Source organism: Rhodococcus sp. IEGM 1351, assembly GCF_030056875.1.
Lineage (GTDB): Bacteria > Actinomycetota > Actinomycetes > Mycobacteriales > Mycobacteriaceae > Rhodococcus_F > Rhodococcus_F opacus.
The window spans coordinates 1-56,039 of record NZ_JASHKU010000001.1 but is presented as its reverse complement, the minus strand read 5'-3'; the positions used below and the strand labels follow the sequence as shown (position 1 = coordinate 56,039).

Sequence of the window (56,039 nt, the reverse complement as noted above, 5' to 3'; positions counted from 1 at the left end):
GAGCCGTACCCGTTGATGCTCAACGCCATGCCGTTCGTCGATCAGGCCGCCGCGGTGCTGGTGTGCTCCCTGGCCGTCGCGCGCGAACACGGCGTTCCGGAGGACCGCACGGTGTACCTGTGGGGCGGCGCGGGAGCCGCCGATCCCGTGGACGTACTGAGCCGCAACGGTTTCGGCACGTCCACGGCGATGACGGACGCGGTGCACCGGGCGCTGTCGCGGGCCTCGATCGACGCCTCCGCACTCGACATCGTCGACGCGTACAGCTGCTTCCCGGTGGTGCCGAAGCTACTGATCCGCACGCTCGGCCTGCCCGCACGCATCGTGCCGAGCGTGACGGGCGGCCACTCCTTCTTCGGCGGGCCCCTCAACAGTTACACGCTGCACTCGATTGCCGAGGTCACCCGCCGATTGCGGGAAGGCGCGGGACCGGCCCTGGTCCACGGCAACGGCGGCTACCTGACGTACCAGCACGTCGTGATGCTGGCGGGCGCCCCGCACCCGGACGGGTACGTCGGCGATCCGGAACCGGCGCAACTCGCGTCGGAGGCGCCGGAACTCGTCACCGGCTACGAAGGACGAGCCGACATCGTCACGTCCACGGTGGAGTACGGGCGGGACGGCGCCCCGGCGACCGGCTTCGTCGTCGCGCACACCCCCGACGGCCGGCGTCTGGCCGGACGTACCGGCCCCACGGAGGCGGTCGCGCTGTCCGCGTTCACCGAGACCCCGGCACGGTCGGTGATCGGGCGGACCGTTCACGTCACGGACCGTGACGGCATCCTGTCTCTGCGGTTCTGACGGGCCGCAGCGCAGGTCCCGCCTAATCCAATTCGGCGGCCAGCTCCATCCACTGTTCCTCGGTGGCTTCCTTCTCCGCGACGACCTGCTTGAGCTCGGTGTCGAGCTTCTGCAGCTTGTCCGGATCGGTCGCCGCCTCCGCCAGCTTCTCGTGCAGCTTCCGTTCCCGGTCGTCCAGCTTCGCCACAGCCCGCTCGAGACGCGACAGTTCCTTGCGCGCGGCGCGTTCGGCTGCCCCGTCCCGCACCTGCTTGGGGGCCGACGCACCGGTTGCCGTCGACGCCACCGACGGTGCGCCGGTGTCGACCATCTTCGCCCGGCGACGCAGGTAGTCCTCGATCCCCCCGGGCAGGTTGGTCAGCTTGCCGTCACCGAACAACGCCCACGTGGAGTCACAGATGCGTTCGATCAGGTACCGGTCGTGGCTGATGACGACCATCGTGCCCGCCCAGCCGTCGAGAATGTCCTCGAGTTGCTGCAGCGTGTCGATGTCGAGGTCGTTGGTCGGTTCGTCGAGCAACAGTACGTTGGGCTCCGACATCAGCACACGGGTCAGCTGCAGCCGGCGACGCTCGCCACCGGACAGGTCACCGACCGGTGTCCGCTGCCGGGCCGGAGTGAAGCCCAGCCGTTCGGCGAGCTGCCCGGCCGATACCTCCTTGTCACCCAACGTGATCCGCTCGGCGACGTCCTTGACGGCCTCGAGCACCCGCATGTTCGTCGGCAGATCGTCGAGTTCCTGACGGAGCCAGCCGATGTGCACCGTCTGCCCCTGGATGCGCTTGCCCGACGCCGGCGAGATCTCGCCGGCGAGCGTGCGCAGGAGCGTCGTCTTGCCGGAGCCGTTCACACCGACCAGGCCGACACGCTCCCCCGGCGCCAACCGCCACGTGAGGTCGTCGACGAGCACCCGGCCGTCCGGCGTCTCCAGGCGCGCATCCTCGAGTTCGATGACGACCTTGCCGAGCCGCCGCTGCGCGAACGACGCCAGCGCCACGTTGTCGCGGGGCGGTGGGACGTCCGCGATCAACGCCTCGGCGGCCTCGATCCGGTACTTGGGCTTGGACGTGCGGGCAGGTGCACCGCGCCGCAGCCAGGCCAATTCCTTGCGGGCGAGGTTGCGGCGACGTTCCTCGGACGCGTCGGCCTGCCGGGAGCGCTCCGCCCGGGCGAAGATCCAGTCGTTGTAACCGCCCTCGTAGCTTTCGACCTTGCCGCCCACCACTTCCCACGTGCGGTTGGCCACGGTGTCGAGGAACCACCGGTCGTGGGTCACGACCACCAGCGCGCTGCGCCGGCTGACGAGATGTTCCGCCAGCCACTGCACGCCCTCGACGTCGAGGTGGTTGGTCGGCTCGTCGAGCACCAGCAGGTCGAGGTCCTGGACGAGCGCGGCGGCCAGTGCGACGCGTCGCCGCTCACCACCGGACAGCCCGTCGACCGACACCTCGAGCCCCAGGTTGTCGATGCCGATGCCGGCCAGGATCGACCGGATGCGGGCGTCGCCCGCCCACTCGTGGTCGGCGACCCCGAGCGGCCCGAGCACCACGTCGCCGACGCTGGAGCCGGGTGGCAGGACGCCCCGCTGGGTCACGACCGCCATGCGCAGGCCGCCGACCCGGCTGACACGTCCGGAATCGGGCGCCTCCACTCCGGCGAGCACCTCGAGCATGGTGGTCTTGCCACCGCCGTTGAGGCCGACGACGCCGATGCGTTCGCCTTCCTGCACTCCGAGGGATACCGAATCGAGCAGCGGCTTGATGCCGAAGGACTTCGATACCTGCTCGAGATTGATCAGATTCGCCATCAGTGCGATCCCTCCGCCGCGTCGTTGATTATTCGGGCGCCCGGTACGGGTCCGCTGGCGACCCGCACCGTGCGACACACCCCCGCACCTGCGAGTTCTGCGCTGACCCGGACCGCGGCGTCCGCTTCAGCACATAGAAAGGCACAGGTCGGGCCCGACCCGGAGACGATGCCGGCCAGTGCGCCCGCCGCGACCCCGGCACGCAGCGTCCGCCGCAGGCCCGGATTCAGCGACAGCGCGGCCGACTGCAGGTCGTTGCCCAGCAACGGGGCCAGCGTCGCGGAGTCGCCCGTGGTGAGCGCGTGCATCAGGTCCTCGGGTCCGCCGAGTCGCGGCGGATTCCCGTCGGCACGCAGCCGGTCCAGCTCCCGGAACACGGTCGGTGTGCTCAAGCCGCCCTTCGCGAGCGCGAGCACCCAGTGGAACGTGCTGCGGGAGAGCACCGGCAGAAGTCGCTCGCCGCGTCCCGTCCCGACCGCGGTGCCACCGTGGAGGGAGAACGGAACGTCGCTGCCGAGCTTCGCGGCGAACCCGTCGAGTTCCTCCCGCGACAGGTCGAGTTGCCACAGCGCGTTCAGCCCGACCAGCGCCGCCGCGGCGTCCGCGCTGCCGCCGGCCATGCCCCCGGCCACCGGGATGCCCTTGTCGATGGCGATCTCGACGTCAGGGCGCCGCCCCGACTCGGCCGCGAGCATCTCGGCGGCCTGCCACACGAGGTTGCTGCTGTCGGTGGGCACGACGCGGGCGTCCTCACCGCGAACCGTCACCGACAGCGTCTCCGCGGGGACCACCGACACCGTGTCGCTGAGGGAGAGCGCCTGGAACACCGTGTTCAGCTCGTGATAGCCGTCGTCGCGCAGGTCCCCGACGGCCAGATGCAGATTGACCTTGGACGGGGCCCTGACGACGACGGGGCGAGGAACGACGGAAAGCACAAGGGTAGAGCTTAGGCGCTCCCGGTACGGGTGCGGAAATGCGCACCATCACGCACTTTGCCCCTCACCCGCGTCACAGGCGCGGGCCGAGCCGGGTGGTGAGGCTGCCGCCCCGGGCGAGGGGCAGACGGGTCCGCGCCGACCGGATGTCGCCGGTGACGTCCGCGGGCCAGTCGTCCGGGTACCGCAGTTCACTCGTGACGGCCGCCGGGCCGTCCAGGACGTCGTGCGAGACGGTGCCGACGCCGAGTTCCAGCTGGTGCCGGAGCAGCGGCAGGGCGCCGAGATCGGCGTTGGTGACCCCGACCCAGCGTCCCGTCGTCTCTCCCGCCCGGCCGATCTGCACCCGCTCACGCAGCAGCAACGTGGACGACTCGGCGAGGGACACCGTGGTCTCGACGCGATGCTCCGCGCCGCCCGCGATCACCGTGGGTTCGAGCGCGCAGTCGAGCGCGGCGTCGTCCTCGACCTCCACCGACCACTGCGCCGTGGACAGCACACGACCCCGGCCGGGCAGGGCCAGGGACGCCGCGACGCTGCGCAGCGTCAGCCGGGCGCCCGACAGCACCCGGACCGTGACGTCCCAGTGGTCGCCGCCGAGCGGGGTCGCGGCGGTGCCGATCACGTGGACCGTGTCGCGGCCGGTGATCCGTGCCGCCAGTCCCCCGGCCGCGGAGATCCGCGGACTGCGGTCGGGGGACGCGACGATCGTCAGTTCGGTGCGCACTACTAGTGCACGTCGGCGAGGGTGCGCACCTGCTCGCGCACCCACTCCAGAGCCGGTCCGGACGACGGATCCTCCGTCAACGAGATCAGCGCCGTCGGCCTGCCCTCGCGGACCTTCTCGGCGTCGCGGCGCATCACCCCGAGATCGGCTCCGACCATGGGGGCGAGGTCCGTCTTGTTGATCACGAGGAGATCCGAGAACGTCACGCCGGGACCACCCTTGCGGGGAACCTTGTCACCGCCCGCGACGTCGACGACGAAGATCTGCACGTCGATCAGGCCCGAGGAGAACGTCGCGGTGAGGTTGTCGCCGCCCGACTCCACCAGGATCAGATCGAGCGGCGGGTTGGCCGCGATCAGGTCGTCGATGGCGTCGAGGTTGGCGGTGATGTCGTCGCGGATGGCCGTGTGGGGGCAGCCACCGGTCTGCACGGCGGCGATGCGCTCGTCCGGCAACACGGCGTGGCGGCGCAGGAAGTCCGCGTCCTCGGTGGTGTAGATGTCGTTGGTGAGCACGGCCAGCGACAACTCCTCGCGCAGTTGCCTGCACAGCGCGGCGACGAGCGCCGTCTTGCCCGATCCGACGGGCCCACCGATCCCGATCCGGACCGGCTCCCCCGCCACCCGGACCCGCCGGGGACGGTCGTGCTGATGGTCGTGGGGTTCACCATCGATGAAATGCGGTGGCATGGTTGATCTCTCCTTACTGGGGTACAGCTGAGTGTCACGACACGAACAGGGGGCGGTCCCGCAGAACGTGCCGCTCGGCGACGACATCCATGAAGGGGTCGGACACGCTGGACAGTCCGGTCACGCACTGGCCGGCGATGTCGTCGCACAGGTCGGACAGCGCGAACGTGCACGCGGCGACCTGCGCGGGGTCGAGAGCGAGCAGACGCTGCGCGGCGATCGCGGACCCGGTCATGGTGGTGTAGACGACGACGAGTGCCGCCTCCCGCGGTTCGACGGCGGTGACGGATCCGACCACCCCCGAGACCACGGGCAGGTGCGGACGTGTGCCCAGCGGCGACCAGTCGTGCTCGGGCCACGTGGTGCGGGCCAGCCGCAGCAGACCTCTCCCCTGCGCCCGCGACGACGACCGCGCCGCGGGGGACGGGGTTCGCGCATCCATCTCGGCGTCGGCGTGTTCGGCGGTGAGCCGCCCGGCGCACACCGCCGCAGTGATCGATCCCCCGACGAGCCCGGCGGTCCGGACCCGTCGCCGCAGGAACGCCTCCATCGTGCCGACGTCGCGGACGACACCGCTCGCGACGGCCTCCTCGATGCCGCCCGAATGCACGTGACCGCCCGTGGGCAGCCTCGAATCGGCGAGGGACATCAGGTGAGCGAGGCGCATCAGAACAGGAAGTATCGCTGGGCCATCGGCAGTTCCGCCGCCGGCTGCTCTTCCCACACGTCGCCGTCGATGCGGACCGTGAACGTGTCCGGGTCCACCTCGATCCGCGGCTGCGCGTCGTTGCGGGGCATGTCAGCCTTGCCCCGCGACCGCACGTTCGCGACCGGGACGAGTCGACGGCTCAGGTCGAGTCGATCCGCCAGACCGTCCTCGAGGGCGTGCGGAGCGACGAAGTGCACGGACGTGGCGGCCGCAGCCTTGGGCGCCGCCCCGAACATCGGACGCGGGAGCACCGGTTGCGGAGTCGGTATGGACGCGTTGGCATCTCCCATCGCAGCCCACGCGATCATCCCGCCCTTGATCACCGCGTGTGGCCGGACACCGAAGAACGCCGGGTCCCAGAGCACCAGGTCGGCGAGCTTGCCGACCTCGACCGATCCGATCTCGGCCTCCAACCCGTGCGCGACGGCGGGGCAGATCGTGTATTTCGCCACGTACCGCTGGACGCGCTGGTTGTCGGCGCCGTTGTCGCCGGCCAGGAAACCCCGGCGCTGTTTCATCACGTGCGCCGTCTGCCACGTGCGCAACACGACCTCGCCGATGCGTCCCATCGCCTGCGAGTCGCTGCCGATCATGGAGATGGCGCCGAGGTCGTGGAGCAGATCCTCCGCCGCGATGGTGGACGGCCGGATGCGGCTCTCCGCGAACGCCAGGTCCTCCGGGATCTTCGGGCTCAGGTGGTGACACACCATGAGCATGTCGAGATGCTCGTCGAGGGTGTTGACCGTGTGCGGCCGGGTCGGGTTGGTCGAACTCGGCAGGACGTTCCCGTGCGCGGCCACCGTGATGATGTCCGGCGCGTGGCCGCCGCCCGCCCCCTCCGTGTGATAGGCGTGGATCGCGCGTCCGGCGATGGCCGCGAGAGTGTCCTCGACGAAACCGGCCTCGTTCAACGTGTCCGAGTGGAGGGCCACCTGCACTCCAGCAGCGTCCGCGACGGTGAGGCACGCATCGATGGCCGCCGGAGTCGAACCCCAGTCCTCGTGCAGCTTGAACCCGGAGACGCCGCCACGCAACTGCTCCCACATCGACTCGGAGCTGACCGTGTTGCCCTTGCCGAGCAGCGCGATGTTCATCGGCCAGCCGTCGAGTGCCTCCAGCATCCGGGCGGTGTGCCACGAACCGGGGGTGACGGTGGTGGCCTTGCTGCCCTCGGCGGGGCCGGTGCCGCCGCCGATCATCGTCGTGATGCCGCCGCCCAGTGCCTCGTCCATGATCTGCGGGCAGATGAAGTGCACGTGACAGTCGATACCGCCGGCCGTGAGGATCTTGCCGTTCCCGGCGATGATCTCGGTGGACGGACCCACCACCAGATCGGGGTGGACCCCCGACATCGTGTCGGGATTGCCTGCCTTGCCGAGTGCGACGATGCGTCCGTCCCGAATACCGACGTCCGCCTTGATGATTCCCCAGTGGTCGACGACGACCACGCCGGTGATCACCGTGTCGGGCGCGCCCTCGGCGCGGGTCGCGCGACCCTGGCCCATGGACTCGCGCAACACTTTTCCGCCACCGAACACCGCTTCGTCGCCGGCCAGTCCCGGCCCGCCGCTGCGGTCCTCGGTGATCTCGATCAGAAGGTCGGTGTCGGCGAGCCGGATGCGGTCGCCGGTCGTGGGACCGAACAGCTCGGCGTAGCGTGCGCGGCTGAGTTCGGTCATGACGCGTCCAGCTTTCCGGGAGGAGTGAGGCTCAGCCCGTGCACTTCACGGGTGCCGCGCAGGGGTACGAGTGAAACCGTCTGCGCGATACCCGGTTCGAAGCGCACCGCGGTGCCCGCGGGGATGTCCAGCCGCAGCCCGTGGGCGGCGGAACGGTCGAACTGCAGGGCGTGGTTGGCCTGCGGAAAATGAACGTGGCTTCCGACCTGGACCGGACGGTCCCCGGTGTTGACCACCTCGAGTTCGGTGCGGGGAGAACCCTCGTTGAGCTCGATCACGCCCTCGGCGCACACGACTTCACCTGGAATCACGGTCACCCCTACGCAATCGGATCGTGGACGGTGACGAGCTTGGTGCCGTCCGGGAACGTGGCCTCCACCTGCACGTCGTGCAGCATCTCCGGGACGCCTTCCATCACGTCCGCCCGGGTGAGCACCTCACGACCGGACACCATCAGCTCCGCCACCGACCGGCCGTCGCGGGCCCCCTCGAGGATGTGATCCGTGATGAGGGCCACCGCCTCCGGGTGGTTCAACACGAGGCCGCGTTGCCGGCGCCTGCGCGCGAGTTCCGCGGCGTAGCTCAGGAGCAGACGCTCCTGCTCGTGGGGCGACAAGCGCATGTGTCCTCCTGCGGTCGGTGCGTCGCAATACTGCCACGAACTGCAGTGTGGCACCGCCCACGCCCGGAACGGCCGCCGTTCTCACCGCGGAAACATTCGTGACACGAACCCGTCACAGCGCCTTCCTAGCGTTCCCCCATGGCCATCTCCACTGCCGCCCATCCCCCACCCGGCGGCGACGCGTCGACAACCCGGACGCGATCGCCCTGGTACACCAACCTGTTCGTCCAGCTCCTCGTCGGAATCGTCGGCGGCATCACCCTCGGCTGGCTGTGGCCGACCGTGGGGTCGGAGCTCAAACCGATCGGCGACACGTTCATCAAGCTCATCAAGATGCTCATCGCGCCGTTGATCTTCACGGTGGTCGTGACGGGAATCGCCAAGGTCGGCGACGTCAAGGCCGTCGGACGGATCGGCGTGAAGGCACTGATCTACTTCACCGCCGTCACCGGGTTCGCGCTGCTCTTCGGGCTGGTGATGGGCAACATCGTCAAGCCCGGCGCCGGATTCGACATCGACCCGGCCACCCTCGCCGACGGCACCGAGCAGATCGCGGAGAAAACCGGCGGTGGTGAACTCCCCGGCGCCGTCGAGTTCCTCATGGACATCGTCCCGACCAGCGTGGTGGGCGCATTCGCCGACAACATGTTGCTGCAGGTCCTCTTGTTCGCGGTGCTCTTCGGTATCGCGCTGGCCAAGTACGGCGAGCACGGGCCCCCGCTGGTCCTCGAATTCGTCGACCACCTCAGCCACATCATCTTCATGATCATCGGCTGGATCATGCGGCTCGCCCCGATCGGCGCATTCGGCGCGATGGCGTTCATCATCGGCCAGTACGGAATCTCCACCCTCGGGAGCTTCGCCGCGCTCATCGCGTGCTGCTACCTCGCCGGAGCCCTGTTCGTCCTCGTCCTCGCACTCATTGCGAAGTTCGCCGTGGGACTGAACATCTTCACGTTCATCCGCTACACCAAGGAGGAGTTCGGTCTCGCGCTGGGAACCGCCTCGTCCGAGGCAGTGCTTCCCCGCATCATGACCAAGCTCGTCGGTGCCGGGAACTCGCAGGCCGCGACCGGGCTCGTGGTGCCGACCGGATACTCGTTCAACCTCGACGGCGCCGCGATCTATCTGTCCATCTCGACCCTGTTCCTCGCCCAGGCCACCGGCCACGACCTGTCCGTCGCCGACCAGCTCGGCGCGCTGTTCATCCTGCTCCTCACGTCGAAAGGCATGGCGGGCGTACCCGGGTCGTCGTTCCTCGCGCTGTCGGCGACCGCGACCGCGCTCGGAATCTTCCCCGTCGCGGCGGTCGCGGTGCTGCTCGGCGCCGACCGGATCATGGACTCGATGCGTGTGTTCGTGAACCTCCTCGGCAACTGTGTCGCCACGTTCGTCGTCTCGAACTGGGAAGGCCAGCTGGACAAGCAGAAGATGCAGGACGCCATCCACGGAAAGCTCGGCCCCGGCGGCGCGGATCCCGTCGAGCAGCCGCCGGTCGTGGCCGAGTACGAGTCGCGTCAGTAGCCGGCCGGGATGCCGAACACCCTGATCGCGTCGCGGTACATGCCGAGTTGCTGATCCTTGGTCAGGGGCATGACTTCGGCGATCAGCTGACCGGCGCTGGTGATCGCGCTCATCGCCCCGACCACCGGCAGTCCGGCGACGTTGAAATCGACCGTTGCCCTGCGGATGTGGTTGGCCGACGTCACGATGATCGCGCCGCCCGCACCGAGCGAGCGGGCCAGCGGAACCGAGTTGAGCGCGTTGCCCACCGTCGAGCCGGCACGATGCTCGGGGTGGATGCGTTGCGCCGGGACACCGTGCGACTGCAACCACCCCTGCATCGCGGCCGCCTCGGTGATGCCGTTCTGCGGGTTGCCGCCGGTGACGATGATCGGCGACATCGGCGAGGCCCACGACTGGACGAGCGCGGCCTGCAGACGGTTGATCAATTCCGGTCGCATCGCACCGTCGGGGAGCAGTCCGAAGCCGAGGACGATGATCGCGGTGGACGGACCCTGGATGGCCGGAAGTGGGTTCGGGGGCGTGAACGACGCAATTCTGATCGCGTTCAACATCCCGTCGACGCCGGCGCGCATCCCACCGTCCATCGCGCCGAGCCGGGCGAGCGCCGTCTCCCGGGTGATCAGGTCGCCCGCGGCGTCGGCGTAGATGGCCTGCAACGCCAGCGCATTGGTGTCGCCTGGTTCTCCGGCGACGGCGCCACCGATGTCCGCGAGGGCGCCACGGGTGTCACCTGCGGCGAATCTGCCCTGCGCGCTGTTGAAGAGGTCGGCGGCCGAGGCGGACGCCGTCGCGGTGGTGGAGACCGCCAGCGCCAGGCAGAAGGCGGCGGTCATGACGGTGGCGAGCAGCGCCCTGACTGCTGAAGAAATGGGCCGAACACGAAACTGCGTCACGCTGAGACCTTTCCGTCGGATTTTCACGAAGTACACATGCGATGGTCCGTGGAGCGTCGGCGCCAGTGTAGTGACACTCGTGGGGCTGGTGGGAAAATCGTTACTTACCGTTACCCGCCATCAATAGAGGACAGAAGATGTCCTCTATCGATGGCATCCTGAGGTGCATGCGGGAAACTTCGGCACGACTCCTCCGGCTGCTGTCCCTGCTCCAGACCCGAAAAGACTGGTCCGGGGCAGAACTCGCCGACCGGCTCGGCATCACCCCACGCACGGTTCGGCGAGACGTGGAGAAACTCCGCGACCTCGGGTACCCCGTCGACGCGACGGTCGGGGTGGGCGGTGGCTACCAGCTCGGCGCGGGCGCGGAGATGCCGCCCCTGCTGCTCGACGACGAGGAAGTCCTGGCCGTCGCACTCGGCCTGCAGTCCGGCGCGACCGGCTCCGTGGTCGGCATCGGGGAGGCGTCGATGCGAGCGCTCACCAAACTCCGGCAGGTGATGCCGTCCCGGCTGCGACACCGCCTCGAGGCGCTGCAGGTCGACGTGGTCCACCGCGAGCCCGCGAAGAGCGCCGTCGACGCGCAGGTCCTGTCGGCCGTCGCCTCGGTGTGCCACAACCACGAACGACTCCGATTCGACTACAGCACCCACGACGGCACCGAGAGCCGGCGTGAAGTGGAGCCGTACCGGCTCGTCCGGTCAGGGCTGCGTTGGTACCTCGTCGCCTGGGACCTCACCCGCGCGGACTGGCGGTCGTTCCGGGTGGACCGCCTGACACCGAAGATCCCGACGGGACCGAGGTTCGTACCCCGTGAACTGCCGCCCGGCGGCGCTGCCGAATTCGTCGCACACGGAATCAACCGGGCCGTCACCCGGATCCGCGCACGGGTACTGCTGCACGCGTCGATCGACGAGATGGCGACCCTGGTCCACGAAGACTGGGGAACTCTCGAAGAAATGCCCGACGGACGATGCGCGGTGGCGCTCGGCGGCGACTCCGTGCCGTCGATAGCCAACTGGCTCAGCGCATTCGGCGTCGACTTCACCGTCCTCGACCCTCCTGAGCTGCGCGAAGAGTGCCGACGGGTGGGTGAGCGTCACCGCCTCTTCGCCGACCGCTACGGTAACGCCTGACCGAGACGCCGTTCAGCCGTCACCGCGGACCGAAAATCCGTGGGAACCGAACGGTCCTGCGCGGCGTCCAACCAGGTGACGACAAGGAAGGGTCGGGGTAGTCGGGGATGCAGCACACGATTGTCGAGGAGGGGCGCGCGCGGGCGCCTGCGGGGGCGGGAACAGTCGGGAAGGTGCTCGTCGGGGGCCATCTGGCGCTCGGGGGCGCAACGGTGGTGATCATGGCGTTCTCGTTGGCGTTCGTGTGCACCCTCGACAACGGAACCCAGCCGTGGACGTGGCCGAGCAGGTATTCGACGGCCTGGTTCGTCGCCACGACCATCCTCGCCACCACTCTGTGGGCGCTCTTCGTCACGGGTGTGGTGATCTTCTCGTCGAGGCCCCGGCGGGCACTCGGCACGGCCACGTTCTTCGTCGCCGCCGCACTCGGAGCCGCTGCGGTGATCGGGCTGTTCGGTCCGTCGGAGAATTCCGCGCTGCAACTCTGGCTCGTCTGCGCGATGAATCTCGGGTATCAGGCCGCTCACCTGCGGTCCGCGTAGTCGGTCGGAAACGAGTCAAGGCCCCACTCTGACGAGTGGGGCCTTGCTCGAACGTCATGTCCCGGCGAACCGGGAAGTCATGGCCGTTCTCAGATCAGGGTGACGCCGGTGGCCTGCGGGCCCTTGTTGCCCTGGCCGATCTCGAACGAAACGCGCTGATTCTCCTCGAGCGTGCGGAAGCCGCCGCTCTGGATCTCCGAGTAATGGACGAACACGTCAGCGCTGCCATCCTCGGGGGCGATGAAGCCGAACCCCTTCTCGGAGTTGAACCACTTCACGATGCCCTCTGCCATGTAAATCTCCTCTAACACAGTAACTTCTTCAAGCAACCGGCTCGGTTACCTGGGTCATTGAACACGACCGTCTATGACAATTCCTGTGGAGGACGTCCAAACGCTCGCAACCATCGATTTGCGAGCGTGGGAAACACAAACACAAAACTTACGACCTCCAATAGTGAACCACACATCCGGTCGGTTGTCTCCCCCGGGCTGAACTTGCGCAGGTCAGGTAATGAAATTGGCGTACACACCGGGAGCAACGGGTGCCACGATCCCGTCCGGCGCCCACGGCGCACCCTGACCGGGGAGACGGTTACGCTCCCCGTCACCGACACCACGACGGTCCCGCTGCCGGTGGGCACGACGCGCTCGTCGTAGAAGCCGGCGAACTGCGGAAAGTTCTTGCTCACCCGGTACGAACCCGAGGCCCGGTATTCATATCGACCCAGCCGACCAGGAGTTCACCGTGCACATCGGTCAGCCCCGCGTAGGCATTCGAGCGGACGAGCGCCGACCCCGGTCGTCCCGGAACCGGCCACGTCTGACCCTGCACCGTCGAGAACGGCGGAATGCCGATGACCGTGGGGTGCCCCCCCTGTGAGTACTTATCAACGTCCCGCGGTTAACAAGTACTCACGGCTGGGTGGCGGCGAGACGCACGAAGGCCGCGGCGTCGAGGGTCTCGCCGCGGGTGGACGGTGCGATGCCGGCCTCGAGCAGTCGCCGCTCCGCCTCCGCGGGCGAACCCGCCCAACCACCGAGCGCGGCTCGTAAAGTCTTGCGGCGCTGAGCGAAAGCCGCATCGATGACGGCGAACACGCGGCGGCGGTGTTCGTCGTCGACGGGCCACGGCGGTTCGGCGTACCGGTCGATGCGCACCAGACCCGACTCGACCTTCGGGACGGGCCAGAACACCGCGCGCCCGACGGCGCCCGCGCGTCGCACGGCGCCGAAGAAATTGGCCTTCACGCTCGGCACACCGTAGATCTTGCTGCCCGGGGACGCCGCCAGCCGGTCGGCGACCTCGGCCTGCACCATCACCAGAGCGGTTCGGAGACTGGGAAGTTCGGAGAACAGATGCAGCAGCACGGGCACCGCCACGTTGTACGGCAGGTTCGCAACGAGAGCCGTGGGCTCACCGGGGATCTCGGACGGCTTGACCCGCATCGCGTCCGCGCCGACCACGGTCAGCCGGTCCGCGAGTTCCGGTGCACGGTCGGCGACCGTGACCGGCAGCCGTGCCGCGAGGTTGGGGTCGATCTCGACGGCGATCACCTTGTCGACGACATCGAGTAGGGCCAACGTCAGCGAACCGAGCCCGGGACCGACCTCGAGCACCGTGTCCTCGCGTCCCACGCCCGCGGTCGCGACGATGCGGCGCACCGTGTTGGCGTCGTGCACGAAGTTCTGCCCCAGCTGCTTGGTGGGGCGCACGCCGAACTCCTCGGCTAACGCGCGCACCTCGGCGGGGCCGAGGAGTGCGGCCTGACCGCGAGCGACGGGGGGTACTTCGGCTTCGGACACCAGGCGAACTTTAACGCACGCCGAGCCTGCCCGAGCACGACGGCCACGCTCCCCAGCCCTGCGTCTTCTGCGTCTTCGACGCGACGGCGATCTGCTCCTCACGGGTGGCGAGGTCGGCGCGCGGCGCGTACTTGAGTCCGCCCTGACGTTCCCACGTGTTCTGGTCGAACTGGACGCCGCCGAAGAATCCGTTGCCGGTGTTGATGGCCCAGTTGCCGGTGGCCTCGCACTGCGCGAGCGCATCCCACACCGAACCGTTCTCGACGGGCGGCACCTCGGTGCCCGGCTTCGCGCCGACGCGGATCACCTTCGGCTGTGCCGGCGTCGTGACCGTCGCGGACACCTGGCTGCGTCCGACTTCCTTGCCGTTGACGGTGTTGACCGCGAACGTGACATCCTGGACACCGGGCAGTCCCGGATTCTCGACCACGGTGCGGCTCTTGTTCATCGTCGGGTCCTCGATGCGCTGCTCCTCCGGAGCCAGCGGCAACGTCTCGACCTTCGTCTCGGTGCGGTCGCGCGTGACGGTCACGTCCATGCCGTCGGTCAGCGGCGTGTCCGCGGCCGGGACGACGGTGTCGGCCTGCTCCAGCGGCGCGCCGTGCGCGGCGAGGAAGTCCCCGACCGTCGGCGCGGCCATGCGCACGTCGGTGACCGGCAGCGCGCCGTCGGCGAGCTTGACGACGAGCGGATTGAGCACGTCGAGGGCCGCACCGTCGAGCGGGAGTCGCTGCGAACGGGACGCGGACACGTGCACGTCCTCGCCGAGTTCGAACTGCTTCAGTGCGTCCTCGACGGTGAGCGCGGTGGTCCACACCGTCTTGGGCTGACCGTCCACCGTCAACGACACCTCACGCGCGCGGCGCAGCACCACGGTGTCCCCGTCGGACAGGGTCGCGTCGCGCTCCGGCGCCACGACGTCGCGGTCGCTGATCGAGTACCCGGCGTCGGACAGTGCGGCGTCGACGCTCGTGGTCATGGTGCTCAGCGAGATCTTCTCGCCGTCCACGTCGAGTGTGACGTTCTTGTGCCGGACCACGGCCATCACTCCGCCTGCGATCAGTGTGGCGAGAAGCAGGGCCACCACGGCGTAGAGCAGCGGCGAGCGAGCCGAATTGATCTTCGCGAAGGGCGACATCGTGTTCCTTTACTTCAGACCGTCAGCGGAGTCCGAGCTTGCTGGTGCACGCGGGCCATGCGCCCCAGCCCTGCGCCGCCTGGACCTTCTCGGCGACGGAGATCTGCTGTTCGCGGGATGCGAGGTCGGCGCGGGCGGCGTACTGGCTTCCGCCGAACGCTTCCCAGGTGCTCTGGGTGAACTGCAGTCCGCCGAAGAATCCGTTGCCGGTGTTGATGGCCCAGTTGCCGGTGGCCTCGCAGTGCGCGATCGAATCCCAGGTGGAGGCGTTGGAGATGGCGAGTTCCTTCACGCCGACCTTGACCAGTGCCGGCGCGGGCTCGCGGAGCACCTGCGAGCTGAGTTCCTGACGTCCGGCCTCGACACCGTTGACCGTCTTCACGGATGCGGTGACGGTGCGCTCGCCGGGGACTCCGGGGTTCTCGACGACGGTCTTGCCCTTGTCGAGCGCGGGATCCTCGACGCGATTCTCGGGCGGTGCGATGGGCAGCGTCTCGGTGCGCGTCTCGGTGCGGTCGCGGGTCACGTGGATCTCGGCGCCTTCGACGACGGGGGCGTCGGCGGGTGGAACGACCGTGTCGGCCTGCTCGAGCGGCGCGCCGTTGGCCGCGAGGAGCGCACCGACGGTGGGGGCTGCCAGTCGGACGTCCGTGAGCGGTGCGCCGCCGTCGGCGACCTTGACGAGCTTGGCGTTGACGACCTCGAGCGCGGTGCCCTCCAGCGGCAGGCGCTCGGAGCGGGACGCCGAGACGTGGACGTCGTCGGCGAGTTCGAACTGCTTCAGCGCGTCGTCGACGGTGAGGGCGGTGGTCCACACGGTCTTCGGCTGCCCGTCGACCGTGAGGTCGATCTCGCGGGCACGCCGCAACACCACGGTGTCGCCGTCGGAGAGCGACGCGTCGGCAGCGGGGGCGACCGCGTCACGCTCGCTGACGGTGTATCCGGCGTCGTCGAGCGCGCCGCCGACGTCGGAGGCCATCGTGCCGAGCGAGATGGTCTCGCCGTCGACGTCGAGCGTGACGGTCTTGTGCCGCGCCACTGCCAGCGCACCGCCCACGACGAGCGTCGCGAGCAGTGCCGCGACGACTACGTAGAGAAGGGGCGATTTGGCGTTGTTGATTCTGGCTAAAGGCGACACATGAAATCCCAAGGCTGGCGAAGGTTTGATCACGGTACGGTAACGAATCGGCGATGGTCTGGCAACTTTGCCGCTACGACCTGCGTGCGAGATCACGAAAAGGTTGAGATCGGGGACAGTTTTCACTTCACCGCGGCGAAACGCTTCTGGTCCGGACCACGTGCGAAACGCAGTATCTTGCGACATGCACCAAGAGGCCCGGAAGCGACCGGGCACTACCGACTGAGAAAGCTGGGGTTCCGTGCGCAGCAGATCCGATCGACTTCTGAGACTCGTCAGACGTCCGAGAGTGCCCGCGGTGATCGCCGCGCTGACGCTGCTCGTCACACTCGTCGCGCCCGGCCTCGCCGGCGCACAAGAGCCCGCTCCGGGCAACAACTACACGATCGCCACCGACATCACGTTCGCCCCGTTCGAGTTCCAGGACGAGAGCGGCAAGCTCGTCGGAATCGACATGGACCTCCTCGCCGCCATCGCCGAGGACCAGGGGTTCACCTACCAGGTCAACCCCGTCGGATTCGACGCCGCGCTCCAGGCGGTCACGGGCGGTCAGGCCAACGGCATGATCGCCGGCATGTCGATCACCGACGCCCGCAAGGCGACGTTCGACTTCTCCGATCCGTACTTCGAGTCGGGCGTGCAGATGGGCGTGCTCGAGAGCAACGACTCGATCACCTCGTACGAGGACCTGCGCGGCAAGTCCGTCGCGGTCAAGAACGGCACCGAGGGCGCCACGTACGCGGAGTCCATCAAGGACCAGTACGGCTTCACCACCAAGTACTTCGCCGACTCGTCGAGCATGTTCGACGAGGTCCGCACGGGTAACTCGGCGGCCGTGTTCGAGGACTACCCCGTCCTCGCCTACGGCATCAAGCAGGGCAACGGCTTCAAGACGGTCACCGACAAGGTCCCCGGCGCCAGCTACGGGTTCGCCGTCGCGAAGGGCCAGAACCCGCAGCTCCTGCAAGAGTTCAACACCGGGCTCGCCAACCTGAAGGCCAGCGGCCAGTACGACGAGATCCTCGACACCTACCTCAACTCCGACGCATCCGACGACGACAACTCGATCCTGGGCCTGATCAAGAGCACCTACCCGCTGCTACTCGAGGGCCTGTGGCTCACGATCGTCCTGACCGTGGTCTCGATCGCCATCGCGCTCGTCCTCGGCGCGATCTTCGGCCTGTTCCGGGTGTCGACCAACATCGTCCTGCGCGGCATCGGCACCACCTACGTCGACGTGTTCCGCGGCACCCCGCTGCTGGTGCAGGCGTTCTTCATCTACTTCGGCATCCCGGCGGCACTGGACTTCCAGATGTCGGCGTTCACGGCGGGCATCATCACGCTGAGCCTCAACGCAGGCGCGTACATGGCCGAGATCGTGCGCGGCGGCATCCTGTCCGTCGACAAGGGCCAGATGGAAGCGTCGCGGAGCCTCGGCATCAGCTACCTGAAGTCGATGCAGAAGGTCGTGATGCCGCAGGCCGTGCGGACGATGATCCCGTCGTACATCAACCAGTTCGTGATCACGCTGAAGGACACGTCGATCCTGTCCGTGATCGGGCTCGCCGAGCTCACTCAGACCGGGCGGATCATCATCGCCCGCAACTTCCAGTCCTTCAACATGTGGCTGATCATCGGTGTGATGTATTTCATCATCATCATGGCGTTGACGAAGCTGTCGAACCGGCTCGAGAAGAGGATCAACAAGTGACCGAGACACCGGTGACAGAGAACAAGGCCGAGACCGCCGACCCGAAGATTCGGGTGAAGGGCCTGAAGAAGTCGTTCGGCGACAACGAGGTCCTCAAGGGCATCGACGTCGACATCGCGAGCGGTGAAGTGGTCTGCGTGATCGGCCCCTCGGGCTCCGGCAAGAGCACGTTCCTGCGCTGCCTCAACCGGCTCGAGGACATCACGGACGGCAAGGTCGTGGTCGACGGGTTCGACGTGAGCGACAAGAAGATCGACATCGACCGGGTGCGTCAGCACATCGGCATGGTCTTCCAGCACTTCAACCTGTTCCCGCACATGACGGCGATCGAGAACGTGATGCTCGCGCCCGTGCAGACCAAGCGCGCCTCCAAGGACGAGGCGCGGGCAACGGCGGTTCGGCTGCTCGAGCAGGTCGGGTTGGCGGAGAAGGCGGACGCGAAGCCGGCGAACCTGTCCGGTGGGCAGAAACAGCGCGTCGCGATCGCGCGGGCCCTGGCGATGAACCCGGACATCATGCTGTTCGACGAGGCCACCAGCGCGCTGGACCCCGAGATGGTGGGCGAGGTGCTGCAGGTTCTGCGCGACCTCGCGAAGGGCGGCATGACGATGGTCGTGGTCACGCACGAGATGGGCTTCGCCCGCGAGGTGTCCGACCGGGTGATCTTCATGGCGGACGGCTACGTGGTGGAGGAGGGAACTCCGGAGCAGATCTTCGGCGACCCGCAGCAGTCCCGTACCCAGGACTTCCTGAACAAGGTCCTCTGACACGTGAGTGGCGAAGCGTGCCGGGGGACGCTTCGCCACTCACATGGGGGTCAGACGGTGGCGCGTTCCTTCGCCGCCCACGGCACCTTGTCGCCGAGCAGTCCGTCGACACCGAATCGGCCCGATCCTACGACGGCGAGCAGCAGTGCGCCGACGCCCAGCGCCAGCACCAGCTCGTAGCCGCCCTCGCTCGCGAAGATTCCCTTGTCGGCGTGCACGAGGAAGAAGGCGCCGACCATGTCGAGGAAGAGCAGGATGCCGAAGATCGGGACGGCCGCTCCGATGATGAGTGCGATTCCGCCGATCAGCTCGATCCACGTCGCGAGGAATGCCGAGATGCCGGGAACCGGAACTCCCATGGCCTCGAAGCCGGCGGTCGTGGCGTCGAGTCCGTTGGTGAAGGCCTTCTGCCAGCCGTGGGCGAGGAAGATGATGCCGATGCCCACGCGGGCGACGAGGATTCCCAGGCTTCGGACTGCGGGGTTGTTCATGGATGTGCCTTTCATCGTGGTGTCCCCGCGCGACCGGGACGACCGTTAGTTGAACAGGCAACGATCCTAAGTTCTCTAAGTTGAAACTTCAACATAGGGCCCTTCGGCCCTGTGCGCGCTCGACGAGTCCAGGGACTCACTAACCACTCACGGGCCGGAGGCCGTACACGCGCTCGGCGGTCGCGGTGGACGCCTTCGCCAGGTCGTCCGGATCCTCGCCACGGATCTCGGCGAGCGCCCGGACCGTGTACGGCAGGCAGTACGGCTCGTTCGGGGCGCCCCGGAACGGGTGCGGAGTGAGGAACGGCGCATCCGTCTCGACGATCAACTGATCCGACGGCACCAGTGGGGCCGCTTCCCGCAAGGCCTTCGCGTTCTTGAAACTGACCGTGCCGGAGAAGCTGAGGACGTAACCGGCGTCGACGCACTCGCGCGCCATCTCGGCGTCCGAGGAGAAGCAGTGGAAGATCACCGTCTCCGGCGCACCCTCCTCGCGCAGCACTTGCAGCAGCGCCCGGTCGGCCTCCCGGTTGTGGATCATCAGCGTCTTGCCGAGCCGCTTCGCGAGGTCGATGTGCCAGCGGAAGCCCTCGGTCTGCTCGGGGACCGTGGCGCAGCCGTCGAGTTTCCCGGGCCAGTAGAAGTCGAGTCCCGTCTCCCCCACCGCGACCACCCGGGGATCGCCGGCGAGTCGCTCGATCTCCGCCCTCGTCGCGTCGTCGAGCACGTTCGCCCTCGTCGGGTGGATGGCCACGGCCGCGTAGACGCGGGGATCCCAGTGCGCCGCGTCGACAGCGAACTGCGCGGCCGCCAGGTCGTCGGCCACCGTGACCACCCGCTCCACCCCGACCGCGGCGGCCCGGTCGACGATCGCCGTGACGCTCGCGGCGTCCGAGGCACCACACGCATCGAGGTGGGTGTGCGAATCGACGAGCGGGAACAGCGGCGCAGGGGCTTCCGGGGCGGGACGGTCTTTGCTCATGCGGACATTGTCGACGCCGCCGCCGCACGTGTCACATGCGGTACTTTCTCCCGGACGGGGAGGGAGCCGTGTCCATGACTTCGAGCTCGATGAACGGCCGCGTGATCGCCGTGACCGGCGGTGCCAGAGGAATCGGGCGGGAGATCGCCCGACAGCTGGCGCTGGCCGGCGCCCGGGTCGCGATCGGCGACGTCGACGGCGCCGCCGCCCGCAGGACGGCGGACGAACTCGGCCGGACGGGCGGGACGGTGGAGGGTCTCGAACTGGACGTCACCGACACCGCGTCGTTCACGGCATTCCTCACAGCCGTCGAGGATCACTGGGGCCCGATCGACGTGCTCGTCAACAACGCGGGCGTGATGTGGGTCGGGAAGTTCGACGAGGAACCCGACTCCGCGACGGATCGGCAGCTCGCCGTCAACCTGCACGGTGTGATTCGCGGGGTGAGACTGGCGGCGCCGGCGATGCGTGAGCGCGGCCGCGGCCGCGGCCAGATCGTCACGGTGGCGTCGCTGGCGTCGAAGGTCGCACCACCCGGCGAGTCGACGTACGCCGCGACGAAACACGGCGTCCTCGGCTACCTGACCGGTGTGCGCGAGGAGCTGCGCGGGTCTGGTGTGCGGATCTCGGTGATCATGCCCGGTGTCGTCGACACCGAACTCGCGGCCGGAACCGCGACGGGCGCGGCAAGACTGCTTACGCCGGCCGACGTCGCGAAGACGGTCGTCGCGGTGATCCACCGGCCCCGGTTCGAGGTCACCATCCCCCGGTACGTCGGTCCGCTGGCCCGGCTGGTCACCGTCTTTCCGCAGTTCGCCCGCGACTTCGCGATCCGCCGGATGGTTCCAGACCAGGTCAGGTCCACGAACAAGTCGGCCCGCGCGGCGTACGAGTCACGCGCCGTCACCGACGAGGACGACACCGGACCGGCCTAGAACCCGAATCTGCGCGTCACGAAACGGCAGCGCGCAGATAGAGTGGTCGCACCATGAATGCTGCTGATTCCACCGCCTCGCGGCCACCTTTCTATCTGACGACGGCGATCGCGTACCCCAACGGCGTCCCGCACATCGGCCACGCCTACGAGTACATCTCCTCCGACGCCCTCGCACGCTTCAAGCGCCTGGACGGGTTCGACGTCTACTTCATGACGGGAACCGACGAGCACGGCCTGAAGATGCAGCAGACGGCGGCCAAGGAAGGCATCGACGTCCGTGAGCTCGCCGCACGGAACTCGGACGTGTTCGAGGCCATGGACAAGACGTTGAACATCTCCTTCGACCGGTTCATCCGCACCACGGACGCCGATCACGAAGAAGCCAGCAAAGCGATCTGGCAGAAGATGCTCGCGAACGGCGACATCTACCTCGACACGTACTCGGGCTGGTACTCGGTCCGCGACGAGGCGTTCTACACCGAGGCCGAGACCACGCTGCAGGACGACGGTTCACGCCTGTCCACCGAGACGGGCACCCCGGTCGAGTGGACGGAGGAGTCCACGTACTTCTTCAAGCTGTCCGAGTATCAGGACAAGCTGCTCCGGCTGTACGAGGAGAACCCCGACTTCATCGCACCTGCGACGCGGCGCAACGAGATCGTCAGCTTCGTCAAGGGCGGGCTGAAGGACCTGTCGATCTCTCGCACGACGTTCGACTGGGGCGTTCCGGTCCCCGACCATCCCGAGCACGTCATGTACGTGTGGGTGGACGCGCTCACCAACTACCTGACCGGCGCGGGTTACCCGGACACCGACTCCGAGCAGTTCGGCAAGTTCTGGCCGGCGAACCTGCACATCATCGGCAAGGACATCACCCGGTTTCACACGGTGTACTGGCCGGCCTTCCTGATGTCGGCGGGAATCGAGTTGCCGAAGCGCGTCTTCGTGCACGGATTCCTCTACAACAAGGGCGAGAAGATGTCGAAGTCGGTCGGCAACGTCGTCGACCCCGTCGCCATGGTGGAGCAGTACGGCCTCGACGCCGTGCGCTTCTTCCTGCTCCGCGAGATCTCCTACGGTCAGGACGGCAGCTACAGCCACGAGGCCATCGTCACCCGGATCAACGCCGACCTGGCGAACGAGCTCGGCAACCTCGCGCAGCGGTCGCTGTCGATGGTCGCGAAGAACTGCGACGCCCAGGTCCCGGCCCCCGGCGAGCTGACCGAGGACGACACGGCGATGCTCGCGCAGGCGGATGCGCTGCTCGAGCGGGTTCGCGCCGAATACGACGTGCAGGCACTGCATCTCGCGCTGGAGACGATCTGGTCGGTTCTGGGCGAGACCAACCGGTACTTCTCCAAGCAGGAGCCCTGGGTTCTGCGGAAGACGGATCCGGAGCGGATGGCGACGGTGCTGTACGTGACGCTCGAGGTGGTGCGGATCGTCGGCATCCTCGTGCAGCCGGTGATGCCGGACGCCGCGGAGAAGATCCTCGACCTGCTCGGCCAGAAGGCCGATGCGCGGCAGTTCAGCGACCTTCCGACGCGCATCGTGGCGGGCACCCCGTTGCCCGCGCCGTCGGGCGTGTTCCCGCGTTACGTGGAGGACTGATCCACGCGGGGTCCGTTCGTGTCGGACCCCGCATGCACACTCTCCCCCATGACGCCGAATAGAACATACATTCGATCTCCTCACGGTGGATTCGGGAACGGAGCGCGCGTGTTCGACGACGAAGTGAGCCCTCAGGCCGCAGCGGCGGTCCACACCCTGATGGGTGAGTTGTCGGCCGCGTACGAGCGTGGGTGGCAGCCCGCCGACGTCGTGCATCTGGCGCGGAGATCGAAGGAGCCGTCCGAGGCGGCGCTGGCGGCGGCCCTGGTGCTGCACGAGGCGGAGCGCACGCGCGCCGTGCACCGGGCGCCGCGGGACTGGGTGGAGCAACTCCGCACCATCGGCGAGCAGTATCCAGGCGCGTCGCACCTGGCGGGGCGGGTTCCGGTCGACGGTCCCGACGTTCGGGCGCTCGCGGCCGGACTGTTGTTCGAAGACCCGTACCACTCCGTCTACCAGCTCACCGACCTGTCGCTGACGTGGACGAATCTGCCCGGCTGGACGGTGCTCGCTCCCCCGCCGTCGACGTGGCCGGTCGTGCGGGTCGCCGACACGGCCGCGGCGGTGCCGGGCGAGACCGAGGCCGACGCGAAGGTGCTCAACAGGATCCGCGGTTTGCTCGCGAAGGCCGAGGCCACCGATTTCGCGGAGGAGGCGGAGATCTTCACCGCGAAGGCGCAGGAATTGATGACGCGCTACGCGATCAACGCCGCTCTCCTCCACACCCAGAACGGGGTGGGCAACACGGCGGTGCACAGTCGCCGCATCCACCTGGAGAATCCGTACGTCAAGGAGAAGGTGCACCTTCTCACCGAGATCGGCGACTCCAACCGGGTGCGCACCGTGTGGTTCAGTTCCCTCGCCATCGCGACCGTGGTCGGAACCCCCCTCGACCTCCAGCAGGTCGACATGCTGTTCACGTCGCTGCTCGTGCAGGCGACGCGCGCAATGCAATTCGCGGACGCCGACAGTCGCAGTGGTTCCCGCACCACGTCGTTCCGCAAGGGTTTCCTCGCGGGCTTCGCCAGTCGCATCGGGCAGCGGTTACGCGACGCCGACAGCCGGGCCACGGCCGAAGCCGCCGACGAGGCGTCGATTCCCGTCGACGATCTGCTCCCGATTCTGGCCACCAAGTCCGAGGCCGTCGACGCCGAGTTCGACCGTCTGTTTCCGCGTACCAAGAAGGCGCGCGGCAGGGCCGTCGACGCCAACGGCTGGTACGCCGGGCAGGCGGCCGCCGACGACGCCTCGCTGGCTCCCGGGGAGCGTGCCCTCCGGCGGTAACTCTCGCAGGCCGCCTAGTCCTTCCGGGAGGCCAGCACCGTTTCGTAGAGTTCCCGCTTCGACACACCGGTGGTGGCGACGAGCGCGCACGCGTCCTTGAGCCGGGTGCCGTCCGCGACGAGTCGCTCCACCTCGTCGACGAGGTCGGCGGGGTCGGACGCGACGAGCGTGGCACCCTCCACCACCACCGTGATCTCGCCGCGGACACCCTCGGCGGCCCACTCGGCGAGCTCGGCGAGGGTGCCGCGGCGGACCTCCTCGTACGTCTTGGTCAGTTCCCGGCAGACGGCGGCGCGGCGGGTTCCACCGAGCACCTCGACCGCGTCGGCCAGGCAGTCGGCGAGCCGGTGCGGCGCCTCGAAGAACACGCAGGCGCGTTGCTCGGCGACCAGTGCCTGCAACCACGTCTTGCGCTGGCCCTGCTTCCGGGGTGGGAAGCCGTCGAAGCAGAACCGTTCGACGGGCAGCCCGGACAGCGCGAGCGCCGTCGTCACGGCCGACGGTCCGGGCAGGCACGTCACCGCCAGATCCTCGGCCACGCACGCCGACACCAGCCGGTACCCGGGGTCGCTGACCGAGGGCATGCCGGCGTCGGTGACGAGGAGAACGGTCTTGCCGGACGCGACATCGGCGACGAGCGCGGGCAGCCGGGCCGTCTCGACCTGGTCGTAGAAGCTGACGACCTTGCCGGTGATCGTCACGTCGAGAGCGGAGGCGAGGGCTTTGGTGCGGCGGGTGTCCTCGGCGGCGACGACGTCTGCCGTCTCCAGCGCCGTACGCAGCCTCGGCGAGGCGTCACCCACGTCCCCCATCGGTGTTGCGGCGAGCACTAGGCGACCAGTCATGACCCACAGCCTACGATTGCGGCGTGACGATGCTGACGGACGAGCGACCGACGCCCTCCGCACGACAGCCGTCCATGGTCGGACCGGCGCCGCTCGTGCCGCCCCCCGACTTCGGTCCAGTCGACCGTGCCCGCGGCTGGGTGGTCACCCTGTTCGTCACGGCGATCGCGGCGATCACCCGGTTCACGATGCTCGGTTACCCGACGGACGCGGGCACTCCCGTGTTCGACGAGAAGCACTACGCGCCGCAGGGCTGGCAGGTGCTCACCGGCGGCTGGCTCGAGGACAATCCCGGTTACGGGCTGGTGGTGCATCCGCCGATCGGCAAACAGCTGATCGCGATGGGCGAGGCGATCTTCGGCTACAACGGCTGGGGTTGGCGTTTCGCCTCCGCGGTGGCGGGCACGATCATGGTCCTCCTGGTGATCCGCATCGTCCGCCGGCTCACCCGATCCACTCTGATCGGCGGCCTCGCCGGGATCCTGCTGGTCGCGGACGGCGTCACGTTCGTGTCCTCCCGGCTCGGCATGCTCGACATCTTCCTGGCACTGTTCGCCGTCGCCGCTCTGGGCTGCCTGATCGTGGACCGCGACCAGGTCCGCGAGCGGATGGCCCGCGTATACGACGAGGGCCGGATCGGCGACAGCGACTGGGGCCCACGCCTCGGTGTGCGCTGGTGGCGATTCGGCGCCGGGATCATGCTGGGTCTCGCGTGCGGCACCAAATGGTCGGGCGTCTACTTCATCGTGTTCTTCGGGCTGCTCAGCGTCGCATTCGACGTGTCGGCCCGACGCGCCTACGGGGTGCGGCGCCCGTGGTTCGGTGCCGGCGTCCGCGACGTGGGCCCGGCGCTGTACGCGCTCGTCGTCGTGCCACTGTTCGTGTATCTCGCCAGCTACTGGGCGTGGTTCGCCAGCGAGACCGGCGTGGACCGGCATGCCGTGGGCAACGAGATCGGGACGGGCGGCCCCTGGTCGTTCGTGCCGGGCGCGCTCCGCTCGCTGTGGTACTACAGCGGCAACGTCCTCGAGTTCCACGAAGGCCTCACCAATTCGGCGGGCAATCATCACCCGTGGGAGTCGAAGCCGTGGACGTGGCCGATGGGTCTGCGCCCGATGCTGTACTACTTCGCCGAGGGCGATCACGTCACCGGCTGCGGAGCGTCGAGTTGCGTCAAGGCCGTCATGCTCATCGGGACGCCCGCCATGTGGTGGCTGGCACTGCCGATGCTCGCGTGGGCGCTGTGGCAGACCGTGGTGCGGAAGGACTGGCGGTACGCCACCGTCCTCACCGCCTACGGCGCCGCGTTCCTGCCGTGGCTGACCACCCTGGACCGCCAGATGTACTACTTCTATGCGGTGGCGCTGGCGCCGTTCATGGTGATGGGTCTCGCGCTGGTCCTGGGCGACATCCTGGGAAGCGCGAAGGCGTCGTTCGAACGCCGGACCACCGGCCTGCTCGCCGTCTGCCTCTATGTGGGGCTCGTGGTCGCCAACTTCATCTGGTTGTGGCCGATCCTCACGGCCGTCCCGATCACCCCGGACACGTGGCAGCACCAACTGTGGCTTCCCAGCTGGCGCTGACCCCGGAATTATCCCAGCTGGCGCTGACCCCGGAATGAGTCGAGCCGCCCGGGTCCCGTGGGACACCGAGCGGCTCGCAGACTGTTTCTCTAGCGGGACGAGATCCGGTCGCGACGACGTTTGGCCGCCACTCTCCGCATCTCTCTCCGCATCTCCCGGCCGTCGACGATCATCTGGTCGCGTGACAGATCCTTGTAGAGCGAGAAACACAACCCGATCATAACGAGGACGAACGGCGCCGCGGCGATGATCGTCATCGTCTGCAGTCCGTCCAGCGCGGTGTCGCCGCCGGTCCACAGGATGAGCGCGGCCACGCCTCCGGTGAGCACACCCCAGAACACGACCACCCAGCGCTGCGGTTCCAGCGAACCGCGCTGCGACAGGGTGCCCATCACCATCGATGCGGCGTCGGCGCCGGAGACGAAGAAGATCCCCACGAGGATCATCACCAGGACGGTCGTGATGCCGGTGAGCGGCAGGTGATTGAGCATGCCGAACAGCTGACCCTCCTGGGTGTCCTGTCCGGCGAGGTCGATTCCGTCACGCTGCTCGCTGATTCCGGCACCACCGAAGATCGCGAACCACACGAGGCTCACGGCGCTCGGCACCACGATCACGCCGACCACGAACTGGCGGATGGTCCGGCCACGGCTGATGCGTGCCAGGAACATGCCGACGAACGGGGTCCAGGAGATCCACCACGCCCAGTAGAAGATGGTCCACGAGGACAACCATTCGCCGGTCGCCGGATCGGACGACGCTCCGGTGCGGGCCGACATCTGCGCGAGCTGCGCGGCGTAGGCGCCGATCGTGGTGGGCAGCAGGTTGAGGATCAGGACCGTCGGCCCCACGACGAACACGAAGAGGGCCAGGATGACGGCGAGCACCATGTTGGTGTTGGAGAGCCACTGAATTCCCTTCGCGACACCCGACACAGCGGATGCCACGAACGCGAGGGTCAGCAGGGCGACGATCGCGACCAGCAGAAACGTGCTGACCTCCGACATCCACCCGACAACCTGGAAACCGGACCCGATCTGTAGTGCGCCGAGGCCCAGCGAAGCGGCGGTGCCGAACAGCGTCGCGAAGATCGCGAGAACGTCGATGAACTTGCCGATCGGCCCCTCGGCGCGACGGCCGAGCAGCGGGATGAAGGCGGAGCTGAACAGCTGCTTGCGACCCTTGCGGTACGAGCCGTACGCGATCGACAGTCCGACAACCGCGTACATCGCCCAGGGGTGCAGGCTCCAGTGGAACATGGTGGTGGCCATCGCAGTTCCGATGCCACCGTTGGAACCCGGAGGGGGTGTCACGTAGTGCGCGAGCGGTTCGGCGACACCGAAGAACATCAGTCCGATGCCCATGCCGGCGCTGAACATCATCGCGATCCAGCTGACCGTCCGGAACTCGGGCTGCTCGCCGTCCTTTCCGAGCGGGATGTGACCGAACTTGCTGAACGCGAGCCACAGTGAGAAGAGGACGAACCCGCTCGCCGACAGGACGAACAACCAGCCCATGTCGGTGACCAGCCAGTCGAGTGCCTTGCCGGTCGTGGAGTCGAGATTGTCGGGGGCCACGAGCCCCCAGACGACGATTGCCGAGACCGCGGCGGCAGCGGCGGAGAACACGACGCGGTCGGTGCGAACACCGACCCGTTTGAGCCCTCCGCCGACGCTCGCGTCGGCGGTCTCGGAACCTTGATCAGGCAGATCCGTATTCATTGCCATGAACAACTACGTTGGTCATTTTCGATGGTAAAAGCAAGCTAGCCCATCGCTTCACACCGAATCGAGACCCAGCCTACGGCATCGTTACGCTGCGGTTTTTCCCCATCCCGAGCCTCTTCCGAGAAGCCCGTCGATGCTGAGGCGTCCGGCACCGATCACGGCGAGAAGTAGCGACCCGACGCCGAGTGCGACGACGAGTTCGTACCCTCCGTTCGCGACGAAGACGCCCTTGTCCGCGTGCACCAGAATCAGCGCTCCGAGCATGTTGAGAAACAGCAGGATTCCGGCGATCGGTGTGGCCACTCCCACGATGAGAGCAAATCCACCCGCGAGTTCGATAGTGGCGGCCGCAACAGCCGAAATGTCGGGCAGTGGGATGCCCATGTCCGCGAACGACGCCTGTGTGGCCTTCACTCCGTAGTCGAAGAACTTCTGCCAGCCGTGCGCGACGAAGACGACGCCGAGTCCGATCCGGGCAATCAGTAGTGCGAGGTCGCGGAAGAGTGCGGAAGCCATACCGAGCGTCTACCTTTCTGGGGTCACACCTTCTGGGGTCACACCTTCTGGAGACGGCACCGACCTCATTCGGCGCCGCGGAGAGCGGACTGCACGAAGCCGAGGATCTCCTCGTCGGACACCCCCAGCTTCCGCAGTTCCTGCACATACCCTGTTGCGGCCTTCTCGGCCCGGGCGCGAATGGGGTCACCGCCGCTCGCGATGAACGTGCCCTGCTTGCCCCGGGTTTCGATGACACCCTGCTCGCCGAGTTCCCGGTACGCCTTGGCGACCGTGTTCGGTGCGAGACCCACCTCGACGGCGAGCGCGCGGACTGTGGGTATCTTCGTTCCCGCGATCAGCTGCCCACTGCGCACCTGCTCGATGATCTGTAATCGCAACTGGTCGAACGGGGCGGTCGACGAATCCGGATCGATGTCGATGTCCACGGCCGGCGCCACCTCCGTTGTTCCACGCGTTGTATCAGACCGTAGTTGCGCGGTTGCGGCGCCGCAATGCTTACACCGCGGCGACGGCCTCCTCGATCGGTGTCGGACCGGACGTCAGCATGAGCGTCTTCTTCGCAGTCTCCGGGTGATCCAGAAGCGCCGCGATCACTGCGGCGACGTCGGCGCGCGGGACGGTGCCGCGCTCGAGAGGAGGCGGAGTGAGCGTGACGTGACCCGTCGGGTCGTCGTCGAGCAGACCGCCCGGGCGGAGAATCGTCCAATCGAGGTGGGTCCGGGCGCGCAGGTCTTCCTCGGCGGCCGTCTTCGCGACGAGGTAGGCCGCGAACACGTCGTCGGTGCCCTCGGGGATCGGCTCCCCCGCCCCGAACGAACTGATCTGGATGAATCGCCGCGTTCCCGCCTTCTCGGCGGCGTCCGCGAGGAGAACCGCGGCCCCGCGATCGACGGTGTCCTTGCGGGCGATACCGCTGCCCGGGCCTGCGCCTGCGGCGAAGACCGCGGCGTCCGCACCGACGAGCGTCTTCGCCACGTCGTCCGCGCTCGCCGTCTCCAGATCGATCACCACCGGTTCGGCGCCGAGCGCCGCCACCTCGTGCTCGTGATCGGGGTTGCGGATCAGCGCGACCGCTCGGTCACCGCGCGCGGTGAGAATCTTGATGAGGTGACGGGCGATTTTCCCGTGTCCACCCGCGATGACGATGCGCTGCGGGGTCGCGTCCCTGTGTTCGGCCATGATCGGTCTCCCTCTTTCGTCGACTATTCACTAGTTACTCCTCTCCTTCAGCGCTCCCTGCGGGCGGGTTTGTTCCCCGGTGCAGAATGTCGGGTATGGCGAACACCGCGACCATCTACCACAACCAGCGATGCAACACGTCCCGCACCGTCCTCGGACTGATCCGGGACGCGGGCATCGAGCCGGCCGTCGTGAAGTACCTCGAGACCCCGCCCTCACGGGACGGGTTGTGCAAACTTCTCGACGACGCCGGGCTGAAGCCGAGCGAGGCGATCCGTAAGAAGGAGGCCGTCTTCAAGGAGCTCGGGCTCGCCGAGGCGTCCGAGGACGAACTGCTGGAGGCGATGGTGGACAACCCCATCCTCATCGAGCGACCGATCGTCGTGACGGACAAGGGCACCGTCCTCGCCCGCCCGGCCGAGAAGGTCCGCGAGGTCCTCTAGGCGCTGCGCGCCCGTGCGCCTTTCTGGTTGCTCCGACTACCAGAAAGGCGCACGGGCGGCGGAGCCGCCTACAGCGGGTCGCGGGCCACCGGACAGGACATGCAGCGGGGTCCGCCGCGGCCCGACCCGAGTTCGGAACCGGCGATCCGCAGTACCTCGATTCCCGACGCCTCGAGCCGGGCGTTGGTCTCGACGTTCCGTTCGTACGCGACGACGACGCCGGGTGCGAGTGCGAGCGTGTTGTTTCCGTCGTCCCATTGCTCGCGTTCGGCGGTGACGTTGTCGAGTCCGGTGTCGATGACGCGCAGTTTGCCGATGCCCATGGCCTCGGCGGCGGCGGCCAGGAACGGGTCCGCTCCGCGGATCGACACGCCCTTGTCCTCGCGGTGAATGGTGAACGCCGACAGCGTGTCCTGAATGATCGGGTACATCACGACGGCGTCGTGGTCGACCATCGTGCAGACGGTGTCGAGGTGCATCGACGCCCTGGCCTGCGCGATGGGGACCACCAGCACGGTGTGTGCCAGTTCGTCCTCGAAGACGCTGCGCGCCAACGCCTCGGCGCCTGCCGGCGTGGTGCGCTCCCCCACTCCGACGGCGACGACTCCCGGTGCGAGGAGCAGGACGTCGCCGCCTTCGACGGGAGCCGTGTGGGATTCGTAGGCGCGCCGGGCGCCACGGAAACGCGGGTGATGGGCGTAGATGATGTCGGTGAGGGACGTCTCGCGGACGCGGGCGGGCAGGGCGAGGGACGTGATCGCCACGCGGGGTCCGATCCAGAACGACGAGTCCCGGGTGAACAGCAGGTTGGGCAGCGGGTCGATGACGAAGTCGCCGCCGTGGTGCATGCGCCGGACCAGCGACGCCGTGTTGGCCGCGACGGGCAGTTCGTCGAAGGTCATCCCCGCGGTGAGGATGGTGGAGAGTTCGGGGGCCGGGACACCGCGGAGGTGCGCGGCCAGTTCCTGCGCCAGGGTGTGCCCGAGTTTGCGCGGGTCGACGGCTGCGCCGATGCCCTGTATGCGGGCGGCGCCGCTGGCGCCGAGTGTCTCGGTGAGCAGGTCGGACAGCAGCAGGACCTCGACGCCGCGGCAGCGCAGGAGGTCTGCGAACGCGTCGTGCTCTTCCTGCGCGCGGTCCACCCAGGGCAGTCCGTCGAAGAGCAGTTGGTCGTTGTTGCGGGGCGTGAGCCGCTTCAGTTCGTCCCCGGGCCGGTGCAGGAGGACGGCACGCAGCTGCCCGACTTCGGAGTTGGCCCCCAGCGGTGCAGAACCGGACGCGTTCATGTCTAGACGGTAATGCCGGCGGGCCCGGCAGGCACGCTCAAACACTTCGCGGCCGACCGTGTCCCTCGGCGCCGCAGGCGAGTACCGTGAAACGGCGGAGGTATCTCATGGACGAGAACTCGACTCTCTCGCCGGCGCACTCGGATGCGGCGGCGAGTTCGTCTGCGAACACGCCCCCACTTCCGTCCGTTCCCTCCGCCCTGGCACCGTTCGCCGGTCTGTGGCGCGGCGAGGGGGAGGGCGCGTACCCGACGATCGACAACTTCGCGTACACCGAGGAGATCGAATTCGCCCCCACCGGTAAACCGTTCCTGGCGTACCGGTCTCGGACACGGGAGGCGGGCAGCGGGCGGCCGCTGCACTCGGAGTCCGGGTTCCTGCGGCTCGTCGCCGAGGACGAGGCGGAACTGCTCGTGGCCCAGCCGACCGGATTCACCGAGATCCACCGTGGTCAGATCCGGGAGGGGACCATCGAGTTGTCGATGGTGGCGCTGAGCGCGTCGCCGGACGCGAAACCGGTGCACAGCATCCGGCGACAGTTGTCGGTGCGCGGCGGCGACCTCACGTACGACCTGTGGATGGCGCACGACCTGACTCCGCTCACGCACCACCTGCACGGACATCTCCGCCGCGACTGACCTCGAGTATTGTTCAGGTAACCGCGTGAAAGGTTGCCTGTCGTGGAGATGCCCGAGTGGAGAGCCAAGGAACTGACGCCGGGACAGCTGTCGGAGCGCAGTGGCGTGGCGGTGTCGGCGTTGCACTTCTACGAGCGCGAGGGGCTGATCACCAGCAGGCGGACGTCCGGCAATCAGCGTCGCTATCGCAGGGACACGCTGCGGCGGGTCGCGTTCATCCGCATCGCCCAGCGGGTCGGGATTCCGCTGGCCGAGATCCGGGACGCCCTCGGGACCCTTCCCGAGGGCCGCACGCCGAACCGGAAGGACTGGGAGAAGCTCTCGACGCGGTGGCACGCGGATCTGGATCAGCGGATCGAGCAGTTGATCCGGCTCCGCGACAACCTGACCGGCTGCATCGGCTGCGGGTGCCTGTCGCTCGGGAGTTGCGCGATCGTCAACACCCACGACCGGCTGGGCACGGCGGGACCGGGTGCCCGCACGCTCGACGTCGAACTCGACGACCCGGCGTCCGGGGCCTGAGCGTCAGCTGTCGCCGAGCCACTTCTCGATCGCGTCGCGGTCCTGCCCGACCATGTCGCCGACCAGCTTCCTGACGAGGGACTCGATCTGTCCGCCGACGAGCGGAATCTTGACATGCACCGATCCGGCTACATCCAGGACGGTGACGTCGACCGACGCGCGGAGCACCGACGTGCACTCGATCTTCACCGGGATCCCGGTGGAGCTGCCACTGATCCGGCCGTCGGCGCGGTCACCGTCGAGTGCACCCCATTCGTCGGCACGCTCGACCTTCAGTTCACCCGAGACGACTTTGCGGACCAGCCCGGGGAGGGACGACGCGCCGATGGTGTCGCGCATCGTCGCCGTCAGGGTGCCGGGGCCGCGGCTGTCGTCGAGGGTGAGTTTCTCCGGCGCCTCTTCGAACCGATGCTGCCAGAACGCCCGATCCGTCACCGTCGCGTGCACCCGGTCGAGGGGGTACGCGATCTGTTCGGAGTATTCGAAGCTTTTCGCCATGTCGGCAGCCTACGACAACTCCGTGAGTGATGAAGGAGTCCGGAGACTCGTCAACCACGCACGGGCGCGGAGCGCCTCATCGGCAGGTGGTCGATACCCGCCTCGAGGTAGTTCTCACCGGTACTGCGAAAACCGTAACGGCCGTACCAGTTTTCGAGGTAGGCCTGGGCGGAGATCTCGATGGGTGCCGGGAACGCCTCGAACACGGCTTCGAGCAGTTGTCCCGCGAGCCCCCGCCCCCGGGCGGGGGCGGCGGTGGCGACCCGTCCGAGATGCAGTGTCGGTTCGTCGGCCAGCACCCGCAGTGTCGCGAGAACCTCGCCGTCCTCCTCCGCCCAGAACTGGGTGGTGGTCGGTTCGAGGTCGCGTCCGTCGAGTTCGGGTTCCGACACGATGCCCTGTTCGAAGACGAACACGTCGGTCCGCAGCACCATGATCCGGTAGAGCGTGGCCGGGTCGATCCTGTCGAGCGTCGCGTGGTGGAGAGTCGGCACGTCCTCACCTTGGACAGAAAGTCCGGTGCGTAATCCGCCGGAACCAGGGACGCGATCTGCGGGGCGGGTCCACACTGGAAAAGCAGCAGCTGAGGGCAACTCGAGCAACCGAATGAGGGTGGGCATGGCCGACGGCGAACCTCTGATACCGCCGAGTGCCGTCGACGTGGATTTCTCCGACGTCGCCTGGGGAGCGGACCGCACGATGTCCGACTTCGAGACCGGGATGTGGCGGATGGAGGAGGTGCAGCCGAAGCTGCGCTCACCGATCGTCGCGGTCGACGTGCTCGACAAACCGCCGGACTGGGACCGGCTGGTGCGCGCCCACGAATGGGCGTCGCACATGGTGCCGCGCATCCGGATGCGGGTGGTGGAGCCGACGTTGCGGCTGGGCAACCCGATGTGGTCGGTCGACCCCGAGTTCGATCTCGACTATCACCTGTCGCGGGTGCGCCTGCCGGAGCCGGCGACGTTCGACCACGCGCTGCGGATGTGCAGGCACATGGCGACCGAGCCGTTCGACCGCGCCCGGCCGCCGTGGAGCGCGATGCTCATCGAGGGACTCGACGACGGCCGCGCCGTCTACGTGGTGAAGACGCACCACAGCATCACGGACGGTCTCGGCGGCATCCAGTTGATGACGCTGCTGCACAGCAGGCGCCCCGAACCGTCGCCGGACAAACCGGATCGCCCTGCGCCGTTACCGGAGCAGATGTCGGGCGGCGGCGCCCTGTTCGAGCAGGCACTCGACAACGTGCGCAGCGCCCCCGGTCGTCTCGGCGGCCTGATCCGGGGCGCGGTGCGGACGGCGATGACCGTCGTCGGCGATCCGGTGGGCAGTGTCACGGAGGTTGCCGGTTACGCGAACTCCATCCGCAGGGTGGTGACCCCTCCCCCGACCACGGGTTCGGACCTGCTCCGCGACCGCGGACTGGGACGCTGGTTCGGGGTGCTCGAGGTGAGTGTCGACGAACTGCGTTCCGCCGCTCACGTCGCCGGCGGGTCGTTGAACGACGCGTACGTGGCGGCCCTGTTGGGCGGGTTCCGCCGCTACCACGAATCGTTCGGCCACGACCTCGAGACGATTCCGGTGGGCATGCCGGTGAGCATGCGTTCGGCGTCGGATCCCACGGGCGGCAACCGGTTCGCCGCGGCCCGATTCGCCGGACCGGTCGGTGAGCGCGACCCCGTCGCGCGGATCGAGAAGGTGCGCGCGATCATCCTGGGGCTGCGCCAGGAACCCGCACTCGGACTGCTGGATTCGGCCGCCCCGCTCCTGGTCCGGCTTCCGACGGTGGTGCTGGCGAACTGGTACCTCTCGCAGTCGACGGGACTCGATCTACAGGCCAGCAACGTCGCCGGTGTCCCCGTGCCCGTGTACCTCGCGGGTGCCCGGATCGAGCGGATGTTCCCGTTCGGCCCGGCCCCCGGCTGCGCGGTCATGGCCACCCTCGTCTCCCACGTCGGCACGTGTTGCATCGGCGTCAATCTCGACACCGCCGCCGTCACCGAGCCGGCGCGGTTCATGTCGTGCCTGCAGGAGAGTCTCGACGAGATCGTCGAACTGGGCCGCGGGTGAAAGGAAAGGCTGGCGTGATGGACGAGCAGACGACACGGCCACGGGTCTATCTCATCGAGACGATGAGCGACATGGAGGACGACGTCCTCCGCACGTGGCTGGAGCGGCAGGCGAACGACTCCGGTCAGCCGCCTCCGACCGTCCGCGTCACCGACCAGGCCCTCGCCGATCTCGTGCGCCGGAAGGATGATCCGCTGCTCACCCCGCTCCGGGTGGTGTGGCTGCCGAAGGAGACCCACCCGGACGGCGCGCAACGATTCCGGGAGACGCTGTCGCTGCGAGATCCGCTGCACCCCGGCCAGAACATGCAGCGCCGGGTGATGCGCGACGACCCGGCCCGGTGCCAGGTCCTGGAAGGCGATCCGGCCCCGCTCAGCGACCTCGAACGCCGGCTCGCGGAGAACGGCGGCGGGTCGCTTCCGGATTTCATTCGCCGCCAGGCCGCGCTGACCCTCGAGCGGGCCGAGCGCACCCTGCTGGGTACGCAGTACAAGGTGTCGAGGTTCGTCGTCGACGAGATCACCGACGCCAGCCGATACCATGTCGGCACCCGGGAGCTGTCCGCAAAGTTGAACGTCCCCGTCGCCGAGGTGGATCGCCGGGCCCGTGGGGCACTGGACGAGATGGTCGCCGCGCAGAGCAGGCGCGCCATCGCGCTGTGGGACCAGTTGGGCCGCTACTTCTCCCGCGCGTACCGCCTCGACGTCGATACCACCCGGCTCGACGAGCTGCGGGAGCTGAACAAGGAACATTCCCTGGTGTTCCTGCCCAGCCACCGCTCGTACCTCGACCCGCTGGTGTTGCGCCCGGCGCTGCTCGCGAACGACCTTCCGCTCAACCATGTGATGGGCGGTCTGAACATCAATTTCTGGCCGATCGGACCGATCGGCAAGCGCAGCGGCACCGTGTTCATTCGCCGGAAGTTCGACGGCGACGAGATCTACAAGTGGACGCTCCGCGAGTACATGCGTTACCTGCTCACCAAGCGGTTCAACCTCGAGTGGTACATCGAGGGCGGGCGCAGCCGCACCGGGAAGTTGCGGCCGCCGCGGTTCGGTCTGCTCAACTACCTCGCGAAGGCCTTCCAGGACAGCGGGATGTCCGATGTGTACCTCGTCCCGGTGTCGCTGACCTACGACCAGCTGTACGAGGTCGGAGCGATGGCGGCGGAGGCGCACGGCCAGGCGAAGAGCAAGGAGAGCCTGCGCTGGCTCTTCGGATACGTTCGGGCGCAGGGTCAACGGCACGGTGTCGCGCACGTCAACGTCGGCAGGCCGATGTCGCTGGCGGACTACCTCGGCCAGGAGGACGACCTGCGGCTGGCGGTGCAGAAGACGGCGTTCGAGGTGTGTCACCGCATCAACGAGGTCACACCCGTCACCGCGTCGTCGCTCGTGATGCTCGCGTTTCTCGGCATCGAGGACCGCGCGCTCACCGTCGCCGAGGTCGGCGGGATCCTCGGGCCGCTCGTCGACTACATCACCGCGCGCTCGTTGCCGACCGCGGGCGATGTGGACCTGACCGATCCGCAGGTGATCCGCAAGGCGGTGCGGACCCACCTCGATTCCGGGGTGCTGCGGAGTTTCGATCAGGGCAGCGAGCGGGTGTTCTACCTCGGCCGGGATCAGCATCTCGTGGCAGCGTTCTACCGCAACAACACGATTCACTTCCTGGTGATGCGGGCGATCGCGGAGATGGTGCTGCGAGCGGCCGCCGATCAGCAGTTCACCGATCCGCTGAACGACGGATGGGATGCGGCACTGCGCATTCGCGATCTCCTCAAGTTCGAATTCTTCTTCAGCGAGAAGGACAGCTTCCGGAAGGAACTGCGGGCCGAACTGGATCTCATCGACCCGGCGTGGGAGTCGAATCTGGGTGACCCGCAGCATGCGGCGAACCTGTTGTCCGGGATGCGTATTCATCTGGCACATCGGGTTCTGCAGCCGTTCCTGGAGGCGTACGCCGTGGTCGCGGGCCAGTTGCTCCGGACTCCGGTGGATCGGAAGTTCGACGAGAAGGCCTTCATGACGTCGTGCCTCGCGCTCGCGGAGCAGCGCCGTCTCCGGCAGCAGATCGGGAGCAGCGAGTCGATTTCGGCCGAGCTCTTCACGACCGCGCTCAAGCTGGCACGAAACCGGGGCCTGGTCGAACCGAATGCCGAGAACATGGCGGCCCGGCGGGTCGAGTTCGAGGCCGAACTCCAGACCCTGATCGATCGGGTGCTGCGCATCCGGGCCATCGCGCACGAGAATCTCGACCAGATGGGTGGTAGGTGAGTAGATGAGCGATCTCCGCAGTCTCCACGACGACATCGCGGCCGCCGTTCCCGGCCCGGGCACCCTCGCCGCGTTCGATCTGGACGGCACCTTGATCAGCGGGTACTCCGCGAGCGTCGTCTATCGGGATCGCCTGCGTCGCTTCGACATCAGCGTGGCCGAGCTTCTGCGCACCACGGGCGCCGCGGTGGAGACCCGCTTCCGGGGTGCCGATGTCGGCAACCTGATGCGCATCGGTGTGCAGAGCCTGGCCGGGCGCATGGAGGACGAGATGCAGGAGTGGGGGCAGCGGCTGTTCCGCCAGGAGATCGCGAGGATGATCTTCTCGGAGGTCCGCGGACTGCTCGCCGCGCACCGGCACGCCGGTCACCGGGTGGTGATGGCCACCTCCGCCACCCCCTATCAGGCACTGTCGGTGGCCGCGGACCTCGACATCGACGCCGAGGACGTGCTGTGTACCCGGCCCGCGGTTCTGGACGGAATGCTCACCGGGAAGCTCGAATCGCCGCCGCTGTGGGGTCCCGCCAAGGCCGAGGCACTGCGCGAGTACGCCGACCAGCACGGAGCGGATCTGGGTGACAGCTTCGCGTACTCCAACGGCGCAGAAGATGTTCCGATGCTGAAGTCGGTGGGACATCCCGTGGCACTGAATCCCGACCGCAAGCTGGCGGCGACCGCGCGGCAGAACGGGTGGCCGTCGGTGAATCTGCGACCTCCGGAGAGCGGCGCCGACCCGATGTCCATCGCCCGCACCACCACCGCGATCGGCGCTCTGATGGGGGCGGCCGCGTTCGGTGTCTCCGCCGGCCTGCTCACCCAGAACCGGCAGACGGGCGCCAACCTGGTCGGCAGCTTCGGCCCGGATCTCGCGCTCGCTATCTGTGGGATCAACGTGCGCATCAAGGGCAAGGAGAACGCGTGGTCGGCCAGGCCCGCGGTCTTCATGTTCAATCACCAGAGTTCGCTCGACATGCTGGTGATCGGCAGCGTCATCCGGCGCGATGTCACCGGCGTCGCGAAGAAGGAGGCCGCGCGGGATCCCCGGTTCATTCCCGTGGGGGCTCTGCTCGACGTCGCGTACATCGACAGGGCGGACAGCACGAAGGCGAGGGCGGCCCTCCGCCCGGCGGTGGAGAAACTGCAGTCCGGCATCTCCATCGCGATCGCCCCCGAGGGCACCCGCTCGCCGACTCCGCGCCTCGGCAGGTTCAAGAAGGGCGGATTCCACCTGGCGATGCAGGCGGGCGTGCCGATCGTGCCGATCGTCATCCACAACGCGGGCGAACGGATGTGGCGGAACTCGCTGGTCGCGCACCCCGGCACGGTCGACGTCGACGTCCTCGCACCCGTGCCGACCGTCGGCTGGGACCTGGCGGATCTCGACCGGCACGTCGACGAGGTGCGCACTTTGTTCGAGGACTGTCTGCACGCCGGGCACCGCTGAGAGAGATTTCCTCGAAAGGTTCCCGAAGTATGTCGAGACCCCGAGGACGCGCAGGCGCACATCCGGTTCCAGCAGGATCTCAACGCGGAGCTCGTCGCCAGGGGTGAACTCGTCGACGCTCAGGGGCTCGCCGGACCGGACCTCGCGAGACGTGTCACGTTCGACGGCAAGGGCGCTCCGGTGGTGACCGACGGACCGTTCCCCGAATCGAAGGAACTGCTCGCCGGGTACCGCATGGTCGACGTCGAATCGGAGGAGCGGGCGCTGGAGATCGCCGCTCAGACGTCGGCGGCACCGGGTCCGGACGGGGTGCCGATCCAGCATCCGATCGAGGTGCGTCAGGTGATGGGCGCACCCGACACCGATCTGTGAGAACCGACGCCGAAATCGAGGGCCTGCTGCGCGAACTCGCGCCGCAGGTCCTCGGTGCGCTCGTGCGGAGGTCCGGTGATTTCGAGGGATCCGAGGACGCGGTGCAGGAGGCGCTGCTCGCGGCGGCCCGGCACTGGCCGCGGGAGGGGTTGCCGGACAATCCGCGGGGCCGGCTGATCCAGACCGCCACTCGCAAGATGACCGATCAGATCCGCAGTGAGATCGCCCGCCGCAGGCGGGAAGAGGTGGCTGCCCGGCAGGAACCGCCGTCGACGGACGTGCCCGACAGCGACGACACCCTGCTCCTCGACGGGGTGTCACAACCTGAGTAGTCGACTACGCGCGACGAGACGCCGACCGTACGGGAAAGTCGGAGGAAACCCGGTGGTGTGTCGAAGGGAGCAGGACGATGAGCGAGCGTGACGGCGTCACAACTGTCGATCGAATGGACGGGCGGCGCCACGAGTTTCGGCTCAGCATGCTCGTGGCCTCCATGGCCGTCGTCGGCACTCTGATCGGTTCCGTGTGCGGAGGCGTGTTCACCTTGCTGAACACGTCGAATCAGGTGGAGGCGACGGTGAACCAATCGTCGAACCGACGTCCTCCGTCCGCTACCGCAACAGAACATCGTCCTCGTCTCGAAGTTCACCACGGTGGAGTTGATCGGATCCGAACCGGTCGTGGAATCGGCACGGCGAATGGTGGTCGAGTATCTGGCTGGATCCGAGACCATCGGCTGGCTGAGCACCGACTTCGCGACGGATGACGTCGTGTCGGCGGACACCCTGTCCACCCGCCAACAACAGTTCGCCGACCACTTCCAGGCCGGGATGAGCGCCCAGGACGACTTCCTCTCCGCGGTGCGAGACGAACTCGGCATCCCCGAACAGGGGGACCTACCGTAACCACCGGACCGGAGCATCAGGACGGGCCGCGTCGAATCGGCTCGCCAGGACTGCGGGGGATGGGCACGATGGGGAGATGCCCGCGACCGGTCCCACATCCACACAGCAGGCTTCGGAGGCACCCGCCGAGCCTTCGCTGCTCCCCCGCATCTGGGCGCTCCTGCGTCCGTACCGCGGGTGGCTGGTGCTCGTCGCGGCCGCCATCGTCGTCTCATCACTGCTCGGCATCGTGAATCCCTTCCTCACGAAGGCGGTGTTCGACCGTGCACTGTTCCCCACCGACGGCAGCGGTGTCCAGCTGACACTGCTGCTGTGGCTGGTCGTGACCATGATCGCGGTGACGCTCGCGGGTTCGTTGATCGGCGTCGGCCAGAGTTACCTCACCACCAAGGTCGGCAACCTGTCGATGGCGGATCTCCGGGAGCGTCTGTTCGCCCACCTCGAGACGATGGAACTGGCGTTCTTCACGTCCACCAAGACGGGCTCGATCCAATCGCGGCTGGCCAACGACGTCGGTGGGGTGCGGTCGGTTCTCACGTCCACGGCGTCGAGCATCCTGTCGAACGTCGTCACCGTCACGGCGTCCCTCATCGCGATGCTGCTGCTGTCGTGGCAGCTGACGCTTCTCGCCGTCGCACTGCTTCCCGGCTTCGTCTACCTGCAGCGGCGGGTCGGCGCCCGGCGACGCGTTCTGGCGCGCAAGACGCAGGAGTCGTTGTCGGACATGACCGCCATTACCGAGGAAGCGCTGAGCGTCTCGGGTGTGCTGCTGACGAAGGTGTTCAACCAGGCCGACACCGAACTCGACCGGTATCGGACCGAGAACGCGCGGCAGACCGAGCTTCAGGTGCGGCAGGCCATGACGGGTCAGGGCTTCTTCGCCGTCGTCTCTTCGTTCATGGCGATCACGCCCGCTCTCGTCTACCTGCTGGCGGGGTATCTCGTCAGCGGCGGTTCCGCGGCTCTCTCGGCGGGCACACTCGTCGCGTTCTCGACCCTGCAGGCCAGATTGTTGCAACCGTTGGTCTCGCTGATGCGGGTGACCCTCGACGTCCAGACATCGATGGCGTTGTTCCGCCGCATCTTCGAGTACCTCGACCTGCAGCCCGCGATCGTGAACCGCCCGGACGCCGTCGAGTTGCCTGCGGACTCCCCCGGCCGGGTGGAGTTGGACGACGTGTACTTCGCGTATCCCGCGCCCGTCCGGCTGGCCACCGCAGATCCCGACCCGGTGGCGCTGCGCAGTCTGGGTCGCGGCGGTGGGGGCGGCATGCGCGGCGTCGCGACCGTCGCGCCGCGGTTCCCGGCCGCGGCGGCGCCCGAAACCGAACCGGCGGAACGTCGCAGCCGGCGCTGGGCGGTCGCGGGCACGTCCCTGGAGATCGAGCCGGGTCAGCTCGCCGCCTTCGTCGGTCCGTCCGGCGCAGGCAAGACCACGCTCTGCTACCTCGTGCCGCGCCTGTACGAGGTCGACAGTGGCGCCGTCCGGGTCGACGGCTACGACGTGCGCGACCTGACCATGAGCTCGCTCTCCGAGGCGGTCGGAATGGTCACCCAGGACCCGTATCTGTTCCACGCCTCGATCGCCGACAACCTTCGATATGCCAAACCGGACGCGACCGATGCCGAACTGGAGGCCGCCGCCGCGGCCGCCAACATTCACGACCGCATCCTCGGATTCGACGACGGATACGACACCCTGGTGGGCGAAAGAGGATTTCGCCTGTCCGGTGGCGAGAAGCAGCGATTGGCCATCGCGCGGGTGCTGCTGAAGAACCCCCGCGTACTGATCCTCGACGAGGCGACGTCCGCGCTCGACACGGTCTCCGAGCGCCTCGTCCAGCGCGCTCTCGGCGAGGTGATGCGCGGACGCACCACCCTTGCGATCGCCCACCGGCTGTCGACCATTCAGCACGCCGACGTGATCTTCGTGATCGACGAGGGGACGCTCATCGAGCGCGGCACGCACACCGAACTCCTTGCACGACAAGGGTTGTACGCGCGACTGCACGCCGAGCAGTTCGGTGGCGGACAGGTCGAGTGCCGGTGCACCGACGGCGTCCGATTCACCGACGGGACGGTACTGGCCCCGAGCGCCCCGGTCCCAGGCGGAGAGTTCTAGCTCCTACAGGAACTTGCTGAACTGGTCGTTCGCCCGCTGCATCACGAAGTCGTACGGCGGCGAGAACTTGCGCGCCCACCAGTAGCCGAACCGGATGTCCGGCGACGTGTACACCAGGTACCGGTCCTTCTTGATGCCGGCGATGATGCAGGACGCGACCTTCTCGGGCGTGACGGCCCGCTTCTCGAAGCGATGGATCGCCTTCTGGATGCGCGGGTCGTCGCGATCGACCCCGGCGATCTCGACCGTGCCCACCAGCGGCGTCTTGACCGCGCCGGGAACAACGAGGCTCACACCGATGCCGTGCCGTTTGAGATCGAACCGCAGAACCTCGGACACTCCGCGGAGCCCGAATTTGCTTGCGCTGTAGGCGGCATGCCACGGCAGCGCCAGCAAGCCGGCGGCAGAAGAGACGTTGACCAGGTGACCGCCGCGTCCCGCCCGCACCATCGGGGGCAGGAAGCTCTCGATGATGTGGATCGGACCCATCAGGTTGACGTCCACCATGGACTTCCAGTGGCGGTGTTCGAGATTCTCGACGGTCCCCCACGCGGAGATACCGGCGACGTTCATGACGACGTCGAGGCTGCCGAACTGATCGTGGACATCGGCGGCGAATGCGGCGACGGCGTCGTAGTCGGACACGTCGAGGGCACGCGAGAAACTGACGGTGCCCCCGCGGCTGCCGACTTGTTCGACCGTCTGCGCCAGGCCGACCTCGTTGATGTCGGTGAGGAAGAGTTCGGCGCCCTCCGCCGCGGCCGCCAGGGCGGTCGCCTGCCCGATCCCGCTACCTGCACCCGTGATCAGGCACTTCTTGCCGTCCAGCGTCTTGATCGCCATAGCCGTGCGCGCCCCCGTCGTCACCGATCCGTGTCGGCTGGAAGTCTACGCACGCAATCTGATTGCGCGCACGCAACCGCAGCGGTGCCTTTCCCGAGGAAAACGCGAACCGGCCCTCTCCGGGCCGGTTCGTGACGGTTCACAACCGCTGGGTCATTTCTTCCTGATAGGTACGAATCGTCCTCTCGATTCCGTTGGCGTCGTCGTCGTTTCCTCGGTGCCGGGCGTCGTCGGCGCGCTCGCGCAGAACTCGAATCGCCTTCCGAAGCTCGGCGTCACTCATTCTGTGTTCCATATCACAATCATCCCCGTCGGCTTCAGATTTGGCCAGACTCGGGGGCGCACCGGAGCGGCAAAACCCCGGCTGAGCTGGACACTCGTCCAACCAGGCGGCGCGAACCCGCGAAGAGCACGCGGCGGCCGTGACGCGGATCGGGGGCGCGCGGCCTGGCGCCCGCGCGGATGCCACAACTTCACAGTAGTGTTCACGAGGCCCCGCGGGCCGCGAGCGACCTCTCCACGTTGCGATGCGCAACGCAACACAGTGGCCCTGAACTGGGGATATTGACCGGGCAGCCTCACGGCGCACACCCCTGCGACGTTGCCAGCTAACTCTCAGTGATTGAAAGAGCAACCACACAATCGGCCCGGCAACCACAACCGGCCCGGCGGGCTCCAGTCACCCCACCTCCGCGCCTCTCTTGAACTTTCAACGGTAGTGCGTGCGTGACGAGCACAGAGGGCTCCCGAAATGTCGGCGATCCGCGAGCGACGAACAGGCGATCGTTGAAACATATATGAGATAAGCACAGAGTCGGCGGACGACGTTTTGCCTCTATGTCCGTGAGTTATCAATCGGTTATCATCGTGGTACGGTGTCGTTCACACGACTGACGCCCGCACGAGAGAGGACCCGGCGGCTCACAATGGCAGATTTTGCTGCGCGGTTGAACAAGCTCTTCGACACGGTCCACCCTCCGGGACGTAAACCGCATACCAACGCCGAGGTCGCGGCGGCACTCATCGCAGACGGACACCAGATCTCGAAGCCCTACATCTCCCAGCTCCGGTCGGGACAACGAACCAACCCCTCCGACGAGACGGTCGCGGCGTTCGCCCGCTTCTTCAAGGTGAAGCCCGACTACTTCTTCAACGACATCTACGCCGCGAAGATCGATCACGATCTCGAGCTTCTCTCTCAACTCCAGGGATACGGACTTCGCAAGCTCTCCAGCCGCGCGTTCGACCTCTCCGAAGAGTCGCAGAACCTGCTCACCACGATGGCCGAGAAACTCCGCGCCAGCGAGGGGTTGCCGGAGGTCCCACCGGACGCGTCCCGCTGATCACCGGAGTCGTTGGGCAGCAACGAGTTCGCCGCAGGTCGCTCCCGACGTCCGGATAGAAGTCACCTAACGCACCCGACGACACCGCCGGAATGCCCTGCCCGGTGTGCCCACGTGGCGCATGATGGAGCAATGGTTGACAGACCGCAGCTCGGTCCCACGATCTTCGTGCTCTTCGGTGCCACCGGGGACCTGTCCAAACGCATGGTCCTCCCCGCGTTCTTCCAGCTCGCTCGGTCAGGGCTCCTGAACTCCGAGTGGATGCTGATCGGCACCGGCCGGGGCAACGTCTCCGACGATCAGTTCCGCGACCACGTGCGCGACGTCGTGAACCAATTCGGAGTGCCGCACGACGACACAGACTGGGAGACGTTCGCCCGGCGGCTGAGATTCGCGGGCGGCGGTTTCACCCCGGACAACCCGGGAACGCTCCCCGCAGCCGTTCGGCAGGCGCGGGACGACCTCGACGCGGCAGACGCGCAGTTGGTTCACTACCTGGCCCTGCCACCCAGCACGTTCGCCGAGACCACCCGCGCGCTCGGCGCTCACGACCTGGCCCGTGGCGCACGCGTCGTGTACGAGAAACCGTTCGGGACGTCGCACGAGGCGTTCACCGAACTCGACGAAGCCGTGCACCACGTCCTCGACGAGAAGCAGATCTATCGAATCGATCATTTCCTCGGCAAGGAGAGCACCCAGAATCTGCACATCCTGCGCTTCGCGAACGGGCTGATCGAGGGCGTCTGGAACCGGGAACACGTCGAGCAGGTACAGATCGACGTGCCCGAGACACTCGACATCGACGACCGCGCCCGGTTCTACGACGCCACCGGTGCCGTCCTGGACATGCTGGTGACGCACCTGTTCCAGGTCGCCGCCGAGATCGCGATGGAGCCGCCGGAGACGTTGGGCGCCGACGATCTCCAATCCGCCCGGGAAACCGTGATCGGGGCGTTCCGTCCGCTCGACACGGCCGACGTGGTGCTCGGCCAGTACGAGGGGTACCGCGACGTTCACGGTGTCGCAGACGATTCGACGACGGAGACGTTCGTCGCCGCACGGTTGTGGGTCGACACGGACCGCTGGCGTGGGGTGCCGTTCCTCCTCCGGACCGGAAAGATGCTGGGCGTCAGCCGACAACGGGTCAGCCTCGTCTTCCGCAGTCCTCGAGGACCGCTCTCGGACATTCCGCCGGACGGCGCCGTCCTGACGTTCGATCTGTCCGGGGACGGCGAGATCGACATCTCCATGGTCGTCAAGGAACCCGGACCCGACGACACACTGTCGGTGGGCCACCTGGGCCTGCCGCTCGACACGGTACCGCTCGCCCACGCCCTCGCACCGTACTCGCGACTCATCCTCGACGTCCTGCACGGCGACCGGTCACTGTTCACCCGCCCCGACGGCTTGGCGCACGTCTGGACCGTCGCCGACGCGCTGCTGCGTGACCCTCCCCCGGCCAAGCCGTACCCCGCGGGATCCATGGGACCGCCGGAGGCCGAAGATCTCGCCTCGCCCTGCGGGTGGCTCGTCACCGGTTCACCGGACTGACCGGCGGCTGAAGGCTATTCCGCAGACGATTCGGCGGTGTCCGCCTTCACGGGAACCGGGGCCGACTTCCGGAAGTCGGCGTACGCGTCCGCGAGATCGAGCACCCATCGGCGCGGCGACATGCCCTGGGGCGGCGCGATCCACTCGGTGTCGAGGACGTCGGAGGCGACCGGGTCGTCGATCCAGCCGGCGAGAATCCGGGCGCGTTCGGCGGTCGATTCCGGCAGGTCCTGTTCGTCCGTGTCGAGCATGCCCGCGCCCGCCTGCAGGTACAGCGCATCCATGACGTGTGCGACAGCGTCGGAGGCGCGGAGGACGGTCGTGCTCCCCTTGCCGTCGCCCTCGACCACTTCGGGGAACCGTGAAACGAGCACCGAATGCAGTGTGTTCATGCGGCGCAGGTCCTGGCGTGCGCGGAACCAGGTTTCGACGAGCACCCAGACGGTGCCGACCGAGACGATCACGGCCGCGACGGTGTACGCCGGCGAGGAGCCGACGGCCCACGTCTCGCCCGACACCTCACGCACCAGTCCGACGACCGCCGCAGCCAGGACGATCGCCGATCCGACCACGATCAGTGAGATTCCGCGGCCGAGCGGTGTCCACGCGACGTGCCGGACTCCGGTCACGACCACCGCGGTCAGCGCGATCACGATGAACACCAGCGCAGGAACGGGATATCCACCGGCAAGCCCGATTCCGAGCACGATAGCCACGGTGTAGACGATCACGGCGACGGCACGCAGCGCAGGACGCGGGAGTATCGGCCACACGGAGATCGCGCCGACCGCGCTCGCGGCGGCGAACAACGTCCACGCTAGTTCGAGGATGATCTCCGACAGCCCGACATCCGGGGCCACGGTGTCGAGGCGCCCGGCGACGTCCGGAACGGCCAACGTGGACGCGAGGGCCGCGCTGGACACCGCCACCACCATCGCCACGCGCAGCGGCGTCGGCTGACGCGCGGCGACCCGGCCGATCCGGGCACCCGCGGCCGTCCAGACGACGAGCGCAACCAGCCAGCCCATCAGCCGATCGCCTCGTCGTAGCGGAGCACGGACACGGGAGTTCCGCGCCCCTGCATCGTGTTCAACCGGATGAGCAGCATCGACGCGAACGTCTCGGCCTCCCACTCGGCCACCTCGTCGGACGGCTGCTCGTCTCCCCGCCGTCGCGACCGCTGGCTGAGCATGTAGGCGATCAGATCGTCCCCGGCTTCGAGCGTCGCGGTAACGATCTCGGCTCCTTCGTGCCGAAACACGATGTGACCCAGCTCATGCGCAAGCGTGCGGTCGAGGTCGGGCAGGCCCGGCGCCAGCACGATCACGTCCCGGTCCGGGTACGCGCGCCTCTGGCCGCACACACCGGGCGCCATCGGCTTCGTGAAATCGAGTTCGATGGGACGCTGCCGTTCGCGGGCCACCGCGTCCACCACGTGCCGGAGTGACACCGCTTCGGCCCGGGCCGCCGCGTCACACACCGCGTCCACGGCCGCCGCGACCCGACGATGAGATCTGTTCGCCCCCACGACTACATCCCTCCACTCGAAGCGGACGGGAAGAATTCCGCCCGCGCGGCCGCGATGCGCGCCTGTTGTGCGCGAGCACCCTTGAAGGTCAGCGCACCCGCCCCGCCGGCGCAGCACAACAGCACGCCGACCCCACCGAGAACGGTGATCGCAGGCAACGGCTCACTGTGGACCACAGGAACCATTCCGGGCGGCGCAGCGGCCGGATCGTCCTGGGCCGGTGCCCCCGCAGCGGGCGACCCTCCGTCGCTGCTCGGGGTCTCGCCGGCAAAGCGATCCTGGGGTGCGGAATCCGCGGGACCACCCGCACCCGGGGCTGCCGCGGCACCTCCGGAACCGGACCCGGAACCTCCGGCCGGCGCTCCCCCGGACGCCGGAGGTGCGGCAGGACCCTCGGATCCCGGGGCGGCAGCATCGGGACCCGCGTCGTTTCCGGAACCGTCGTCCCCGGACGTGTCCGGGCGCCCGATATCCGGTTCGGCCACGGGCGGCAACTTGATCGGACGGGGCGGAGCGACCACGACCCGTGACGTCGAAGGAGTCGACGTCTCCGTGGGTTCGGCGGTGGCGGACGGTTCCGTGGTCTCGGACGGCTCGGCCGTCTCGCTGGGCTCGGCCGTATCACTTGGCTTCGCGGTCTCGCTGGGCTCCCGTGTCTCGCTGGGCTCCCGTGTCTCGCTGGGTTCCCGTGTCTCGCTGGGCTCTCCGCCACCGCAGCCGCGGCGACTCTCGCACGGCGGATGAGGATGCCGGGGCTTGCCGCCGCCGGAAGACTCCGAGGAACCGTCGTCGCATCGACTGTTGGCGCAGTCATGGTACTGGGGGTCGGCGGAGGCGTCGGACGGGAACACCGAGACGGTGACCCAGCCGAGCCCGGACAAGAAGGCCAGCGCCAGTCCGACCATGGTCAGCCTTCGAACAACACGACGCGCGCTCACTGTGCACCCCCCTCGTATTCACGACACCACGTCTACGGCGACGTCGCCGCTGTCATGGTATCGAGCGAACCGAGCGGAGGTGCTGGTGGTGCCGGTGTCGGGGAACCGGCACCACCAGCGGTGCCCGAGCCAGGTGGGACTCGAGCAGCTTCCGAGAACCCCTGCGGGTTCGGCGGTATCGCCTGGAGGTGCTGATCGGTCAGCGGAAGGACGGCGTCTCCGACGCGGCCCTCGCGATTTCGAGTGGTCGGCCGGAGTTCACAGGACGTTCACCAGCAACATCGTCGCGGTGATGGTCGCGGCCACCGTCGCCGGCTCCAAGAACTTCGAGATCTTGCCCATTGCCTGCATGTATTTCCACCCCGTGCGATCGACCCCTTGATGACCTACGGACAGTACACAGCATTCAGTTACCTTTTGGCAAATCGGAGGGTCGGGCATTCCCGCGGCGGCCTCGCTCTACACACCCCGACGATGGCGCTCACCTGGGCCGGAAGACAGAAAATGCGCCGAATGCAGAAAAGGCACTCCCTCCGGGTGGAGTGAGTGCCATTTCTGTGGTGGAGCTGAGGGGAATCGAACCCCTGACCTCTTCGATGCGAACGAAGCGCGCTACCAACTGCGCCACAGCCCCGCGCGGATCCTGCGATCCGCTCGGCAAACTCTAGCAGGCCACCCGCGGCGGGAGCGAATCGCCTACACCGACGTGGCTTTCGGCCCGATTCGCCCGGCTACTCACCGGCAGCTCGGCGCATCGTGGCCTGCTGCATCGGGGCGTCGTCGAAGTGTTCGAGATGATCGAATTCGGGGTCCTCGTCGTCCACTTCGAGGACCACGGCGCCCGGACGCCGCAACCGGGCCGGAATGAGGCGGAGCTCCTCGTCGCTGCGGGACTCGACACCCAACCGCGAACGGTTGAGACGCGCGGTCCGCCGACGACGGATCTCCTGCTCGATCTGAACCTGCCGGCGCAGATACGCCAAGTAGCCGAAGAGACCGACCACACCGGCCGCGAACACCCACCACATCAGCGGCGAGATGATCAGCCCGAGCGCCGCCGACATGATTGTCGCGAACACCAGCCCGAGAACCGACCGCTGCCGGAACGCGTACCGGGCCTCGCGCGCGATCGCGTCGGCCTCGGGATCGAAGCCGCCACGCCCCCGGCGCGCCGGTACGTACTCACCCACCGGTGCCCGCTCGCCGTCGAACTCGTCTTCCTCTGCGTGAGTGTCCACAAGGTCCTCCGCGTCGTAGCCGTAGTGGTCCGGTTCCGGTTGCCAGTACGGGTCGCTGCGGTGTCCAGCCGCGGGTCCACGCTGCACGGGACGTTCGTCACCGCGGTGCAGCACACGCGTCGCGAGTGCTGCGTCACTGGTTTGCCGAATCCGGGGGCGGTTGTTCACCAGCATCGGAACCAGGACGAAGAGCCACACGACGACGAGCCCGATCCAGAGAAACGAGTTCGGCATACGGCGACCTCCTCCCAATCGTCTACCAGCATGGATACCGCTGTTGACCCACCCAGGCTAACCGCATGAACACGCACATCTTCGCAGACGCGCCGATCTCACCATACTCAGGTGTCACATGCGTAACGCGAAAATGTGGTGCTCGACATGCCCCGAGACGGCAGAGGGAACGATCCGGCAAAGACTCGCCGAAAGCGGAGCCCCGGTCAGGAAGCTTTGATACCGTGAGATAACTGCCGCGTAGCTGGACGCTTGTCCATGTCCGCTACGGCGGTCACGCCCAGGTGGCTTTGCCACTCCGCACGAGCGAATCCGCCACCGTGCCGGGCACGTCCTCGACGGTCATGCCGACCAGAATGTGGTCGCGCCACTGCCCGTCGACGTCCAGGTAGCGCTTGAGGAGACCCTCCTCGCGGAAGCCGACGTTGCGGAGCACCGCCTGGCTCGCCAGGTTCTCCGGACGCACGGTGGCCTCCACGCGATGCAACCCCACGGGCCCGAAGGCATGATCGAGCCCCAGCGCGAGTGCGCCCGTGGCCACCCCGAGTCCGTTGACGTCGCTGGCCACCCAGTAACCGATCCAGGCGGAGCGCAGTGCACCCCGCACCACGTTGCCGATCGTGATCTGGCCGCAGAAATTGCCGTCGAGTTCGATGGCCATCGGCAGCATGCGACCCTTCCGGGCTTCCGAACGCAAACTGCTGCACAGTCCGGGCCATCCCGAAATATGGTGGCGCGCTTCCCAGGGTGCCTCCCCGGTCGGTTCCCACGGTTCGAGGTGCGCGCGGTCGCGGGTGCGCAGACGACTCCACGCCGACGCGTCACGCAACCTGATGGCGCGCACGGTGACGACGCCACCCTTCACCCGCAAGGGCCCGAGATGCGGCGGCCAACCCGGATGCTGTGTCATCCCGTCTCACACTGTCGCGGTGCCATCAGCCCCGCTGCGCCAGAAAAGCCACGTCCACCTGATCACCGGTCCGGACCTCGGTGATCTCGGGGTCGATGAGGACGAGGCAGTTGGCCTCGGCCAGCGTGGCGAGCAGGTGTGAGGACGCGCCCGGCGCCCCGCCGAGAGCTTGGACGAGGTACTCCCCCGTGGCCTCGTCGCGCATGAGCTGACCTCGGAGAAAACCCTTGCGGTGCTCGATGGACGTGATGGGTGCGACGGTGCGGGCGGTGACGACGCGTCGCATCGGCTGCCTACGCCCCAGCGCGATGCGGATCAGCGGGCGCACCATCACCTCGAACACGACGAGGGCGCTCACCGGATTGGACGGGAGCAGGAACGTCGGGACCTCGTCCCGGCCCAGCTGGCCGAAACCCTGGACCGATCCCGGATGCATTGCGACGCGGTCGACCTCGAGGTTGCCGAGATCGGCGAGTGCGTCCCGCACGTCCTCGGAGGCGCCGCCGCCGACCGCACCCGCGATGACGACGATCTCGGACCGGATCAGCTGACCTTCCACCACCTCGCGCAGCCGACGGGCATCGGCGTTCGCGATACCGACCCGGTTGACGTCGGCGCCGGCGTCGCGGGCGGCGGCGGCCAGCGCGTAGGAGTTGACGTCGTAGACCTGGCCGGGACCGGGGGTCCGGTCGACGTCGACGAGTTCGCCACCGACCGAGATGACGGACAGCCGGGGCCGGGGATGCACGAGCACCTTGTCTCGGCCCACCGCCGCCAGCAACCCGACCTGCGCGGCCCCGATGATGGTGCCTGCCCGGACCGCGACGTCTCCGGGCTGCACGTCGTCGCCGGCCCGGCGCACGTAGTCGCCGGAGCGGACGGGTTTGTAGATCTTGACGCGGGCCCGGCCGCCATCCGTGCGGTCGAGCGGAAGGACGGCGTCGGCGAGCGTCGGGAGCGGAGCGCCCGTGTCGACCTTGACGGCCTGACGCGGTTGCAGCCGGATCGGCTGCCTCGAACCTGCCGTGACCTCACCGACCACGGGGAGCGACAGTTCGACGGGCGCACCGTCGTCGTCCCGGATGTCGGTTCCGGCGGCCTGGACGTCGACGCTACGGACGGCGTAGCCGTCGATCGCGGCCTGGTCGAAACCGGGAAGCGGACGCTCGGTGACCACCTCTTCGGCACACAGCAGCCCCTGGGCTTCGGAGATCGCCACACGGACCGGCCGCGGCGCCACCGCGGCCGCGGTCACGATCGTCTGTTGCTCCTCGACCGACCGCAAGTTCTTGCCTCCCGAGCTTCTCTAGGAATCCGTCCGCTTCAATCGGTCGATCAGCCATTCGCGCAACGATGGGCCGTACTCCTCCATGTCCAACGCAAAGTCAACCGCAGCACGGAGGTAGCCGCCGGGATTTCCGAGATCGTGTCTCGTGCCTCGGTGCACGACGACGTGAACGGGATGGCCTTCCTTGATGAGGAGGGCGATGGCGTCGGTGAGCTGGAGCTCGCCGCCGGCGCCGGGTTCGATTCGCCGCAGCGCATCGAAGATCGCCCGGTCGAGGAGGTAGCGACCTGCGGCGGCGAACGTGGACGGCGCATCCTCGATGGCCGGTTTCTCGACCATGCCGATGACCTTGAGGACGTCCGGGTTGGTGGCGTCGGGAACCGTCTCGACCTCGAAGACGCCGTACGCGCTCACCTGGTCCTTGGGTACGTCGATGGCGCAGAGGACGGTGCCACCACGCTTGCGGCGGACCCGCGACATCGTCTCGAGTACCCCGCGCGGCATCACCAGGTCGTCCGGGAGGAGCACGGCGATAGCGTCCTCGTCGTCGTCGAGGACCGATTCCGCGCAGCCGACCGCGTGGCCCAGGCCGAGAGGCTCGTCCTGGATTACGGATTCCACCTCGAGCAGGCCGGGAGCCTTGCGCACCTTCTCGAGCAGGTGATACTTGCCGCTGGCCTCGAGCTTGCTCTCGAGCACGAGATCCTCGACGAAGTGGGCGACCACTCCGTCCTTACCCGGCGATGTCACGATCACGAGCCGGCCGGCGCCCGAATCCGCGGCCTCTCCGGCCACCAGTTCGATACCCGGGGTATCCACGACCGGGAGCAGCTCTTTCGGCACGGTCTTGGTCGCGGGGAGGAATCGCGTACCCATTCCCGCTGCGGGCACTACAGCCGTGCGAAAGGCGCTGGCGGTGTGCGGTGCGGCGTCTGTCATGACCACACCATAACTGTGCGGACCTACTCGACAGTCACCAAGTTCCTGTCAGTAACCTCCCGGAACCCGTCGGGGACGCTCACCGGCCGGCTCTAAGGTTGGGGCATGCACGCACGAACGAAGGACGAGTGGCGGCAACTGGTGCTCTCCGGGCGGCGCGCGCTGACCCCCGAACTCCGCACCGCCGAGGACCGGGCGCTTGTCGCGCTCGCCACACAGGGAATCGCCGGTGGATCAACCGTCTGCGCCTACGTTCCCACTGCGCTCGAGCCCGGGTCGCTGGACTTTCTCGACGCCCTCCGACGAGTCGCCGGACGCGTCCTCGTGCCCGTCACCCGCGATCCGGGTCCGCTCCACTGGTCCGAGTTCACGGGCGCGGATGGTCTCGCCGACGCGAGTTACGGCCTCCGCGAGCCGACCGGGCCGGTGTGGGAACCCGACGAGATCCGTTCGGCCGGGACCATTTTCGTTCCCGCCCTGGCCGTCGACCGGCGGGGGGTGCGACTCGGCCGCGGCGCGGGCTTCTACGACCGGACTCTCGGCCTCGCCGCCTCCGACGCGCGGCTGATCACGGTGGTCCGCGACGAGGAACTAGTGTCCGAGCTGCCCGAGGACCCCCATGACGTACGTATGGGATGGGCGCTCACCCCGGGCTCGGGCCTCGTCCCGCTCGGCGACCGCTGAGGACGTTTCCCGCCCGGAATAGTTCTCTGATTAGCGTTGTTGGCACTGTCGACTGTAGAGTGCTAACACCTGCGGTTTGACTACACAGTGCGGAGGAACCCCGGTGCCCACTTATTCATATGCGTGCACGGCATGCGACAACCGTTTCGACATCGTCCAGTCGTTCAGTGATGACTCCCTGACCGTCTGCCCCGCGTGCTCGGGCAAGCTTCGCAAACTGTTCAACTCCGTCGGCATCGTCTTCAAGGGCAGTGGTTTCTACCGCACCGACAGCCGCGGCACGTCCGGCGCAGCAAGCGAGCCGGCCAAGACCGATTCTGCTCCCGCCGCGAAGTCGGAAAGTTCGTCGACGGCCTCGTCCAGCTCGTCGAGCACCGCGACCGCCGCACCGGCCAAGGCTGCTGCCAGCTAGTTCTCGCGTCTCCGCGAGTTATCCACAACGTCTCGTCCATCCACAGGCGGGCCCTTTCGGCGTACCCACGGGCCCGCCGGTCTCCTAGCGTCGAACCATGTCGTTCGATCCTGTCCAGACCAGTCGCCGCCGGTCGAACCGAGCACACCGAAGCCTGAGCCCGTCGTGGGCCGACCGGCTGTCGGATCTCGCCCATCCCGGATGGGCCCGCACCCTCGTCGCCAGACGCGTCCTGGCCGCCGCGCTGGTCTGCCTCGCACTGGCGCTCCTCGCCCGCGGAGACCCCGACTCTGCCCGCTCCGCAGTCGTGGTGGCCGCCCGGGATCTGCAACCGGGCGTCCTTCTCACGGACGCCGACGTGGAACTGGTGGAACTCGAGGCAGGGACCCTCCCCGACGGGGCCGTCACCGCATTGGCGGACGTCGCCGGGCGCACCCTCGCCGGACCGACCCGCGCCGGAGAAGCCCTCACCGACGTCCGAGTACTGGGCCCCCGTCTCGCCGCGGCAGCAGCGGGCATGGACGACGCCCGGATCGTCCCCGTCCGGCTCGCCGACCCCGCTGTCACGGAACTTCTGCGTGAGGGCGATCGCGTCGACGTGCTCACGGTCGATCCCGGCACACCAGCGAATCCGGACCGGCGCTCCGGCGCCACCGTGCTGGCGTCCCGCGCCGTCGTGGTGTTGGTGACACCGTCCGAGAACGGACGTGACCAGCGCGAACGCGTGGTGATGCTGGCCCTTCCGGCATCCGAGGCCACGACGGTCGCCGCGGCATCTCTCACGAGCGCGATCACCGTGACCTTTCAGTGACCCGTCACGCGGAGCCGCGCTGATCTAGGCTTTTCTCCGACATAGTGCTGGATGACTTGCCACCCACTCGAGGAGACGTCGACATGCTCAAGGGATTCAAGGACTTCCTGCTCCGGGGGAACGTCCTCGACCTCGCCGTCGCGGTCGTAGTCGGAGCCGCGTTCACCGCCATCGTCACATCGTTCACCAACAACGTGATCAATCCGTTGATCGCCGTTGCGGGTGGCGCCAACGATCTGGGCTGGGGTTACCAGATTCTCGCCGACAACCCGGCCACCTTCATCAACATCGGCGCCGTCATCACGGCCGTGATCAACTTCGTGATCATCGCCGCAGTCGTGTACTTCATTCTCATCGTCCCGGCCAACGCCGCGAAGAAGCGGTTCATCACCGAGCCCGCAGACAAGAAGGCCAGCGAGGCCGACCTACTGATCCAGATCCGCGACATCCTCGAATCAAGCCTCGAAACCAACGGCGCGACAGCGAGTCCCGACGGAGCGCACGCGATGACCGCGGACAAGGCCGCGAACCTCGAGCAGACCCGCGAATAGCTTCCGACGACTCCGGGCCCGTGCAGCAGCTGCATGCACGGGCCCGGAGTCATGGGTGGAACGAATTATCAGCCGAGGCTGAAGGGCTGTCCCCACAGGGTGACGGTGCCATCGACCGAGTCGGTCGAAACCGAAACCTTGGCGTAGGAGCGGGCCTGCGCGTAGCCGGCGCAACCGGAGACACCGAACGTCTCGTCCGAGTACGTGAAGCCACCGCTGTTGCCCTTGAACGAGAAGCTGCTCTTGTGCGCTTCCTCGTCGTAATCATCTGCGTACTCGATGTCGAGGATCGGCACGTTGGTGGCCTTACCGGGCCCGATCGAGACGCCGCTACCGGCACCACCCTCGACCGGGATGCCGGCGGGATCGCCACCGGCAGCCGCACCGACGACCTCGGACGGAACGA

General features: G+C 67.8%; 58 protein-coding genes, 1 tRNA gene and 1 pseudogene (1 of these 60 running past the window's edge). 26 read left to right on the top strand and 34 right to left on the bottom strand.

What is annotated here, in order from left to right; all coding sequences use genetic code 11:
• On the top strand, positions 1–801 hold the 3' portion of the coding sequence (locus tag QM806_RS00300; protein ID WP_283290023.1) for an acetyl-CoA acetyltransferase. 696 nt of this gene lie to the left of the window's left edge; only the last 801 of its 1,497 coding nucleotides appear in the window; its start codon lies off the left edge, out of view; its stop codon occupies positions 799–801.
• Positions 802–823: 22 nt separating this feature from the next.
• Here the strand turns inward: QM806_RS00300 and QM806_RS00295 are convergent, their stop codons facing one another.
• From QM806_RS00295 to QM806_RS00260, 8 genes are all read right to left on the bottom strand, one after another.
• The gene (locus QM806_RS00295) at positions 824–2,608 is read right to left on the bottom strand and encodes an ABC-F family ATP-binding cassette domain-containing protein (RefSeq protein ID WP_054247602.1); all 1,785 of its coding nucleotides are present in this window, start codon (positions 2,606–2,608) and stop codon (positions 824–826) included.
• Positions 2,608–3,543 (bottom strand): 4-(cytidine 5'-diphospho)-2-C-methyl-D-erythritol kinase, encoded by a 936-nt coding sequence (locus QM806_RS00290; protein WP_054247603.1) that lies wholly within the window; start codon positions 3,541–3,543, stop codon positions 2,608–2,610. The genes QM806_RS00295 and QM806_RS00290 overlap by 1 nt, the downstream gene beginning before the upstream one ends.
• A 73-nt stretch (positions 3,544–3,616) precedes the next feature.
• Positions 3,617–4,270: an urease accessory protein UreD gene (locus QM806_RS00285; RefSeq protein WP_283290021.1), complete on the bottom strand. Its 654-nt coding sequence runs from the start codon at positions 4,268–4,270 to the stop codon at positions 3,617–3,619.
• Positions 4,271–4,272: 2 nt separating this feature from the next.
• Positions 4,273–4,959 (bottom strand): urease accessory protein UreG, encoded by a 687-nt coding sequence (ureG, locus tag QM806_RS00280; protein WP_005572827.1) that lies wholly within the window; start codon positions 4,957–4,959, stop codon positions 4,273–4,275.
• 34 nt (positions 4,960–4,993) lie between these two features.
• Positions 4,994–5,626: an urease accessory protein UreF gene (locus tag QM806_RS00275; protein WP_005572826.1), complete on the bottom strand. Its 633-nt coding sequence runs from the start codon at positions 5,624–5,626 to the stop codon at positions 4,994–4,996.
• The gene (locus QM806_RS00270) at positions 5,626–7,347 is read right to left on the bottom strand and encodes an urease subunit alpha (RefSeq protein WP_005572825.1); all 1,722 of its coding nucleotides are present in this window, start codon (positions 7,345–7,347) and stop codon (positions 5,626–5,628) included. Before QM806_RS00270 ends, QM806_RS00275 begins: the two co-directional genes overlap by 1 nt.
• Positions 7,344–7,658 carry an urease subunit beta gene (locus QM806_RS00265; RefSeq protein ID WP_005572824.1) on the bottom strand — a complete coding sequence of 105 codons (315 nt, stop codon included), beginning with the start codon at positions 7,656–7,658 and terminating at the stop codon, positions 7,344–7,346. The genes QM806_RS00270 and QM806_RS00265 overlap by 4 nt, the downstream gene beginning before the upstream one ends.
• Positions 7,659–7,666: 8 nt before the next feature.
• A complete protein-coding gene (locus tag QM806_RS00260; RefSeq protein WP_005255454.1) occupies positions 7,667–7,969 on the bottom strand; it encodes an urease subunit gamma in 303 nt (100 codons plus the stop codon).
• Positions 7,970–8,107: 138 nt separating this feature from the next.
• On the opposite strand from QM806_RS00260, the gene dctA reads away from it, so the two are divergent.
• Positions 8,108–9,493, top strand: coding sequence for a C4-dicarboxylate transporter DctA (gene dctA / locus QM806_RS00255; RefSeq protein ID WP_169692939.1), 1,386 nt, complete (start codon positions 8,108–8,110; stop codon positions 9,491–9,493).
• On the opposite strand, the gene QM806_RS00250 is transcribed toward dctA, so the two are convergent.
• Entirely contained in the window at positions 9,487–10,329 is an 843-nt protein-coding gene (locus QM806_RS00250) for a YdcF family protein (RefSeq protein WP_005238742.1), read from the bottom strand. The two genes, dctA and QM806_RS00250, sit on opposite strands and share 7 nt — an antisense overlap.
• Before the next feature lie 227 nt (positions 10,330–10,556).
• Here QM806_RS00250 and QM806_RS00245 point away from each other — a divergent pair, with 227 nt between their 5' ends.
• Positions 10,557–11,525, top strand: coding sequence for a helix-turn-helix transcriptional regulator (locus tag QM806_RS00245; protein ID WP_005561741.1), 969 nt, complete (start codon positions 10,557–10,559; stop codon positions 11,523–11,525).
• 107 nt (positions 11,526–11,632) lie between these two features.
• The gene (locus tag QM806_RS00240; RefSeq protein WP_005255447.1) at positions 11,633–12,067 is read left to right on the top strand and encodes a hypothetical protein; all 435 of its coding nucleotides are present in this window, start codon (positions 11,633–11,635) and stop codon (positions 12,065–12,067) included.
• Positions 12,068–12,156: 89 nt separating this feature from the next.
• On the opposite strand, the gene QM806_RS00235 is transcribed toward QM806_RS00240, so the two are convergent.
• The 4 genes from QM806_RS00235 to QM806_RS00220 all read right to left on the bottom strand — a co-directional run bounded on the left by QM806_RS00235 (position 12,157) and on the right by QM806_RS00220 (position 16,148).
• Positions 12,157–12,360 carry a cold-shock protein gene (locus tag QM806_RS00235; RefSeq protein ID WP_005255446.1) on the bottom strand — a complete coding sequence of 68 codons (204 nt, stop codon included), beginning with the start codon at positions 12,358–12,360 and terminating at the stop codon, positions 12,157–12,159.
• A gap of 621 nt (positions 12,361–12,981) precedes the next feature.
• The gene (gene rsmA, locus QM806_RS00230) at positions 12,982–13,872 is read right to left on the bottom strand and encodes a 16S rRNA (adenine(1518)-N(6)/adenine(1519)-N(6))-dimethyltransferase RsmA (protein ID WP_005255442.1); all 891 of its coding nucleotides are present in this window, start codon (positions 13,870–13,872) and stop codon (positions 12,982–12,984) included.
• A 10-nt stretch (positions 13,873–13,882) separates the two neighbouring features.
• A complete protein-coding gene (locus tag QM806_RS00225; protein WP_005561739.1) occupies positions 13,883–15,010 on the bottom strand; it encodes a resuscitation-promoting factor in 1,128 nt (375 codons plus the stop codon).
• Positions 15,011–15,032: 22 nt separating this feature from the next.
• Positions 15,033–16,148 carry a resuscitation-promoting factor gene (locus tag QM806_RS00220; protein WP_005255438.1) on the bottom strand — a complete coding sequence of 372 codons (1,116 nt, stop codon included), beginning with the start codon at positions 16,146–16,148 and terminating at the stop codon, positions 15,033–15,035.
• 241 nt (positions 16,149–16,389) lie between these two features.
• Between QM806_RS00220 and QM806_RS00215 the strand changes: the two genes are divergently transcribed.
• Both QM806_RS00215 and QM806_RS00210 read left to right on the top strand, forming a co-directional pair.
• Entirely contained in the window at positions 16,390–17,859 is a 1,470-nt protein-coding gene (locus QM806_RS00215; RefSeq protein WP_372448423.1) for an amino acid ABC transporter substrate-binding protein/permease, read from the top strand.
• Positions 17,856–18,626, top strand: a complete 771-nt coding sequence (locus tag QM806_RS00210; RefSeq protein ID WP_005255433.1) for an amino acid ABC transporter ATP-binding protein — start codon at positions 17,856–17,858, stop codon at positions 18,624–18,626. The genes QM806_RS00215 and QM806_RS00210 overlap by 4 nt, the downstream gene beginning before the upstream one ends.
• A gap of 50 nt (positions 18,627–18,676) precedes the next feature.
• Here QM806_RS00210 and QM806_RS00205 read toward each other — a convergent pair whose 3' ends face one another.
• Both QM806_RS00205 and QM806_RS00200 read right to left on the bottom strand, forming a co-directional pair.
• Entirely contained in the window at positions 18,677–19,117 is a 441-nt protein-coding gene (locus QM806_RS00205; protein WP_005561737.1) for a DoxX family protein, read from the bottom strand.
• A 139-nt stretch (positions 19,118–19,256) separates the two neighbouring features.
• Complete coding sequence (locus QM806_RS00200; protein ID WP_005561736.1) at positions 19,257–20,099, bottom strand: TatD family hydrolase; 843 nt, start codon at positions 20,097–20,099, stop codon at positions 19,257–19,259.
• Positions 20,100–20,134: 35 nt separating this feature from the next.
• Here QM806_RS00200 and QM806_RS00195 point away from each other — a divergent pair, with 35 nt between their 5' ends.
• From QM806_RS00195 to QM806_RS00185, 3 genes are all read left to right on the top strand, one after another.
• Positions 20,135–21,034, top strand: coding sequence for an SDR family oxidoreductase (locus QM806_RS00195; protein ID WP_283290011.1), 900 nt, complete (start codon positions 20,135–20,137; stop codon positions 21,032–21,034).
• Between the two features lie 53 nt (positions 21,035–21,087).
• Complete coding sequence (gene metG / locus QM806_RS00190; protein WP_065490014.1) at positions 21,088–22,647, top strand: methionine--tRNA ligase; 1,560 nt, start codon at positions 21,088–21,090, stop codon at positions 22,645–22,647.
• Between the two features lie 108 nt (positions 22,648–22,755).
• Entirely contained in the window at positions 22,756–23,931 is a 1,176-nt protein-coding gene (locus QM806_RS00185; protein WP_081315296.1) for a DUF2786 domain-containing protein, read from the top strand.
• 14 nt (positions 23,932–23,945) lie between these two features.
• Here QM806_RS00185 and rsmI read toward each other — a convergent pair whose 3' ends face one another.
• The gene (gene rsmI / locus QM806_RS00180; RefSeq protein WP_054248094.1) at positions 23,946–24,776 is read right to left on the bottom strand and encodes a 16S rRNA (cytidine(1402)-2'-O)-methyltransferase; all 831 of its coding nucleotides are present in this window, start codon (positions 24,774–24,776) and stop codon (positions 23,946–23,948) included.
• 74 nt (positions 24,777–24,850) lie between these two features.
• Here rsmI and QM806_RS00175 point away from each other — a divergent pair, with 74 nt between their 5' ends.
• Complete coding sequence (locus QM806_RS00175; RefSeq protein WP_005255423.1) at positions 24,851–26,359, top strand: dolichyl-phosphate-mannose--protein mannosyltransferase; 1,509 nt, start codon at positions 24,851–24,853, stop codon at positions 26,357–26,359.
• An 89-nt stretch (positions 26,360–26,448) separates the two neighbouring features.
• Here the strand turns inward: QM806_RS00175 and QM806_RS00170 are convergent, their stop codons facing one another.
• The 4 genes from QM806_RS00170 to QM806_RS00155 form a co-directional block, all read right to left on the bottom strand.
• Positions 26,449–28,080: a BCCT family transporter gene (locus tag QM806_RS00170; RefSeq protein WP_502943820.1), complete on the bottom strand. Its 1,632-nt coding sequence runs from the start codon at positions 28,078–28,080 to the stop codon at positions 26,449–26,451.
• A 90-nt stretch (positions 28,081–28,170) separates the two neighbouring features.
• Positions 28,171–28,602, bottom strand: coding sequence for a DoxX family protein (locus tag QM806_RS00165; protein WP_005563060.1), 432 nt, complete (start codon positions 28,600–28,602; stop codon positions 28,171–28,173).
• Positions 28,603–28,667: 65 nt separating this feature from the next.
• Positions 28,668–29,042 carry a GntR family transcriptional regulator gene (locus QM806_RS00160; protein WP_005563062.1) on the bottom strand — a complete coding sequence of 125 codons (375 nt, stop codon included), beginning with the start codon at positions 29,040–29,042 and terminating at the stop codon, positions 28,668–28,670.
• Between the two features lie 58 nt (positions 29,043–29,100).
• Positions 29,101–29,784 (bottom strand): SDR family oxidoreductase, encoded by a 684-nt coding sequence (locus QM806_RS00155; RefSeq protein ID WP_005563063.1) that lies wholly within the window; start codon positions 29,782–29,784, stop codon positions 29,101–29,103.
• 95 nt (positions 29,785–29,879) lie between these two features.
• Here QM806_RS00155 and arsC point away from each other — a divergent pair, with 95 nt between their 5' ends.
• Complete coding sequence (arsC, locus tag QM806_RS00150; protein ID WP_479560622.1) at positions 29,880–30,227, top strand: arsenate reductase (glutaredoxin); 348 nt, start codon at positions 29,880–29,882, stop codon at positions 30,225–30,227.
• 68 nt (positions 30,228–30,295) lie between these two features.
• Here the strand turns inward: arsC and QM806_RS00145 are convergent, their stop codons facing one another.
• A complete protein-coding gene (locus tag QM806_RS00145) occupies positions 30,296–31,513 on the bottom strand; it encodes an arginine deiminase (RefSeq protein ID WP_005563072.1) in 1,218 nt (405 codons plus the stop codon).
• A 107-nt stretch (positions 31,514–31,620) separates the two neighbouring features.
• On the opposite strand from QM806_RS00145, the gene QM806_RS00140 reads away from it, so the two are divergent.
• A complete protein-coding gene (locus tag QM806_RS00140; RefSeq protein ID WP_065490011.1) occupies positions 31,621–32,151 on the top strand; it encodes a nitrobindin family protein in 531 nt (176 codons plus the stop codon).
• A gap of 42 nt (positions 32,152–32,193) precedes the next feature.
• Positions 32,194–32,673 carry a redox-sensitive transcriptional activator SoxR gene (gene soxR, locus QM806_RS00135; protein ID WP_269590796.1) on the top strand — a complete coding sequence of 160 codons (480 nt, stop codon included), beginning with the start codon at positions 32,194–32,196 and terminating at the stop codon, positions 32,671–32,673.
• 3 nt (positions 32,674–32,676) lie between these two features.
• Here soxR and QM806_RS00130 read toward each other — a convergent pair whose 3' ends face one another.
• Together QM806_RS00130 and QM806_RS00125 are read right to left on the bottom strand one after the other, a co-directional pair.
• Positions 32,677–33,171, bottom strand: coding sequence for a DUF2505 domain-containing protein (locus QM806_RS00130; protein ID WP_005255411.1), 495 nt, complete (start codon positions 33,169–33,171; stop codon positions 32,677–32,679).
• 50 nt (positions 33,172–33,221) lie between these two features.
• The gene (locus QM806_RS00125) at positions 33,222–33,665 is read right to left on the bottom strand and encodes a GNAT family N-acetyltransferase (protein WP_005563079.1); all 444 of its coding nucleotides are present in this window, start codon (positions 33,663–33,665) and stop codon (positions 33,222–33,224) included.
• Between the two features lie 124 nt (positions 33,666–33,789).
• On the opposite strand from QM806_RS00125, the gene QM806_RS00120 reads away from it, so the two are divergent.
• From QM806_RS00120 to QM806_RS00090, 7 genes and pseudogenes are all read left to right on the top strand, one after another.
• Entirely contained in the window at positions 33,790–35,244 is a 1,455-nt protein-coding gene (locus QM806_RS00120) for a wax ester/triacylglycerol synthase domain-containing protein (protein WP_054248092.1), read from the top strand.
• A gap of 17 nt (positions 35,245–35,261) precedes the next feature.
• Positions 35,262–37,520, top strand: coding sequence for a glycerol-3-phosphate 1-O-acyltransferase (locus tag QM806_RS00115; protein WP_054248091.1), 2,259 nt, complete (start codon positions 35,262–35,264; stop codon positions 37,518–37,520).
• Between the two features lie 4 nt (positions 37,521–37,524).
• Entirely contained in the window at positions 37,525–38,964 is a 1,440-nt protein-coding gene (locus QM806_RS00110; protein WP_054248090.1) for an HAD-IB family hydrolase, read from the top strand.
• Positions 38,965–39,003: 39 nt separating this feature from the next.
• Positions 39,004–39,336 (top strand): annotated as a pseudogene (locus tag QM806_RS00105) (YciI family protein); the annotation flags it as partial.
• Positions 39,333–39,668 (top strand): sigma factor, encoded by a 336-nt coding sequence (locus tag QM806_RS00100; protein ID WP_005567297.1) that lies wholly within the window; start codon positions 39,333–39,335, stop codon positions 39,666–39,668. The pseudogene QM806_RS00105 and the gene QM806_RS00100, both read left to right, overlap by 4 nt.
• A 321-nt stretch (positions 39,669–39,989) precedes the next feature.
• Positions 39,990–40,241, top strand: coding sequence for a hypothetical protein (locus tag QM806_RS00095; protein WP_231137854.1), 252 nt, complete (start codon positions 39,990–39,992; stop codon positions 40,239–40,241).
• Between the two features lie 76 nt (positions 40,242–40,317).
• A complete protein-coding gene (locus QM806_RS00090) occupies positions 40,318–42,363 on the top strand; it encodes an ABC transporter ATP-binding protein (protein ID WP_065489999.1) in 2,046 nt (681 codons plus the stop codon).
• Between the two features lie 3 nt (positions 42,364–42,366).
• Here the strand turns inward: QM806_RS00090 and QM806_RS00085 are convergent, their stop codons facing one another.
• Together QM806_RS00085 and QM806_RS00080 are read right to left on the bottom strand one after the other, a co-directional pair.
• The gene (locus QM806_RS00085; RefSeq protein WP_005255390.1) at positions 42,367–43,206 is read right to left on the bottom strand and encodes an SDR family oxidoreductase; all 840 of its coding nucleotides are present in this window, start codon (positions 43,204–43,206) and stop codon (positions 42,367–42,369) included.
• Positions 43,207–43,345: 139 nt separating this feature from the next.
• Positions 43,346–43,489: a hypothetical protein gene (locus QM806_RS00080; protein WP_005561362.1), complete on the bottom strand. Its 144-nt coding sequence runs from the start codon at positions 43,487–43,489 to the stop codon at positions 43,346–43,348.
• A 643-nt stretch (positions 43,490–44,132) separates the two neighbouring features.
• Here QM806_RS00080 and QM806_RS00075 point away from each other — a divergent pair.
• Complete coding sequence (locus QM806_RS00075; protein WP_005238699.1) at positions 44,133–44,549, top strand: helix-turn-helix domain-containing protein; 417 nt, start codon at positions 44,133–44,135, stop codon at positions 44,547–44,549.
• A gap of 132 nt (positions 44,550–44,681) precedes the next feature.
• Positions 44,682–46,100 (top strand): glucose-6-phosphate dehydrogenase, encoded by a 1,419-nt coding sequence (locus tag QM806_RS00070; protein WP_005561364.1) that lies wholly within the window; start codon positions 44,682–44,684, stop codon positions 46,098–46,100.
• Positions 46,101–46,114: 14 nt separating this feature from the next.
• On the opposite strand, the gene QM806_RS00065 is transcribed toward QM806_RS00070, so the two are convergent.
• The 8 genes from QM806_RS00065 to QM806_RS00030 all read right to left on the bottom strand — a co-directional run bounded on the left by QM806_RS00065 (position 46,115) and on the right by QM806_RS00030 (position 53,175).
• Complete coding sequence (locus tag QM806_RS00065; RefSeq protein WP_283289999.1) at positions 46,115–47,128, bottom strand: hypothetical protein; 1,014 nt, start codon at positions 47,126–47,128, stop codon at positions 46,115–46,117.
• Positions 47,128–47,628 (bottom strand): ImmA/IrrE family metallo-endopeptidase, encoded by a 501-nt coding sequence (locus QM806_RS00060; RefSeq protein WP_133986353.1) that lies wholly within the window; start codon positions 47,626–47,628, stop codon positions 47,128–47,130. Before QM806_RS00060 ends, QM806_RS00065 begins: the two co-directional genes overlap by 1 nt.
• A 2-nt stretch (positions 47,629–47,630) precedes the next feature.
• A complete protein-coding gene (locus tag QM806_RS00055; RefSeq protein ID WP_283289996.1) occupies positions 47,631–48,533 on the bottom strand; it encodes a cell surface protein in 903 nt (300 codons plus the stop codon).
• A gap of 591 nt (positions 48,534–49,124) precedes the next feature.
• A tRNA-Ala gene (locus QM806_RS00050) sits at positions 49,125–49,200 on the bottom strand.
• Between the two features lie 97 nt (positions 49,201–49,297).
• Positions 49,298–50,038, bottom strand: a complete 741-nt coding sequence (gene sepX / locus QM806_RS00045; protein ID WP_005255377.1) for a divisome protein SepX/GlpR — start codon at positions 50,036–50,038, stop codon at positions 49,298–49,300.
• Positions 50,039–50,312: 274 nt separating this feature from the next.
• Positions 50,313–50,948: a GNAT family N-acetyltransferase gene (locus QM806_RS00040; protein WP_005238689.1), complete on the bottom strand. Its 636-nt coding sequence runs from the start codon at positions 50,946–50,948 to the stop codon at positions 50,313–50,315.
• Between the two features lie 25 nt (positions 50,949–50,973).
• Positions 50,974–52,233: a molybdotransferase-like divisome protein Glp gene (gene glp, locus QM806_RS00035; RefSeq protein WP_005238688.1), complete on the bottom strand. Its 1,260-nt coding sequence runs from the start codon at positions 52,231–52,233 to the stop codon at positions 50,974–50,976.
• Between the two features lie 21 nt (positions 52,234–52,254).
• Entirely contained in the window at positions 52,255–53,175 is a 921-nt protein-coding gene (locus QM806_RS00030) for a UTP--glucose-1-phosphate uridylyltransferase (RefSeq protein WP_005567389.1), read from the bottom strand.
• Between the two features lie 105 nt (positions 53,176–53,280).
• On the opposite strand from QM806_RS00030, the gene QM806_RS00025 reads away from it, so the two are divergent.
• The 4 genes from QM806_RS00025 to mscL all read left to right on the top strand — a co-directional run bounded on the left by QM806_RS00025 (position 53,281) and on the right by mscL (position 55,633).
• Positions 53,281–53,859, top strand: a complete 579-nt coding sequence (locus QM806_RS00025) for a 5-formyltetrahydrofolate cyclo-ligase (RefSeq protein WP_005567391.1) — start codon at positions 53,281–53,283, stop codon at positions 53,857–53,859.
• Between the two features lie 103 nt (positions 53,860–53,962).
• Positions 53,963–54,271, top strand: a complete 309-nt coding sequence (locus QM806_RS00020) for an FmdB family zinc ribbon protein (protein WP_005238679.1) — start codon at positions 53,963–53,965, stop codon at positions 54,269–54,271.
• Positions 54,272–54,368: 97 nt separating this feature from the next.
• Positions 54,369–55,082, top strand: coding sequence for an SAF domain-containing protein (locus QM806_RS00015; protein WP_054248470.1), 714 nt, complete (start codon positions 54,369–54,371; stop codon positions 55,080–55,082).
• 83 nt (positions 55,083–55,165) lie between these two features.
• Complete coding sequence (gene mscL, locus QM806_RS00010; RefSeq protein WP_144285712.1) at positions 55,166–55,633, top strand: large conductance mechanosensitive channel protein MscL; 468 nt, start codon at positions 55,166–55,168, stop codon at positions 55,631–55,633.
• Between the two features lie 68 nt (positions 55,634–55,701).
• Here mscL and QM806_RS00005 read toward each other — a convergent pair.
• The coding region (locus QM806_RS00005; RefSeq protein ID WP_283289991.1) for an MspA family porin at positions 55,702–56,039 on the bottom strand (338 nt) is incomplete at its 5' end.

Bases quoted from the DNA above. Each gene is read 5' to 3' on its own strand.
- QM806_RS00295 (WP_054247602.1), bottom strand. From the start codon at position 2,608: ATGGCGAATCTGATCAATCTCGAGCAGGTATCGAAGTCCTTCGGCATC.
- ureG (WP_005572827.1), bottom strand. From the start codon at position 4,959: ATGCCACCGCATTTCATCGATGGTGAACCCCACGACCATCAGCACGAC.
- QM806_RS00275 (WP_005572826.1), bottom strand. From the start codon at position 5,626: ATGCGCCTCGCTCACCTGATGTCCCTCGCCGATTCGAGGCTGCCCACG.
- QM806_RS00270 (WP_005572825.1), bottom strand. From the start codon at position 7,347: ATGACCGAACTCAGCCGCGCACGCTACGCCGAGCTGTTCGGTCCCACG.
- QM806_RS00260 (WP_005255454.1), bottom strand. From the start codon at position 7,969: ATGCGCTTGTCGCCCCACGAGCAGGAGCGTCTGCTCCTGAGCTACGCC.
- dctA (WP_169692939.1), top strand. From the start codon at position 8,108: ATGGCCATCTCCACTGCCGCCCATCCCCCACCCGGCGGCGACGCGTCG.
- QM806_RS00250 (WP_005238742.1), bottom strand. From the start codon at position 10,329: ATGACCGCCGCCTTCTGCCTGGCGCTGGCGGTCTCCACCACCGCGACG.
- QM806_RS00245 (WP_005561741.1), top strand. From the start codon at position 10,557: ATGCGGGAAACTTCGGCACGACTCCTCCGGCTGCTGTCCCTGCTCCAG.
- QM806_RS00240 (WP_005255447.1), top strand. From the start codon at position 11,633: ATGCAGCACACGATTGTCGAGGAGGGGCGCGCGCGGGCGCCTGCGGGG.
- QM806_RS00235 (WP_005255446.1), bottom strand. From the start codon at position 12,360: ATGGCAGAGGGCATCGTGAAGTGGTTCAACTCCGAGAAGGGGTTCGGC.
- QM806_RS00225 (WP_005561739.1), bottom strand. From the start codon at position 15,010: ATGTCGCCCTTCGCGAAGATCAATTCGGCTCGCTCGCCGCTGCTCTAC.
- QM806_RS00205 (WP_005561737.1), bottom strand. From the start codon at position 19,117: ATGAACAACCCCGCAGTCCGAAGCCTGGGAATCCTCGTCGCCCGCGTG.
- QM806_RS00200 (WP_005561736.1), bottom strand. From the start codon at position 20,099: ATGAGCAAAGACCGTCCCGCCCCGGAAGCCCCTGCGCCGCTGTTCCCG.
- QM806_RS00195 (WP_283290011.1), top strand. From the start codon at position 20,135: ATGCGGTACTTTCTCCCGGACGGGGAGGGAGCCGTGTCCATGACTTCG.
- metG (WP_065490014.1), top strand. From the start codon at position 21,088: ATGAATGCTGCTGATTCCACCGCCTCGCGGCCACCTTTCTATCTGACG.
- rsmI (WP_054248094.1), bottom strand. From the start codon at position 24,776: ATGACTGGTCGCCTAGTGCTCGCCGCAACACCGATGGGGGACGTGGGT.
- QM806_RS00175 (WP_005255423.1), top strand. From the start codon at position 24,851: ATGGTCGGACCGGCGCCGCTCGTGCCGCCCCCCGACTTCGGTCCAGTC.
- QM806_RS00170 (WP_502943820.1), bottom strand. From the start codon at position 28,080: ATGAATACGGATCTGCCTGATCAAGGTTCCGAGACCGCCGACGCGAGC.
- QM806_RS00165 (WP_005563060.1), bottom strand. From the start codon at position 28,602: ATGGCTTCCGCACTCTTCCGCGACCTCGCACTACTGATTGCCCGGATC.
- QM806_RS00155 (WP_005563063.1), bottom strand. From the start codon at position 29,784: ATGGCCGAACACAGGGACGCGACCCCGCAGCGCATCGTCATCGCGGGT.
- arsC (WP_479560622.1), top strand. From the start codon at position 29,880: ATGGCGAACACCGCGACCATCTACCACAACCAGCGATGCAACACGTCC.
- QM806_RS00145 (WP_005563072.1), bottom strand. From the start codon at position 31,513: ATGAACGCGTCCGGTTCTGCACCGCTGGGGGCCAACTCCGAAGTCGGG.
- QM806_RS00140 (WP_065490011.1), top strand. From the start codon at position 31,621: ATGGACGAGAACTCGACTCTCTCGCCGGCGCACTCGGATGCGGCGGCG.
- QM806_RS00130 (WP_005255411.1), bottom strand. From the start codon at position 33,171: ATGGCGAAAAGCTTCGAATACTCCGAACAGATCGCGTACCCCCTCGAC.
- QM806_RS00120 (WP_054248092.1), top strand. From the start codon at position 33,790: ATGGCCGACGGCGAACCTCTGATACCGCCGAGTGCCGTCGACGTGGAT.
- QM806_RS00115 (WP_054248091.1), top strand. From the start codon at position 35,262: ATGGACGAGCAGACGACACGGCCACGGGTCTATCTCATCGAGACGATG.
- QM806_RS00110 (WP_054248090.1), top strand. From the start codon at position 37,525: ATGAGCGATCTCCGCAGTCTCCACGACGACATCGCGGCCGCCGTTCCC.
- QM806_RS00090 (WP_065489999.1), top strand. From the start codon at position 40,318: ATGCCCGCGACCGGTCCCACATCCACACAGCAGGCTTCGGAGGCACCC.
- QM806_RS00085 (WP_005255390.1), bottom strand. From the start codon at position 43,206: ATGGCGATCAAGACGCTGGACGGCAAGAAGTGCCTGATCACGGGTGCA.
- QM806_RS00080 (WP_005561362.1), bottom strand. From the start codon at position 43,489: ATGAGTGACGCCGAGCTTCGGAAGGCGATTCGAGTTCTGCGCGAGCGC.
- QM806_RS00075 (WP_005238699.1), top strand. From the start codon at position 44,133: ATGGCAGATTTTGCTGCGCGGTTGAACAAGCTCTTCGACACGGTCCAC.
- QM806_RS00070 (WP_005561364.1), top strand. From the start codon at position 44,682: ATGGTTGACAGACCGCAGCTCGGTCCCACGATCTTCGTGCTCTTCGGT.
- QM806_RS00065 (WP_283289999.1), bottom strand. From the start codon at position 47,128: ATGGGCTGGCTGGTTGCGCTCGTCGTCTGGACGGCCGCGGGTGCCCGG.
- QM806_RS00055 (WP_283289996.1), bottom strand. From the start codon at position 48,533: ATGGTCGGACTGGCGCTGGCCTTCTTGTCCGGGCTCGGCTGGGTCACC.
- sepX (WP_005255377.1), bottom strand. From the start codon at position 50,038: ATGCCGAACTCGTTTCTCTGGATCGGGCTCGTCGTCGTGTGGCTCTTC.
- QM806_RS00040 (WP_005238689.1), bottom strand. From the start codon at position 50,948: ATGACACAGCATCCGGGTTGGCCGCCGCATCTCGGGCCCTTGCGGGTG.
- QM806_RS00030 (WP_005567389.1), bottom strand. From the start codon at position 53,175: ATGACAGACGCCGCACCGCACACCGCCAGCGCCTTTCGCACGGCTGTA.
- QM806_RS00025 (WP_005567391.1), top strand. From the start codon at position 53,281: ATGCACGCACGAACGAAGGACGAGTGGCGGCAACTGGTGCTCTCCGGG.
- QM806_RS00015 (WP_054248470.1), top strand. From the start codon at position 54,369: ATGTCGTTCGATCCTGTCCAGACCAGTCGCCGCCGGTCGAACCGAGCA.
- mscL (WP_144285712.1), top strand. From the start codon at position 55,166: ATGCTCAAGGGATTCAAGGACTTCCTGCTCCGGGGGAACGTCCTCGAC.